This window comes from Sphingobium sp. 3R8, from assembly GCF_020166615.1.
Lineage (GTDB): Bacteria > Pseudomonadota > Alphaproteobacteria > Sphingomonadales > Sphingomonadaceae > Sphingobium > Sphingobium bisphenolicum.
The window spans coordinates 1-56,506 of the sequence record NZ_JAIQXR010000012.1 but is presented as its reverse complement, the minus strand read 5'-3'; the positions used below and the strand labels follow the sequence as shown (position 1 = coordinate 56,506).

Below are 56,506 nucleotides of genomic sequence, written 5' to 3'. Positions count from 1 at the left end.
CAGACGCATGGCGATGCCGCCTATGACGCGGGCGGGGCATGTGCGGCGCGGGGGCGCGTGGATGATGCGCGCCTGGCGGTAATGATGGCCGACCCCTGGTTCGAAGTACCGCCGCCCAAGAGCATCGATCGCGAGCAGTTCAGCATCGATATGGTGCAGGGACTTTCAATGGAGGATGGCGCGGCGACGTTGACGGCCTTTACTGCGGCGGCAGTGGCGCGGGCGGTCGATCACTTGCCGGAGCGGCCGCGAGCGATCCATGTCGCGGGTGGCGGACGGCATAATGATGTGCTCATGGCTATGCTGGCCGAGCGGACCGGCGCGGCAGTGCTGTCGGTCGATGGATTGGGCTGGAACGGGGACGCGCTGGAGGCGCAGGGCTTCGCTTACATGGCGGTACGGCATTTGAAGGGGCTGCCGATCAGCTTTCCGGGGACCACCGGCGCGCCCGAACCGATGACCGGCGGGGTGCTGTTCCAGGCGTGAGGGCTAATGATGTAAGAATGGCGATGAAGGGGCGGCGCAGGCCGGCATTCCTATATTGTCATCCCCGCCGGCGCCTGGCTCAGGCCGTCGGCCTTGACGCCATGGTTCACCGTTTGCGCGTCAGTTCGCGCATCGCCGCGTCTATGCCCTGGATCGTCAGCGGGTACATGCGATCGTTCATGAGGTCGCGGATCATCTTCGTCGACTGGCTATAGCCCCAATGCGCTTGCGCTGCGGGGTTGAGCCAGATGCAGGCGGGATAGGTGTGGGCGACGCGCTGGAGCCAGACGGCGCCGGCTTCCTCGTTCATATGTTCGACCGAACCACCTGGATGGGCGATTTCATAAGGGCTCATTGCCGCGTCGCCGACGAAGATGACCTTATAGTCATGGCCATATTTGTGGAGGATGTCCCAGGTCGGGATACGCTCCGAAAAGCGGCGGCGATTATCCTTCCACACGCCTTCATAGAGGCAATTGTGGAAGTAGAAGAATTCCATATTCTTGAATTCGCCGGTCGCGGCTGAAAACAGTTCCTCGCACAGCGTGACGAACGGGTCCATCGATCCGCCGACGTCGAGGAAGAGCAGCAGCTTGACCGCATTATGCCGTTCGGGCCGCATACGGATGTCGAGCCAGCCCTGTCGTGCGGTGCCGCGGATTGTTTCATCGAGGTCCAGTTCATCGGCCGCGCCTTCGCGCGCGAAGCGGCGCAGGCGGCGCAGCGCGACCTTGATGTTGCGGGTGCCCAGTTCCTTGGCATTGTCGAGATTGGCGAATTCGCGCTTTTCCCAGACCTTGATTGCGCGCTTGTGCCGGGATTCGCCGCCGATCCGCACGCCTTCCGGATTGTAGCCGCCATTACCGAAAGGGGAGGTGCCGCCGGTGCCAATCCACTTGCTGCCGCCCTGATGCCGGCCCTTCTGCTCCTCCAGCCGCTCCTTGAGCGTTTTCATGATCTCGTCCCAGTCGCCCAGGGATTTGATCTTCTCCATTTCCTCGGGACTGAGGAATTTTTCGGCGACGAGGCGCAGCCATTCCTCGGGTATCTCCGCCTCGACCCCATCCTGGCCCAGCACGCCCTTGAACACCTTGGCGAACACCTGGTCGAACCGGTCGAGCAGCCCTTCGTCCTTCACATAGGTGACGCGGGCGAGATAATAGAAATCCTCCGGCCGCCGGGCGATGACGTCGCGGTCGAGCGCTTCGAGCAGCAGCAGATGCTCCTTGATGCTGGCGTTGATGCCGGCGGCGCGGAGCGTGTCGAGAAAGTTGAGCAGCATGGTCCGCTTGTCGGCCAGCGCGCGGCGCGATGCAAGCTGCCGTCGTCGCATGGATTGTCCGAATATTAAGTGTTGCAGTGCATGGTTAATCCGTCACTATCCGCGGCACAAAGATGAGCAGGGGCGCGCTTGGAAAACAGGGACTTGCTGGCTGATCTGGGGGAACGGTCGGGCGACATCGCATTGCAGTGCAGCGAAACGGCTGGATATCTCGGCGAGTTGAACCGTCGTATCCAGGGCGATTCCGCGCATCTGGCGGATTTGCAGGCCAATATGGAAACGCTGGCCGCCAGCCAGAATGAGAGCGTGGCCGCGGCACAGGAGCTGAGTCTGACCGCACGGCGCGCCGGACGCATCGTCGCCGACGGACATGAGGTGATTGGCCTGTCGCTGGGCGAGGTCGCGGGGCTGGTGGAGCATGTCACCGGGCTGGAGGCGCATTTGCGCCAGTTCCTGACCGTGATCGAAGCGGTGGGCGATATCAGTGAGGAACTGGGCGCGATCGCGCGGCAGACACGAATGCTGGGGGTCAATGCCGCGATCGAGGCGGCGCGCGGGGGCGCAGCGACGCAGGGCTTTGCCGTGGTGGCGGACGAGATCAGGCGGCTGGCGGGGCAAGCAGGCGAATCCGCGGCGTCGGCCGGCGACAAGCTGATCCAGCTGGATCGGGATGCGCGTCATCTGATCGGCGGAGTGGAGGCCAATATCATGCGCGGCCGGGGGGCGGGTGCGCATATCGACCGACTGCGGCTCAGCATGGCGGAAATCGCTTCGCTCGTCACCCAGTTCGGCGAACGATCGGACGCCATCGTCACCTGCACCGATGCGGCCGACGGCGACGTCAATGCACTGCGCCATGGGCTTGCGACGTTCAGCCGGTCCGCCAGCGACAGCGCTGCGCGGGTCGATGTCGCGCGTGAGCAGCTCGAAGGGCTGGAGGGCATGGCCAACGCCATGCTGAATACCGCCGCGCACGGTCCGCAGAAGACGCGCAACAGCCGCTATATCGGACTGGCGGAAGATGGCGCAGACGAGGTGGGCGCGCTGATCGAACGGGCGCTGGAGACGGGGGAGATCAGCCTGTCGCAGCTGTTCGACACCGACTATCGCCTGATCGAAGGATCGGCGCCGCCCCAATATCTCAACGGCTTCACCCATTTCGCCGACGGCATGTTGCGGCCGGTACTGGACCGGCGCACGGGCGAGGACAGTGCGATCGTCGGCTGCTGCCTGCTCGACATTAATGGCTATCTGCCCACCCATATCAGCGCGCGCTGCCAGCCGCAGCGGGCCGGTGCTCACGACTGGAATATGGAGAATGCCCGCAACCGGCAGATTTTCATGGACAGCCAGACCAGCCGGGCGTTGCAGGAAGAGGGCGACTTCTTCCTCTATACCTATCGGCAGGATCTGGGCGAAGGTCGATACCGCGCGCTGCGCAGCGTGTTCGTGCCCCTGGTCTTCGGCGGGCGACGCTGGGGACTGTACGAGGTCGGTTATCTGATCTGATCGCGCTTCGTGCCCATGCCGTGGATCAAGGACACGAGCACGAACGAGATGATGATCAGCAGATACCAGCTGCCCAGTTTGGCGACGCTCACCATCTGCCAGCTATGCCGTTGATCGGGATAGGTCCAGGCATTGGCGAAGGTGCCGATATTTCCGCGAACCATATGAACAGGGCGACGAGGATGAAGCCGATGAGGAGCGGCATCCGTCGCGGTATGTGCCAGGGCGTAAAGACAATCCAGGTGCGGCCGAACAGCAGGATTGCCGCCGCGAACAGCGCCAAGCGCATGTCCGGCAGCCAATGATGGGCAAAGAAATTGACGTAGATCGTGGCGGCCAGCAGCGCCGTGGCCCAGACCGGCGGATAATAGGTGAAGCGGAAGTCGAAGATGCGCCAGATGCGCGCGATATAGCTGCCTACCGCTGCATACATGAAGCCTGAGAAGAGCGGGACGGGGCCGACATGGAGCAGACTGGCTTCCGGATAGATCCACGAACCGGCATGGGTCTTGAACAATTCCATGACCGTGCCGATGAGGTGGAACGCGAAGATGACCTTCGCCTCGCTCCAGCTTTCGAGCCGGAAGTCCAGCATGGCAGCCTGAATGGAGAGCGCCGCCAGCGTAAGGAAATCATAACGGTGAAGCGGCGCTTCGGGTGGATAGAAGAGGTGCGTTGCCAGCAGGAGCGTCAGCATCAGGCCGCCGAACAGGCAGGCCCAGCCTTGCTTGAAGCCGAAGAGGAGAAATTCGAACGCCCATGCCGGTGGGCCAGGCGCGATCTGGATCGTTTCCAGCCGCGCGCGGATACGGGCAAAACGGGTCGCGTCTCGCGGCTGAATCATAAGGGCGGATCAAAGCCGATTTTCAGCGGGACAAGAAGAACGCGATCAGCGCCCCTTTTGCGCCAGACGGCTAACCGTGATCTCGCCATTGGCGGCATAGGTCGCGACGGCCTGCGCTTCGGCGGTTTGGGTGTCTTTGCCGTCGATGATGGCGGCCACCTGACGCGGGCTGGGCACCTTGTCATAGACGCCATAGAGATCGGTCTGGCCGACCATGTGGATCGAGAGCTTATAGCCTTGTCCATCGGTCGCCGGATCGAAGGCGAGCACGGTGCCGCTGTCGTCGATTGGCACGATGATCGCGCCGTCGTTGCGCCCAGCCTGCTGGAGCATGTCGTAGTTGCCATCGGCAGTGGCCACGGTGCCTCGGATGCAGAGTGCGTCCCTGCCATCGCGCGGGATGCGGACATCCTGGGGTACGGCTTCCTCGGTAAGCTTGGCCGGGGTCGGTCGGGCGTCGGCAGTCGGCGCGGCAGGACAGGCGGCGAAGCTGGCCGGAGCAGTGGCATGCAGGCTCGCGGGATCATCGACCGACAGGTTGGCGAGCATGCCGTCCAGGCCGGCCAGCACTTCACCACGTCGCTCGGTCGGCCCGGTCACGCGAAGCTTGACGATCCAGCGTCCGGCATGGACGAAACCGGCAGCGGTCGTCAGCGCGCCGTCGGCGGCGTCTTCATAGACCGCGCGTATAGCGCTGTCCGCGTGGCCGGCGACAGGGGCGCTGGCATAGGCCGTGCGGCGGGTTTTCGCGCCAAACCTTTCCATCACCGCCTTGTCGGTCATATAGGCGGCCAGCGAGGCGTCGGCATAGGTCGGGAGATAGACATAGAGGGTCGCCTGGATGGCGCTGTCCTCGGACAGATATTGCGCATAATTGTCGACCGCGCGGCCGCCGTTGGACGCTTCGCCGCTCTTGCTGAGCGACAGGCCGGCCACGGTCTGGGGCAGGGCGATGCCGGCCGAAGCGGCGCGGATAGCGCTTTCGGTTGGGGTCCAGGCTTCGGTGTCGGCGGCATGGGCAGGCGATGAAATGGCAAAGCACAACGCCGCGCCAGATATCATGACGGCAATGAGGCCTTGGGTGCGCTTCGGCATCGTCATCACTCTCCAGGTCGATACCGTCTTCGCGCGGCATTGAACTATGCAAGGAGGCTACAGGCTAAACCAGGCCGTGCAAGCGCCTATTTCAAACCACCGGCGGGATTTGCGCCGGATAATGGGGCAGGTCGGGATCATGATGTGCCCATGTCGGCGCGGCATCGGTCCAGATGACCGCTTGCGGCCCGATCAACGAGGGATCCTCCAGCGCACCGGCGCGGATGAAGGTCAGATGCGGGCGTGATTCGGCCAGGCTGAACAGCGGCGTGCCGCAGGTCGGGCAAAAGCCGCGCTTCATCGCGTTGCCGCTGTCGGCGACGCTGTCGTGCCACCGCACCTCGCCGCTGGTCATTATCTTGTCCGATGGAAAGCACACGTTCACCGTGGCCGCGCCGCCGCCCAGATACTGGCACAGCCGGCACCAGCACATGCGTGCGGCGATCGGTTCGGCGTCGATGGCGATGCGGACAGCGCCGCAGAGGCATCCGGCGGAATGAGGCATGGTTGGGCTTTCCCTTCAAATCCCTCTCCCTCAGGGAAGGAGAGACATGGGTGAATCAGGTCATCGCCCTTGACGGCGCGCCATGAAGGCGAGGCGCTCGAACATCATGATGTCCTGCTCATTCTTGAGCAGCGCGCCGTGGAGCGGCGGGATCGCCTTGGTCGGGTCGCTGTTCTGGAGGACGTCGAGCGGCATCTCCTCGTTCAGCAGCAGTTTCAGCCAGTCGAGCAGTTCGCTGGTGCTGGGCTTCTTCTTGAGGCCGGGAACTTCCCGGACGTCGTAGAAAATATCCATCGCCTTGCTGACCAATATCTTCTGGATGCCGGGGAAATGGACATCGACGATTTGCGCCAATGTGTCGCGGTCGGGGAATTTGATATAGTGGAAGAAGCAGCGGCGCAGGAAGGCGTCGGGCAGTTCCTTCTCGTTATTGGAGGTGATGATGACGATCGGGCGATCGGCCGCAGCGATCGTCTCGCCCGTCTCATAGACGTGGAAGGCCATGCGATCGAGCTCCTGCAACAGGTCGTTGGGAAACTCGATGTCGGCCTTGTCGATCTCGTCGATCAGCAGGACGGGCAGCCTAGGTGAGGTGAAGGCCTCCCACAGCTTGCCCTTGCGGATGTAGTTGGCGATGTCGTGGACGCGCTCGTCGCCCAACTGGCCATCGCGCAGGCGTGCGACGGCGTCATATTCGTAGAGGCCCTGATGCGCCTTGGTCGTCGATTTGACGTTCCATTCGATCAGGGGAGCATCCAGCGCCTTGGCGATTTCCTGGGCGAGGACGGTCTTGCCGGTGCCCGGCTCACCCTTCACCAGCAGCGGACGGCGCAGCAGCACGGCGGCGTTGACCGCGACCTTCAGATCGTCGGTGGCGACATAGTCCTGCGTGCCTTCAAAGCGCATATTGCTGTTCCGTTCGGTTGCCGATGGCAACCGGACTAGGCAATGCGGCGGACCTGCGCAATCGGGAAAGGGGGAATCAGCCCTGTCGGGCGCGCACGTCGGCGCGGGCCGCGAGCAGATCCCAGAGGCCGCGATGCTGGTTGAGCAACTGGCGCGCGCCGAACTGGATGGCCCGGTCGATGCCATCGTCGCCGCCGATCGCGCGGGCGACGTCCAGCGTCGCATTGCGATCGGGCATGGCATAGGGATGAGGCTCCAGGCCCGCGCGCAGAGCCGCCATGTCGAGCACATGGCGCACGGCGCGCCAGTCGAGCACCAGCGCCATGGCAGCGCCCATGGCGCAACCCCGCCGGTCGGACTGGGCCAGCATATCGAGCGCGTGGCGCTGCTGGCTGACGGCGGTTTCGCAATCGGCCTGGCCCGCTGTGCTGGGAGCGGGGCCGGTGGCGACGGTGACCTGGGTCAGATAGGCGCGTTCGCGGGCAAAGGCGTCGGCCGTCTCGATCAGCCACTGGCGCGCGGCGTTGTCGGCCGAGCGGGTCGCGGCATGGTCGATCACGCCGGGATGGCGCCCATGGAGCATACAGAGATAATAGGCCGCGTCGGCAAGGTCGGACAGCGATAGCAGTGCGTCGCGGGCGACGCCTGTGCTGGCGCGATTGGCATAGGCATGGGCAGCCGTTCCATCGGCGGCAACCAGCGCCTCCAGGATTCGCGCTATGTCGCCAAATTGATAGCGCGGTGCCGCTTCGCTCATGCCCAAATCCCTGTAATGCCCGCATCGGCAGGCTATAATCACAAGGCATAGTGCGCCCAAGTAAACGTCCGGTTTACGGAAGCAGAAAGGGCGACCGTGAAAGCCGCCCTTTTCCGTCAACGATGGTTAATTTACATTTACCGATCGATTTTAATTTATTGATCGAGGAAGGATCGCATCTTCCGGCTGCGCGACGGGTGCTTGAGCTTGCGCAGCGCCTTCGCCTCGATCTGGCGGATACGTTCGCGGGTCACGCTGAACTGCTGGCCCACTTCTTCCAGCGTATGATCGGTGTTCATGCCGATGCCGAAGCGCATACGCAGCACGCGTTCCTCACGCGGCGTCAGTGATGCAAGGACGCGGGTGACAGTTTCCTTCAAGTTCGCCTGGATCGCGGCATCGACCGGGATGATCGCATTCTTGTCCTCGATGAAGTCGCCCAGATGGCTGTCTTCCTCGTCGCCGATCGGCGTTTCGAGGGAGATCGGCTCCTTGGCGATCTTCATCACCTTGCGCACCTTTTCCAGCGGCATGGATAGACGCTCTGCCATTTCCTCCGGCGTCGGTTCGCGGCCCTGCTCGTGCAGGAACTGGCGGCTGGTGCGGACCAGCTTGTTGATCGTCTCGATCATATGGACCGGAATACGGATGGTCCGCGCCTGATCCGCGATCGAGCGGGTGATCGCCTGCCTGATCCACCAGGTCGCATAGGTGCTGAACTTGTAGCCGCGACGATATTCGAACTTATCGACCGCCTTCATCAGGCCGATATTGCCTTCCTGAATGAGATCAAGGAATTGCAGGCCGCGGTTCGTATATTTTTTAGCAATGGAAATGACGAGGCGCAGGTTCGCTTCGACCATTTCCTTCTTCGCGATGCGGGCTTCTCGCTCGCCCTTTTGCACCATGTTGACGATGCGGCGGAATTCGCTGAGCGACATGCCGGTCGCCTGGGCGATCTCGCTCACCTCGCTGCGGATGCGGTCGACTGCGCGCCCTTCGGCGGCGGCGAAAGCGGCCCATTTCTTGTCCAGGCCCTGAACCTTGTCGAGCCAGGCGTCGTCCAGCTCATGATTCACATAGCGGTCGAGGAAATCCTTGCGGCTGACCTTGTGGCGCTCGGCCAGGCGCAGCATCTGGCCGCCCAGTGCGGTCAGGCGCCGGTTATAGGCATAGAGCTGATCGACCAGATATTCGATCTTCTGCTGATGGAACTGCACGCTCTCGACCTGCGCGGTCAGGCTTTCGCGCAGTTCCTGATAATCATCCTCGTCCTTCTGGCTCAGCGTCTCGCCGATCGCCATGGCGACCATGCGCGATTCCTGGGCATTGGAGAAGGCGCGGAAAATCTCGGTGATGGTCGCGAATTTCTCCAGCGCCATCGGCTTGAGAGTCTCTTCCATCTGCGCGAGGGAGAGGGTGTTGTCTTCCTCCTCTTCTTCTTCCACACGACGAGTCCGACGTTCGGTACCGTCTTCATCCTCGTCGCCGTCGACGGATTCTTCCTCCGGCTCTTCCTCTTCCTTGAAGCTGGGACCGGCGGTTTTTTCGCTGATCTCGCCATCATCGTCCTCGGCGCCTTCCTCCAGACTTTCCGGGGCAGGATCCTTGGAGAGCATGGCGTCGAGATCGAGGATCTCGCGCAACTGCATCTCGCCATTGTTGAGCGCGGTCGACCATTCGATGATCGCGTTGAAGGTGGTCGGGCTTTCGCACAGGCCCAGGATCATCGTATCGCGGCCGGCCTCGATCCGTTTGGCGATGGCGATTTCGCCCTCGCGGCTGAGCAGTTCCACCGCGCCCATTTCGCGCAGATACATGCGAACGGGATCGTCGGTGCGATCGACCGTTTCCTTCTTCTTCTCGGTGATGAGCTTCGGGCCGTCATCGTCGCTCGACTCATCTTCGGCGTCCTCGGCATCCTCGCGCTCGCGCTGCTCGTCGCCGTCCTCGCTCGCTTCTTCATTCTCGACGATGTTGACGCCCATGTCGTTGAGCGCGGACATGACATCCTCGATCTGCTCGGAAGACATCTGGTCCTGCGGCAAGGCATCGTTCAGCTCGTCATAGGTGATGTAACCGCGCTTCTTGGCGCGGGTGATCAGCTTCTTGACCGAGGCTTCGTTGAGGTCGAGCAGGGGCGCATCGCCGCCTTCATCCCCGCCATCGCCTGCACCCGCCGCACTTTTGCTGTTCGCCTTGGTCGCCATTTATTCGCCTTAACTCCGCCGTCCCTTGGAGGGACGATCACATCAAACCCGTCGCCCCTCCAAGGGACGATCTATATCAAACAATGTCTTCCGACTGCGCCAGTTCCGCCAGTCGACTGTCATGGTCCGCCTTGAGAGCGCGTAAGCGTTGTTGCTCAGCGAGATTTTCCTCGCTGACGTCATTTCTGAACCGCCTCGTAGCCTCCGCCAGCGCCGTCTCCAACTCCGGTCCCTGCGCCATCACCCGGATGGCTTCCTCCAGATCGCGCGCAAGGCGATCGGGATCGGTTGCCATCCTGTGAGGGGTGAGTGTGAACGTGTCGGCCCGGAGCATCCCCTTAGCCATATTATACACTTCACCTTGCCCCAATATGGTAAGGAGGGCCTGCGTTTCAACTGTTTCTTTTCGGAAGGACGCGGCGATCATCGCCGCAAGCAACTGGGCGAGCATCGGGTCGCCGATCTGGAGGCCCGAAAGCGCTTCCCGATGCGGCGCGATCTGGGCCGGGTGCCGCAGCAAGCCGGCGAGGATAGCGCGCAGCAGCCGCTGCTCCATGCCGCTCGCGCCGATCGCGCGTGCCTCGGTGCCGGCGGACGGGATGGGCGGTTTCCAGTTGCCGCGCTTGTCGCGTTGCCAGCGGCCGCCATCCCCGCCGCCGCGCGCTTGCCTTTGCGCCGGGGCGTTGTCGCGCCGGGCGAAGAAGCGGGCGTCATAGCGTTCGCGAAATTCATGGGCGTAGTGGGCGCGGACGTCGGAATGGGCGATCGCGTCCGTTATGGCGCGAAGCCGCTGCTTGAGCGCGGCCTTCTGTTCGGGCGTGTCGAGCGGCATGGCGCTCAGTTCATGACTCCACAGCCGTTCGATCAGCGGCTCTGCCGCTTTGAGCACCGCTTCCATCGCCTCCCCGCCGCTGGTGCGGATCAGGTCGTCGGGATCCTGGCCGGGCGGCAGCGTCGCAAAACACAGGCTATGTCCGGGGCGCAGCAGGGGCAGGGCGCGGGTGGCGGCGCGGATCGCGGCCTTCTGCCCGGCAGAATCGCCGTCGAAGCATAGGATCGGCACTTCGACCATTTTCCAAAGCCGCTCGATCTGATGTTCGGTCAGCGCGGTGCCGAGCGGAGCGACTGCGTCGCTGAAGCCGGCCTGCGCCAGCGCGATCACGTCCATATAGCCTTCGACCACGATCACCCGCTCGGTCTGGCGGCTGGCGGGGGAGGCGCGGTCGATATTGTAAAGCGTGCGGCCCTTGTCGAACAGCGGCGTATCGGGGGAGTTCAGATATTTTGGCTCGCCCGCGCCCAATATACGGCCACCGAACGCAATGACGCGGCCACGAATGTCGCGGATGGGCAGCATCAGGCGGCCGCGGAAGCGATCATAGCTTTCGCGTTTCTTGGCGTTGCCCTGCTCCAGTGCTTCAGGATCGATCAGCAGTCCGGCCTCGACCAGCATCGGCTCGCCAAATTCCTTGAGCGCGCTCTTCAGACGGCCGCGCCCGTCAGGGGAGAAGCCGAAGCCGAAGGCCCGGCGTATGGCTTCGCTGATGCCGCGCTTTTGCAGATAGGCGCGGGCATCGCCACCGTCGATGCCGCCCAGTTGCTCCTCGAAAAATGCCTGCGCCGCCGCCATGGCGTCATGCAGGCCCTTTGCCTGTTCGGCGCGCCTGGCGGCGCGTGGATCGGCGGCGGGGACGTCCATGCTGGCGGCTTGGGCCAGTTCCTTCACCGCCTCCATGAAAGGCAGGCCGCGCTGGTCCGTCATCCAGCGGATCGCATCGCCATGCGCGCCGCAGCCGAAGCAATGGTAGAAGCCCTTTTCGTCGTTGATCGTGAAACTGGGCGTCTTTTCGTTATGGAAGGGGCAGCAAGCCTTATATTCGCGGCCCGCTTTGGTGACCTTTACGGTCTTGCCGATGAGGGTGGAGAGCGATGTGCGTGCGCGCAGTTCGTCCAGCCATTGGGGGGTGAGGGTCAATAGCTCCCCTCCCGCTTGCGGGAGGGGCTGGGGGAGGGCATGTCTGCAATCACCCGTTCGATTTCCTCCACTACCCCGTCCAGATTGCCCAGCACGTCACTGTTCCAGAATCGGATCACGCGAAAGCCCTGCGCTTCGATATAGCGGGTCCGTTGGGCATCGACTTCCTGATTATGTTGTCCGCCATCGACTTCGATGATCAGGCCGATCGACCGCGCCACGAAGTCGCAGATAAACGAACCGACCGGTACTTGCCGGTTGAAGCGGACGCCAGAGACTTTTCGAGCGCTAATGGCGCGCCAGAGAATGCGCTCGGCTTCCGTGGCGTTGTTGCGCAATGCTCGCGCTTTTGCGGTGGGGCGGGCGTAGCCTTTGTCCATTGGGAGTGAACATGCCCTCCCCCAGCCCCTCCCGCAAGCGGGAGGGGAGCTATCCACTATAGCTTAGCCCAGCGCAGCCTTCACCAGCCCGCTGGCCTTGCTCATGTCGATCACGCTGCCATGGCGTTCCTTCAGGACGGCCATCACCTTGCCCATGTCGCGCACGCTTTCCGCGCCGAGCTCGGCCTTGATCCCCTCGATCGCCGCCTTGGTTTCTTCTTCGCTCATCTGCGCAGGAAGGAAGCCTTCGATGACATCCAGTTCGGCCTGCTCCTTGGCCGCCAGTTCCTCGCGGCCGCCGGTCGTGAACATCTCGATCGATTCGCGGCGCTGCTTGACCATTTTCTGCAGCACCTCGACCACCACGGCGTCGTCGTCCGGCACCGTGGAGGCGGTGCGCAGTTCGATGTCGCGGTCCTTCAGCTTCGCCAGAATCAGGCGCACGGCCGCCAGCCTTTCCTTGTCGCCGGCCTTCATGGCGGTGACCTGGGCGCTCTTGATGGTATCGCGAATCATCGACGAGTGAATCCTGTTTCTTGCGGAAAGGAGCAGATATAGCGGCAAAAGAGATTTTTAACAGACGTTGACCTTGCGGGCGTGGGGGCATAGGTGACCGGCCGTTTAACCCGCTGTAGACGGGTTCCCGCAAAAGCATAAAGGACGCTGACACCATGGCTGACGCCAAGACCCTCATTGTGCCCAATGGAGCGACAGGGGTCGTGGTTTTTGCCGATGGCAGCGCGGTGTTCGGCCGCGGTTTCGGCGCGATCGGCGACGCGGTGGGCGAACTTTGCTTCAACACGTCGATCACCGGCTATCAGGAGATCATGACCGATCCCTCCTATGCCGGGCAGATCATCGATTTCACCTTTCCCCATATCGGCAATGTCGGCACCAATCTGGACGATGTCGAGGCGGACAATCCCTATGCGCTGGGCTGCATCGTGCGCGAGGACGTCACCGCGCCGAGCAATTTCCGCAATGTCGAGCCGTTCGACCAATGGATGGCCGAAAATGGCCGCATTGGCCTCGCCGGGGTCGATACACGCGCGCTGACCCGCCTGATCCGCGTCAAAGGCGCGCCCAATGTCGTCATCGCCCATGATCCCGACGGCGCGTTCGACATCGCCGCGCTGGCCGCCAAGGCGGCGGGTTGGCCGGGGCTGGAGGGCATGGACCTCGCCATCGCAGTCACGGGCCAGGAAACGCGCTTGTGGAAGGACGGCGGCTGGACGCTGGGCAAGGGCTATGATGTCGATGCCACCGATCGGCTGGAGACGGTCGCGGCGGGCTATCCCGCCAGCGATGAGGAGGGCAATGCGCTGCTGTTCGACCAGCAGGATCTGCCGTCTCCCGCACCGCGTCCGCATGTCGTGGCGATCGATTATGGCGCGAAGAACAATATCTTCCGCAATCTGGTGAAAGCCGGCGCGCGCGTGACCGTGCTGCCCGCGACCGCGACGTTCGAGCAAGTGATGGACTTGCAGCCCGACGGCGTGTTCCTGTCCAACGGTCCGGGCGATCCGGCCGCGACGGGCGCCTATGCCGTGCCGGTGATTGCCGCGCTGCTGACGGAGAATGTGCCGATCTTCGGCATTTGCCTCGGCCATCAGTTGCTGGGGCTGGCCGTGGGCGCGAAGACGATCAAGATGCATCAGGGGCATCGCGGCGCCAACCATCCTGTCAAGCGGCTGGACGATGGCCTGGTTGAGATCACATCGATGAACCATGGCTTTGCCGTGGATGCCGCCACGCTGCCCGCCAATGTCCGCGCGACCCATGTGTCGCTGTTCGACGGCAGCAATTGCGGGATAGAACTGACCGACAAGAACGCCTTCTCGGTGCAGTACCACCCCGAAGCCTCGCCGGGGCCGCAGGACAGTTTCTATCTGTTCAAGAAGTTCGTGGCGGGCCTCAAAGGGTCAGTCGCGGCGTGAGCCAGAACCTCCCCCCCGTGGATGAAGCGCGCCTCGCCGCCGAGTGGGAGGCGGACAAGGACGTTCTCGCCAACCTCGCCGCCAATGGCGACGTGGCGCGGATCGCGCGGCCGGTGGACGTGTCCTTCCGGGGCAGCGAAAAGGATTTCGAGCGGCTGCTGACCATCGCCAGCCAGTTCGGCTTTGTCGAACTGGATCGGGAAGAGGATGAGGAGGGCGACCTGTACCTGTTCCTGGAATGCGTGCAGCCGGTCGACGAACAATCAATCCGCGCGCTGACCCGGAAGTGCCTCCAGATCGAAATCCTCTGCGGCGTCGAATATGACGGCTGGGGGTGCGAGGCGCAGACTGGGGGCGTGCATTGAGTGCGGAAGGTGCCATGAAATCCGTCGCGCAAATTGCGGCGGAGTATCAGGTGTATACCGTTATTCCCGCATTGGCTTTGTCTCTGCGCGGAGAAAACGTAAGACCAAAGCAGGTGTTTGATCCAGAACAGCTGGCCAATATGGTAGAGCGGCGGTTTGGTGTCCGTCCTACACGCGAGGCGATTATCGCAGCGATTAAAGAAGGACCGCTTTATCAGTTGTGGCGAGTTCACGGGGAAGCGAATCACACCCCGCATATCGAAATAAAGTCCCATGGAGTAGATACATATGTTGAAGCATGGCGATATATTGAAGATAGTGAACTAGTTGCACTCGATACAGTTGGTCATAAGCATTTTGCTGAATCCCTAGATCGTGTTTGGGATCAAGCTCACAAAGATTTTGCATTTAATCAGGAAGCGGGTCGAGAACTTGTCGGCGCTCTTACTTTTGATCGAATACGAGACAGTGTGAATTTCATGTACGGACTAGGTAAATACCGTGCCAAGGGACGGAGCGCACTAAGCCGTAAAATAGATCGTGATATTAATTGGTCAAAATGGGGAGCGGTCGCTGGTATCGTCGCTTTGCCATTGACTATCATTTTGTGGTGGTTCTCAAAATAATGCCCAAACGCACCGACATCTCCTCCATCCTCATCATCGGCGCTGGCCCGATCATCATCGGCCAGGCGTGCGAGTTCGATTATTCGGGCACGCAGGCGGTGAAGGCGCTCAAGGAAGAGGGCTATCGCATCATCCTGGTCAATTCCAACCCGGCCACGATCATGACCGACCCGGAATTTGCCGACGCGACCTATGTCGAGCCGATCACGCCCGAAATCGTGGCGAAGATCATCGAGAAGGAGCGGCCGGACGCGGTGCTGCCGACGATGGGCGGGCAGACGGCGCTGAATACGGCGCTGGCGCTGTTCAACGATGGTACGCTGAAAAAATACGGCGTGCAGATGATCGGCGCGGATGCCGAAGCGATAGACAAGGCGGAAGACCGGATCAAGTTCCGCGACGCGATGGACAAAATCGGCTTGGAATCGGCCCGCTCGCGCATCGCGCATACGATGGAAGACGCGCTGGAAGGGCTGGAGTTTACCGGCCTGCCGTCGATCATCCGGCCCAGCTTCACCATGGGCGGCACGGGCGGCGGCATCGCCTATAATCGCGACGAGTTCATGACCATCGTGCGCGGCGGGCTGGATGCATCGCCGACGACCGAGGTGCTGATCGAGGAATCGCTGCTCGGCTGGAAAGAATATGAGATGGAGGTCGTGCGGGACCGCAACGACAATTGCATCATCATCTGTTCGATCGAGAATGTCGATCCGATGGGCGTCCATACCGGCGACTCCATCACCGTCGCCCCGGCGCTGACGCTGACCGACAAGGAATATCAGATCATGCGCAATGCATCGATCGCGGTACTCCGGGAAATCGGCGTCGAAACAGGCGGTTCCAACGTACAGTTCGCAGTGAATCCGAAGGACGGCCGCCTGGTCGTGATCGAGATGAATCCGCGCGTGTCGCGCTCGTCCGCGCTGGCGTCCAAGGCGACGGGCTTCCCGATCGCCAAGGTGGCGGCCAAGCTGGCGGTGGGTTATACGCTGGACGAGATCACCAACGACATCACCGGCGCGACGCCGGCGTCGTTCGAACCGACGATCGACTATGTCGTGACCAAGATTCCGCGCTTCGCCTTCGAAAAGTTCAAGGGGGCCGAACCGCTGCTGGGCACCGCGATGAAGTCCGTGGGCGAGGTCATGGCGATCGGCCGCAACATTCACGAATCGATGCAGAAGGCGCTGCGCGGTCTGGAAACGGGGCTGAGCGGCTTCAACACCGTCGATCATCTGGTCGGCGCGCCCAAGGACGATATTGTCGCAGCGCTCGCTGCCCCGACGCCAGACCGGCTGCTGGTCGCCGCGCAGGCGCTGCGCGAAGGCTTAAGCGTTCAGGAAATCCACAATATCGCGAAGTTCGATCCCTGGTTCCTGGAACGGATCAAGGAAATCGTGGACGCGGAAGGCGAAGTGCTGGCCAACGGCCTGCCGCGCGACGCGGACGGGATGCGGCGCCTCAAAGCCATGGGCTTTTCCGACAAGCGGCTCGCCTGGCTGGCGCTCAAGTCCGCCAATCTGGCGGGCAACGAGCGCGGCATCGCGCGCGGATCGGGCCTGATCCACGAAGCGGTCGTCGCCATGACTGGTGGCGTTACCGAGGATGAGGTCCGTGCGCTGCGCCACAAGCTGGGCGTGCGCCCGGTGTTCAAGCGCATCGACACCTGCGCCGCCGAGTTCGAGGCCAAGACGCCTTATATGTACTCGACCTATGAAGCGCCGATCTTCGGCGAGGCCGAGAATGAATCCGCGCCGACGAACCGGGAGAAGGTCGTGATCCTGGGCGGCGGGCCGAACCGGATCGGGCAGGGCATCGAATTCGACTATTGCTGCGTCCATGCCTGCTTCGCGCTGAGCGATGTCGGCTATGAAACCATCATGATCAACTGCAATCCCGAGACGGTGTCTACGGACTATGACACGTCGGACCGCCTCTATTTCGAACCGCTGACGGCCGAGGATGTGCTGGAAATCCTGAGCGTCGAAATGTCGAACGGGACGCTCAAGGGCGTGATCGTGCAGTTTGGCGGCCAGACCCCGCTCAAGCTGGCGCAGGCGCTGGAGGATGCGGGCATCCCGATCCTGGGCACCAGCCCCGACGCGATCGACCTGGCCGAAGACCGCGAGCGGTTCGCCGCGCTGATCGACAAACTGAAATTGAAGCAGCCCGCCAACGGTATCGCGCGCAGCCGGGAAGAGGCGATCGCGGTCGCCAATCGCATCGGCTACCCCGTCCTGATGCGGCCCAGCTATGTGCTGGGTGGTCGGGCGATGGAGATTGTCGACGGTCAGGCGCAACTGGAAGAATATATCACCACCGCGGTCAAGGTATCGGGCGATTCGCCGGTGCTGATCGACCAATATCTGCGCGACGCGATCGAGGTCGATGTCGATGCGCTGTGCGATGGTGACGATGTCGTGGTTGCAGGCGTGTTGCAGCATATCGAGGAGGCGGGCGTCCATTCGGGCGACAGCGCCTGTTCGCTGCCGCCATACAGCCTGTCGGATGAGATCATCGCGGAGATCGAACGGCAGACCGAAGTGCTGGCCCACGCCCTTTCCGTGCGCGGCCTGATGAACATCCAGTTCGCGGTGAAGGACGGCGTCGTCTATCTGATCGAGGTCAATCCGCGCGCCAGCCGGACCGTGCCCTTCGTCGCCAAGGCGATCGGCACCCCCATCGCCAAGATCGCGTCGCGCGTGATGGCCGGAGAGAAAATCAAGGATCTGCCGAAGATAGACCGCAACGCGATCAATCATGTGGCGGTCAAGGAAGCCGTCTTCCCCTTCGGCCGCTTCCCCGGCGTCGATCCCGTGCTGTCACCGGAAATGAAGAGCACCGGCGAAGTCATGGGAATCGACAGCGATTTCGCGACCGCCTTCGCCAAGGCGCAGATCGGTGCGGGGACTATGCTGCCGACCGAGGGTACGGTGTTCATCTCCTTGAAGGACAGCGACAAGCCGGTCATCCTGCCCGCCGCGCGCAAGTTGGTGGACATGGGCTTCAGGCTGATCGCGACCGGCGGCACCGCCCAATATCTGGAAGAACAGGGCATCGCGGTGCAGCGGGTCAACAAGGTTGCCGAGGGGCGGCCGCACATCGTGGACAAGATCACCGACGGCGACGTGCAACTGATCTTCAACACCACCGAAGGCTGGCAGTCCTTGAAGGACAGCAAGGCGATCCGCACCAGCGCGTTGCGCCAGAAGGTTGCGAGCTTCACCACGGCCGCCGCGAGCGTCGCTGCGGCCGATGCGATCGAGGCTTTGCGGGGTCATGCCCTTGAAGTGCGCTCGCTCCAGTCCTATTATCCCCTGTCGCAAGCCTGATCCCCTGCACAAGGAAGCATGCTGCGGGTGACCCGACGTTCGGGTCGCCAAAGGGAAGTTTTGACGAAGGATTTGCACTCATGGCGACCGTCGAGAAGATGCCGATGCTGCAGATGGGCTATGACAAGCTCAATGCGCAGCTCCGCGAACTGAAGGCCGAGCGGCCGCTGATCGTGGACGCCATCGAAGAAGCGCGCGCGCACGGCGATTTGTCCGAAAACGCCGAATATCACGCCGCGAAGGAACGGCAGGGCCAGGTCGAGGCAACGATCAACGACTTGGAGGACAAGCTGTCCCGCGCCCAGGTGATCGACCCCACGACCCTGTCGGGCGACAAGATCGTGTTCGGCGCGACCGTGACGCTGCTGGATGAAGACGACAAGCCGGTAAAATACCAGATTGTTGGTCAGGCCGAAGCCGATGCCAAGCAGGGCATGATCAGCTACAACAGCCCGCTGGGCCGCGCCCTGATCGGTCGGACCGTCGGCGAGGATGTAGAAGTGTCCGTGCCGGCCGGGGATAAATTCTACCAGGTCGACAAGATCGATTTCATCTGACCGTGAAACTGCCTGCTGGCCGACTGACCAACGGGATCGCGGCGATCACGGTCGCCGCCTTCCTGCTGCTCTATCTGACGGGACAAGTCGATAACGCTGCGATCGTCGGCGGCTTCATGCCTGCGCGGCTGGGCGATCCGGCGCTGCTGGAGGGCATGGCGGCGGTGCCGGTCTGGCTGACGCCGCTTAGCTGCACCTTCATCCATGCAGGCTGGCTGCATATCGGCTTCAACATGTTGATGCTGATATTTTGTGGTCGGCAGGTCGAACATGTGCTGGGCTGGGGCGGGACGCTCGCCCTTTATGTCGTCGGCGCCTATGGTGCCTGTCTGGCGCAATGGGCGATCGATCCGGGATCGACCAATCCTATGGTCGGCGCCAGCGGCGCGATTTCCGCCATCATTGCGCCCTACGCGCTGCTCTACAGTCAGCAGCAGGTTCGCGCAATCGGGCCACTGTCGGCCAATCTGGTGCGGCTGTTGTGGCTGGCGGGCGCGTGGATCGCGGTACAGTTGATGATTGGGCTGGCGAGCGGGGCGGGGATGAGCGAACTCGGCCAGATCGCGATCGCCGCGCATATCGGCGGCTTCCTCGTGGGGCTGGCCCTGACCCGGCCGCTATTGCGCTGGCGCTTCAGGAAAAAGCCGCGAGCGGTGCATTAAAAGACAAATATGTCCGCTTCGAACGAAACCGAGAAGTGGTCGGCCCAATGCCCCCCTTGCCTGGCTTCGTTCGACACGAACGGATTGGATTTTCCGGTCAGGCGGCCGGAAGTTCCGGTTCTAGCAGGCGGTGCAGATGTACGATCACATAGCGCATCTCGGCATCATCGACGGTGCGCTGCGCCGCGCCGCGCCAGGCCTTTTCGGCAGACGCATAGTCGGGGAACACGCCGACCAGATCGACCTTGCTGAGATCCTGAAATTCAAGCGTCTGCGGATTGGTTACGCGACCGCCCATCACCAGATGCATTTTGCTCATGGCGTTATCTATTCTCCTTTGGATGAACCGCAACCCTAGCAGGGCAGCACGGTCCATCCAAGGGGCACGAAAGGCTGAACAGATTGCGTTCGGCGCAGGAGCGATTAGCTTTTGGGCAATCGCGCCTTGATCGCATCGCTCAGCGCATCGACCTTCGCCGCCACAAGAGCAGTCACTTCATCGGCGAGTTTTGACGCCTTGGCCGGCAGGTCGGCCGATGCCACGCTGTCGCGCGCATCCGATGCTACGTCGGTTGCGACGTGCAGCGCGTTGGCAGCCCCTTGCTTCACTGTCTCGGCACCTTCGGCAGCGGCGGCGCGCGCGGCGACGGCCGCCTCCAACATGCGCGAGCCCGCGGTCATGGCCAAGCCCGGCAACGCCTTCATGGCGGCACGGCTCTTGGGAAACATCCAGGCGACGACTGCGCCCACGGCGACGGCGCCGGCCACGGCGACGATCGGATGCTCCTGCACGATCTCATTGGCGCGGGTGGCGACGCGCTGGGTTTTGTCGCGCGCTTCGCCATAGGCTTCGCTTGCCTTGTCGCGGCTGGTCTGGATCAGTTCGCCGGCGCTTTCGCGCGCCTTTTCGCCGGTATCCATGATCCGGTCGGTGGCGGTCGCTGCGGCGTCGTTCGCCGCTTCACGAACGCGGGTCAGTTGGGCGCGGATATCAGCCATCGTCATTCTCCGAATTATATGTCTGGGTGTCCTGGAAGCGAACGTATAGCCGCCGGAAAAGTGCCGCCAGCGGACGTCGCGCAAGAAATAGCCCGAAGGCGGCGGCCGCTGCGCCAATTGCGACAGGCCTCTGCTGCGCTTGCGCCGCCACATTCGCCATGCCGTTCAACATCGCGTTGCTCGCCTTGTCCTTCACATCCTGTTTGAGTCGCGCGGGCGCGACGCGCGCCTTGGCTTCCTTCGCCGCCAGGTCCAGGCGCCCACGCGCGGCATCTGCGCGTTCGCAAGCTTGGCGATAGCGGGTTTCCAGGTTCATGGCGCGATCGCCTTCTTCATTCGCGTAATACAGCCCTTGGCCGCCAGCAGCAGCAGCACGACCAGGATCAAAGCGCCGCTCACGACGATGAGGGTCGCCCAGAGCGGCGCCATCAGTTGTGCCAGGGCGATCGTCAGCCCCACCAGCAGCGCGACGATGCTGGCGAAGGCCAGCATGAGCGCCACTATCCCGAAGATCGCGGCATTGCGCACGCCGACGCCGATAATGCCTGCACGCAGCTTCTGCTTTTCCGCTTCGGCCGCGGCATAGGCGCGGCCGTCGGTGTAGAGGCGCGCGAACACTTCACGCACGCTTTCATCGGGCGCGCCGTCGGGCTGCCCATCGGTGCGCGGCGTCACCGCCGTATCCGCTGGCTCGTCAATCAATTGGCCCTCCGTCCCGCCGTGCAGGATCGTGCGTCGGTCAGGAAATGCGCGTCTGCATCAGGCCTTGTCATCCGATCCCTTGGCCAGACGCATCAGCACGAAGCCGACCACGGCCGCCGCGCCGATCGCCACCGCCGGGCTCTTGCGCACGAAATCGCGGGCTTCACCCAGCAACTGGTCGACATCCTTGGCATCGAGCGTGTCGGCCGCGCCAGCGACCGACTCAGCGGCCTGACGGGCATAGTCGCCATATTGCGGGCCGAGCTTGGAATCGACGGTGCCGGCGGTGTCGGCGATCAGTTTCGCCAGACTCTGCAAGGTCGTGCCGGTCTTGTCCTTGGCGACGCCGGCGGCGGACTTGGCGGTCTTGCCAGCCTGTTCCTTGATGGGGTCGATATGCGCCTTCCAATCGACTGCGTTCAGCTTGTCGGCAGCGGCTTTGGCGGCCTTTTCGGCTTGCGCCTTGATCGGGGCGATCTGCGCGGTCCAGCCATGGGCGGCGGCACCGTTGCCCGGCTTCTTGGCGGCAGGTGCCTTGCGCGTGGCGGCTTTCTTGACCGGTGCGGCCTTGACCGCAGGGGCCGACGGCGTCGCGATGGCGGGCTTGGCGGCCTTCGCCTTCACCGGCTTGACGGCTGCCGTCTTCTTCACGCGCTTGATAGGCGGGGTTCCCGGTGTGTCGGCCATGGTCCTCTTGTCTCCCTTTCAAATACGGCATGGCGGCCGCCAAGGCCGCGGGCATCATGGTTCAAATGCATCGCAGCGGCCTACAGTTCCGTTGCCGTTACATTTTCGACCATCGGCATTTTTTGCATCTGCGCAACCCCCCGCATTGCCATTGGAGGAGGCGCTGGCTAAGCGGAGCGCGCATTCCCGGCCACAGGCCGCCCGTTACGACCGCAAGTGCAGGAGCGATCATGACCGCCATTCTCGACATTCACGCCCGCCAGATTCTCGACAGCCGGGGCAATCCCACCGTCGAAGTCGATGTTATGCTGGAAGACGGCAGCTTCGGGCGCGCCGCTGTGCCGTCGGGCGCGTCGACGGGCGCCTATGAAGCGGTGGAAAAGCGTGACGGCGACATGAGCCAATATCTCGGCAAGGGCGTGCTGGCCGCTGTCGCCGCGGTCAATGACGAGATTGCCGGCGAGCTGATCGGCCTGGATGCCGAGGACCAGGGCGAAGTCGACGCCGCGATGATCGCGCTCGATGGCACGGAAAACAAGTCGCGCCTGGGCGCCAATGCGATCCTGGGCGTGTCGCTTGCCGCCGCCAAGGCGGCTGCCGATGCGCGCGGCCTGCCGCTCTATCGCTATGTCGGCGGCGTGTCGTCGCATGTGCTGCCGGTGCCGATGATGAACATCATCAACGGCGGCGAACATGCCGACAACCCGATCGACTTCCAGGAATTCATGATCATGCCGGTGGGTGCGGACAGCATCGCCGACGCCGTGCGGATCGGGTCGGAAATCTTCCACACGCTCAAGAAGGGCCTGCACGACAAGGGGCTGGCGACATCGGTCGGCGACGAAGGCGGCTTCGCGCCCAACATCGCCTCGACCCGCGACGCGCTCGACTTCATCATGCTGTCGGTCGAGAAGGCGGGCTACAAGCCCGGCGACGACGTCGTGCTGGCGCTGGATTGCGCCGCGACCGAATTCTTCAAGAACGGCAAATATGAGATTTCGGGCGAGGGCCTGTCCCTCTCGCCGGTCGAAATGGCCGACTATCTTGCCGCTTTGTGCGCCGACTATCCGATCAAGTCGATTGAGGACGGCATGAGCGAGGATGATTTCGAAGGCTGGAAGGCGCTGACCGACAAGATCGGCGACAAGGTCCAACTGGTGGGCGACGACCTGTTCGTCACCAACCCCAAGCGCCTGGCGATGGGCATCGGCAAGGGGCTGGCCAATTCGCTGCTGGTCAAGGTCAACCAGATTGGCACGCTGACCGAGACGCTGGCCGCCGTCGATATGGCGCATCGCGCCCGCTACACCGCGGTCATGTCGCACCGATCGGGCGAGACGGAGGACGCGACCATCGCCGACCTCGCCGTCGCCACCAATTGCGGGCAGATCAAGACCGGCTCGCTCGCCCGTTCGGACCGGCTCGCCAAATATAACCAGCTCATCCGCATCGAGGAAGAACTGGGCGATATCGCCGTATATGCGGGACGTTCGATCTTCCGTTAAGCATCGGGAGACTCGGCTGGCCGCAAGCGACGCATTTTTCGCTTGCGGTCGGCCTTTTCCTGTGATTCTTCTGGTCCATGGCGCATATCGCTAAACTTCGTCTCCTCCTCTGGTCGGCCATCGGCCCCGCGATCGCGCTGCTTTTGCTGCTGTTCTTCGCGGGCTATGTCGTGCTGGGGTCCAATGGCGTGCTCGCCTGGGGCGATTATTCGCGCCAGTTGCAGGCGGCGAAAACGGAATTGAAGCATGTGCAGGCGGCGCGGGCCGAACTGCACAACCGGGTCGACCTGCTCAATCCGCGCCGCGTCGATCCCGATCTGTCGGACGAACTGATCCGCCGTCAATTGGGCGTTATCCATCATGATGAAGTGGTCGTGCCACTAAATTGAGCCGGGTCATCCTGCGCAGGCTCATGAAATGATTTTGCGTTGAAAATGCCCTCTCGGTAATTTTGCTGCGAGCCTTGCGAGGCCACCTTCGCAGATGCGCTCCGCGTCATCAATTTTTGGCCGCAGCTATTGGTTCTGCCCGGATTCCGCGGGGTCCGCCGTTGCAATATATGCAACTCTGCCGCTATATCGGCCTTCCTTCCATCCTACCCCCACGCAAAAGGATAAGAGCCTTGGCGAAACCAACGACGCCGCGTCCTTCACGCGCAACGGCAAAGGCGGCTGCACCCGCTGCCGGCGCGGACCATAACCGGCCTCGCCCCCAGACCCCGACCGATTACAAGGCCAGCAAGGACGAACTGCTGGAATTTTATCGGCAGATGGTCCTCATCCGCCGCTTCGAGGAAAAGGCCGGCCAATTGTACGGCCTGGGCCTGATCGGCGGCTTCTGCCACCTCTATATCGGTCAGGAAGCGGTCGCGGTGGGCATCCAGTCGGCATTGAAGCCCGGCAAGGACAGCGTCATCACCGGCTATCGCGATCACGGCCACATGCTTGCCTATGGTATCGACCCCAATGTCATCATGGCCGAACTGACCGGCCGCGAAGCCGGCATTTCGCGCGGCAAGGGCGGTTCGATGCACATGTTCAGCGTCGAACATAAATTCTTTGGCGGTCACGGCATCGTTGGCGCGCAGGTGTCGTTGGGCGCGGGGCTGGGCTTTGCGCATAAATATAATGGCGATGGTGGTGTGTGCGTCGCCTATTTCGGCGACGGCGCGGCCAATCAGGGCCAGGTCTACGAATCCTTCAACATGGCCGAACTGTGGAAGCTCCCGATCATCTTCGTGATCGAGAATAACCAATATGCCATGGGCACCAGCGTCAATCGCTCGTCGGCGGAAGACCAGCTTTATCGTCGCGGCGAAAGCTTCCGCATTCCGGGGCTTCAGGTCAACGGCATGGACGTGCTGGCCGTGCGCGGCGCGACCGAAGAGGCGCTCAAGTGGGTGCAGGAGGGCAATGGCCCGATCCTGCTGGAAATGAAGACCTATCGCTATCGCGGCCACTCCATGTCCGACCCGGCCAAATACCGGTCGCGCGAGGAAGTGCAGGCGATGCGCGACAAGTCCGATCCGATCGAAGGCGTGAAGAAATATCTGATCGAGGCCGGCGTCAGCGAGGACGACATCAAGGTGATCGACCAGGATATCCGCAAGACCGTCGCCGAAGCGGCCGATTTCGCGGAAACCTCGCCAGAGCCTGAACTGTCCGAACTCTATACCGACGTGCTGGTGGAGCAATATTAATGGGTATCGTAATCAAGATGCCGGCGCTCTCGCCGACGATGGAAGAGGGCACGCTGGCCAAATGGCTGGTGAAGGAAGGCGATGAGGTGAAGTCCGGCGACATCCTCGCCGAGATCGAGACCGACAAGGCGACGATGGAATTCGAAGCCGTCGACGAAGGCAAGATCGGCAAGATCATGATCGCCGAAGGCACCGAAGGCGTGAAGGTCGGCACCGTCATCGCCGAGATGGCGGGCGAGGGCGGTGAAGAAGCCGCGCCGGCGCCCAAGGCCGAAGCGCCCAAGGCGGAAGCCGCGTCAGCGCCCAAGAAGGCCGAAAGCGGCACGTCCAAGCTGGCGAGTGACGTCAAGGCGTCGGTCCAGGATCCCGCGATTCCGGAAGGCACCGAGTTCGTCAAGACGACCGTGCGCGAAGCGCTGCGCGACGCCATGGCCGAGGAAATGCGCAAGGACGAGCGCGTTTTCGTGATGGGCGAGGAAGTCGCGGAATATCAGGGCGCCTATAAGGTGACCCAGGGTCTGCTGGACGAGTTCGGCGACAAGCGCGTCATCGACACGCCGATCACCGAATATGGCTTTGCCGGCATCGGTGCGGGTGCAGCGATGGGCGGCCTGCGCCCGATCGTGGAGTTCATGACGTTCAACTTTGCCATGCAGGCGATCGACCACATCATCAACTCGGCCGCCAAGACCAATTACATGTCCGGCGGCCAGATGCGCTGCCCGATCGTGTTCCGCGGTCCCAACGGCGCGGCGAGCCGCGTCGGCGCACAGCACAGCCAGAATTACGGTCCCTGGTATGCCGCCGTCCCCGGCCTGATCGTCATCGCACCTTATGATGCCGCCGACGCCAAGGGCCTGCTGAAAGCCGCGATCCGCTCGACCGACCCGGTCGTGTTCCTGGAAAATGAACTGCTCTACGGCCGCAGCTTCGACGTGCCCAAGCTGGACGATTATGTCCTGCCGATCGGCAAGGCGCGGATCATGCGCCCGGGCAAGGATGTGACGCTGGTCAGCTATTCGATCGGCGTGGGGCTGGCGCTGGACGCGGCGGAAACGCTGGCGGGTGAGGGCATCGACGCCGAAGTGATCGACCTGCGGACGCTGCGCCCGCTCGACACCGCGACGGTGCTGGAAAGCCTGAAGAAGACCAACCGCCTGGTAGTGGTGGAAGAAGGCTGGCCGACCTGCTCGATCGCGTCGGAAATCGCTGCCGTGGTCATGGAGCAGGGCTTCGACGATCTCGACGCCCCGGTCCTGCGCGTCACTAACGAAGACGTGCCGCTGCCCTATGCCGCGAACCTCGAAAAGGCCGCATTGATCGACGCGAGCCGCGTCGTCGCGGCGGCCAAGAAGGTCTGCTACAAGTAAGCACGCATCAAAAATGAGAATGAAGGGCGGCTGGAAAGGCCGCCCTTTTTGTATCAGCTACAGGATGCGGTGGCCGATGTGGCGAGATTGCCGGCATTCTTGATCGCCTGGTCGGTTCGCTCGCGCACGTTGAAGGCGCTGGTATAGCGGATGTTTTTCGCGCCGAAGATCGAATTTGTGATCAGCGGCTGATAATTATAGGCGACCTCCACGAACATCACCGCGGTGCCGCTGGCGGCCGACACTTTCGTCGCGGCCGTCGTGCCCGGTCCCATGCCATTGGCCATGCTGGCCGTTGTGGCGCCATCACCGGCCACGCCATAGCTGGATGTGAAGGTGCCGGAGCCCCAGCAACGCTGCCAGCGGATATATTGGCCGGCGTTCGCACCTGTCTTTCCGTTAGGCTCCAGGTCGGAGAGGAATATCCGGCCATTGGCTTTCAGGCCCAAGGAGTTGGTCGACAGGTCGGCGCCGGTCATGATCTCATTGATGTCCGCTTCGTCGATCGATGTCCGCACGCGCGCGGCATTGTCGGCGACCAGCATCGCGACCTGGCTGACGCGCATATGCGCCAGCGCCAGGTTCGCGCATTCCAGGCCAGCCATGCACAATATAACCAGCACCGGCAGCGAGAAGGCGAATTCGATGAGCGCCAGGCCGCGATCGTCGCGGCGCAGCAGGTGCATCAGGGCGGTGAGGCGGGGGCGTGCCGACATCATGAGCATCGGATCGTCGGCGTGCCCTGGTTCGCCCAGGGCTGGTTGCGGACGATGGTGGTGGCGGTGGCGGACTGGGTCGCGCTCCAGCCCAGCAATTTCGCCATCGGGAACAGGCGCGGCATCGATATGGTGACTTCATAATAGACGATGTCGTCGGCGCTGCCGAGACCGGTCGATCCGCCTGCGGCGTCATAGGCGCCATTGCCGTTGGCGTCCTCATAACAGTCGCCCGCATTATAACTGCCCAATGGTGCGGTGTCGGTGGTGATCTTCTCCGGCTTGCCGACGCGTGAGAAGTTATAATAGCTTTTCTTGATCGTGGAGGTGGTGCCGTTCTTGGAGTTGATCGCGGCCATTTGCGCCTCGATATAGGTGTCGATGTCGGTACTGTTGAGCGTCCCGACCGATGCGGAGCGCGACGCCTTTTCCAACACGCCACGCGTCACCGCGCGCAGATAGGACTGATAGCCCAGATCGCCGATCGCCATGATGGTCAGGATCAGCGGCCCGGCGACCAGCCCGAATTCCAGCAGCGTCGCGCCGCGCGCATGAGCGCGCAGGCGAGCGAGGAAGCTGCCGATCCGACCGATCATTGCGACAGCCTCAAGCCGCCGATATTCTTGGCGATGTCCTTGAACTTCTGACGCAGCGTGGACGGCTTATAGGCCATGAACCAATGGTTGCTGCTGTTGGCGCAAGTCTGCAACTCGGTGTCGAGCATCGTCGAATCGGCGGTGCCTGTTGGCGGTTGATCCTTGAAGCCGACGACCCAGATGGTGATGCCCTTGCCCTTGACCGCGTTGCAAAGCATTTCCAGCCGCCGTTTGTGGATGGCGGTCAGATCGCTGTTACCGGTACTGGCTGCGGCTACGCGCGCGTCCAGCTTTTGATAACCATAGGCTCCGTAGACTGCATCATAGGCGCTCATATCGCCGTCTGTCATGAAGATGATGTGGCGCGAGATGTTGAAGCCATTGGGTGCGGCGCCGTTGTCAGTCGCGAAGATACCCGTCGGCGACAGGAAGCGAGCACCCCAGATCATGCCGATGTCGTGATAGGTGCCGCCGATCGCTATCAGGCCATCGACATAGCTGTCGAAGCTGCTGGACATGCCGGTCGGCACGGCTGTGCGGCTGGAATAGCTCGCCAGCTTGCGCGCCTTGCTGGGGCAGGCATTCCAGCCGCCGGTGCCGGAGCGATAGTCGTTATTGCGATTGTCGTTTAGCCAACGGCCGCTGCGATCGAACTCCACATCCGGCCAATGGGGGCGCCATTTGGTGGCGGTGTTTGTGGGCGCGGTATCGATCTGCAGGTCGTAGGCGCCATTCGGGACGGCAGTTGTGGAAGTCGTCGCGGTTATGCTGCTGTCGGTATCGCGTTCCTCGATGCAACCGGCCCATGTGTTGGTCGCGGACACGGTCGTGCCGTTGGCGTCGGTGGTCGCCCCGGTCACGGACGTCGGATTGGTGGTCGCATTGCCGGTGATGTAATTCGACACGTCGAGCGGATATTGCCCATATTGCCAGCTATATTGCGGCGTCTGGGTCACGGTCGTGCTACGCTGTTCGGTGTAGCTGTTATATGTGACGGAGGTCCAATCCTTCCGGTATTTGTTGCTGGAATAATAGCAGCTGCCGTTGGTGTAGTTGATGCCGGTGGTGACGCGCGTTTCCGTTCCGGTGGTTGTGATCACCCCGTTGCCGTCAGTCGTGGACGGATTGGACGAATTGCTACTGGTGGAAGTGACGGTATCCGAGCGGTCGTTGGGACAGGTCCAGCGATCGCCGACATCGGTCCCACTGCCGTTGGTCGTAGATCCGGACGTTTTGGTCCAGCTGCCATAGCTGGTGGAACTGGCGTAGCTACTGATGTAGCGGCGGCGGGTCTGGTAATTCCAGGTTTCACCCGTGGTTCCACCTATTAAAGCGCTGGCCGGCAACGAATAACCTACGTTCACGGTCGAACTATAGGGCATGAAGCCGTAGCGGATACGCCCGGTCGTGTCGGACCCGGCGCCCAGCGTATCGTAGAAATCCTTCACCGCCAGCTTGAGCGCGGCCAGCCGCGTCATGACGGTGCCGTCGGTATCGGTCATGTTGCTGGACATGGACCCGGTGGTGTCGAGCACCAGCATGACGTCGGTATTGCCGATGTCGAACCGGCTTTCGCACGTCACGGCGAGCGGGAGGGTCTGATAGCCGAAGATCTTCATGATGGTGGTCGGCATGGTCGTTTCCGCCGTCACCTGCACCGTGGTGGTTTCGCCCGGCTTGCTCTGGATCACGGGGACGAAGGTCGCAGCCTGGAAAGTATTTTGCGGGAAGTTGAAATCGAAGAATTTCTTCGCTTCATCCTTGTCGGCCTGGCTCATGGAGGAACCGGTCATGGCGCGGCGCCCCGCCAGCGCGGCGGCGTCGCAGGCCTGCTGCATCCGGGCGCGCGCCATATAGGCGCGGCTCATGTCGAGTCCGCCGCCGATCAGCGCCGCGAGCGGGATGATCGCCGCAGCGACCATCGCCATGACGTTGCCCGCCTGGTTGCCCGCCAGCCGCTTCAGGAAGCCTTGTCGATGCTCTTCTGTCTTGCCCATTTGCCTGCAATCACCCATGTCGCGCCCGAGACCCCCCACATATGGGTTGGGCAGCCTGTCCGCCTATGCAGGCGCACTCGTTAGAATGTGTATGAGGAAGATGGTTAAAGGACCGATAACCTGCGCAGGCCTTGTCACGACGGGAGTCGCCCGATGAGCCTTGACGAAGACGCCGTGCCGCCGTTCGGCGCGGTGCTGGCGGCCCATGCCGGCGGTGGGCAGGCGGCGCGGCATCGTGCGCTCTGGGCGTTCGATGCGCGGCTGGCCAAGGTCGCGCGCACCACCAGCGAGGCGATGATCGGCCAGATGCGCCTTGCCTGGTGGAATGACGTCATCGCCGATTCGGCCGGCATCAAGGGGCAGGGCGAGCCCGTCGTCGATGCGATGCGGGTGACGGGAGCGATCGGTTCGCCGGGATTGGTGGCGCTGATCGATGGCTGGGAAGTGCTGGTGGTCGAGCCGGACATCGACGTGCAGGGGCTGCGCGACTATGCGACGGGACGGGGCGGGGGATTGTTCCGGGCGCTGGCCGATGCGGCGGAGATGCCGCCCTGGCTGGCGGCGGCGGGGCAGGTTTGGGCGCTGTGGGATCTGGCCGGGCATGTCGGGGACAAGGCGCTGGCGGAAGCGGCGCTGGCTCTGGCGTCCGAGTTGCTGCCGCAGGTTGACGGCGCGCGCTGGCCGCGGGGATGGAAGCCGCTGCGGATCGCCTTCACCCTGGCGCGGCAGGATGTGCTGGCCGGGCGGGGCGCGCCCAGAGGCATGCCCCGGGCGCTGGCGGGACGGTTGCTGCGGATCGCGCTTGTCGGACGCTAGTCGGTCGGGATAGGCTGGCCGCCTACGGACTTGAGGAGGGCGGCATGGGGCGATTGCTGGCGGGTGGCATGGCGGCGCTGCTGCTGGTCGCGGGCGGCCTGTTCTGGTGGCAGGGGCGGGCGGACAATGCGCCGGTGCCCCAGCTTGCCTCCGCCCCGCCGCCACCGCCGGAGATGGAGGCGCTGCCGGAGGGCGATCCCGATGCCGTCGGCGACGCGCCGCCGATGCCCGGCGAGGCGAGTCCGCAGAGCCGCGAGCAGAAGCGCTTCGCCCGCTACGACCGGAACCGCGACGGCGTCATCACCCGTGTCGAGATGATGGGCAGCCGCACCAAGGCGTTCAAGGCGCTGGACAAGGATGGCGACAATCTGTTGTCGTTCGAGGAATGGGCGGTGGCGACGGCGGACCGGTTCGGCGCGGCGGATGCCGACAAGGACGGCAAGCTGACCCCGGCGGAGTTCGCCGCCACCGCGCCCAAGCGGGCGGTGAAGGCGAAGTGTAAATGTTGATCTCAACGGGAATGGGGTAATCAGGCGAGTTCCATCTCCCCCATCCACAGGCCGAAGGACGCGCGGGCGCGGGAGGTATAGGCTTCCTTGCGCTGCTTCTTCTTTACGTCGTCCAAAGTCGGGAACAGGCCGAAATTGACGTTCATCGGCTGATAGTCGGCGCTCACCACATTGCCGGTCACATGGCCGAGCAGCGCCCCCAGCGCCGTGTCGGCCGGCGGCGGGGTCAGGTCGCGGCCCAGCAGTTCAGCCACGGCGAAGCGCCCGGCGATCAGGCCGATCGCGGCGCTTTCCACATAGCCTTCGCAGCCCGTCATTTGGCCTGCAAAGCGGATATGCGGCGCGCTCTTCAGCCGCAAAGTCGGGTCGAGCAGCTTGGGGCTCTGGATGAAGGTGTTGCGGTGCAACCCGCCCAGCCGCGCGAACTCGGCATTCTGGAGGCCGGCTATGGTGCGGAACAATTCGGCCTGCGCGCCATGTTTCAGCTTGGTCTGGAAACCAACCATGTTCCACAAAGTGCCGCTGGCATTGTCCTGCCGCAACTGCACCACCGCATAGGGCCAGCGGCCGGTGCGCGGATTGTCGAGGCCCATCGGCTTCATCGGCCCATGGCGCAGCGTTTCCGGGCCGCGCGACGCCATCACCTCGATCGGCATACAGCCTTCGAAATAGGGGGTGCTCGCCTCCCACTCCTTGAACTCGGTCTTTTCGCCGTCCAGCAGGCCCTGGACGAAGGCCTGATACTGGTCCTTGTCCATCGGGCAGTTGATATAATCCTTCCCCTCGCCGCCGCCGGGGCCGATCTTGTCCCAGCGATTGGCCATCCAGCACTGGTCCATGTCGATGCTGTCGAAATGGACGACCGGCGCGATCGCGTCGAAAAAGGCGAGATGCTCCATGCCCGCCGCCTGGCCGATGCTGGTGGCGAGCGCGGGCGCGGTCAGCGGGCCGGTGGCGACGATGGTCATGCCCTCTGTGGGCAGCGTGTCGATCCGCTCGCGCACGATCTCCACATTGGGATGGTCGGCGAGCGCGCGGGTGACGGCGTCGGAAAAGACATGGCGGTCGACCGCCAGCGCGGAGCCGGCGGGCACCTTGGCCGGTTCGGCGCTCGCCATGATGAGCGAGTCCAGCCGGCGCATTTCCTGATGCAGCAGGCCCACGGCATTTTTGTCGGCATCGTCGGACCGGAAACTGTTGGAGCAGACCAGTTCGGCCAGCCCCTCGGTCTGGTGCGCCGGGGTCATGTCGCCGCTCCCGCGCATTTCCGACAAGCGCACGCGGATGCCGGCCTGCGCCAACTGCCAGGCGGCTTCCGTTCCGGCGAGGCCGCCGCCGATGATGTGGACCTGATGATGGGGCATGGTGCGTGTGACTTTATGGCTGTGTGGGGAATGCGGATGGTGCGGGCGTCCGTGGGACATATCGCCGCTTTGGGCAAGGGCTATAGCCGATGGCGGGCGTGTAGGACAGGGCGGGGTTGGGGGCTTTGGGAGTAGGCGACGATTGGCGAAGGCTGCGAAGTTCACACCGTCGCAGCGTTCGCTTTTGCGCGGGTGCGGCTACGCAGGGCGGACTTCGCAATAGGAGGGTTTTTGCGAAGTGGTGTTCGTTTATGTCGAGAGGGAAGTGGCGGAGATGGTGGTCGGGCAGAAAGGGCGCGCATCAAACACCGTGATCGGCATGGTCGATGGAACCGCCGACAGTCTCGTGGGTAGGGCTATATAGCCGATTCAAAAAAACCGAGGAAACCCGATGACCGATCCGTCTGTCCCCCGCACCACTAACGACGCCGGCATCCCTGTCCAGAGCGACGAATATTCACTCAGTGTCGGCAGCGACGGGCCGATCCTGCTCAACGATCACTATCTGCTGGAGCAGATGGCGAACTTCAACCGGGAGCAGATCCCCGAGAGACAGCCGCACGCAAAGGGGAGCGGTGCATTCGGGCATTTCGAAGTCACCGGGGATGTCGCGAAATATACCAAGGCAAAGCTGTTCCAGCCGGGGGCTAAAACCGATGTCGCCATGCGCTTTTCGACCGTTGCGGGCGAGCGTGGCAGCCCCGACACATGGCGCGATCCGCGCGGTTTCTCAGTAAAATTCTATACCGAGGAAGGCAATTTCGATATGGTCGGCAACAATACGCCGATCTTCTTCGTGCGCGATCCGATGAAGTTTCAGCACTTCATACGCTCGCAGAAGCGCAGGGCCGACAATGGCTTGCGCGATCATGACATGCAGTGGGATTTCTGGACATTGTCGCCCGAAAGCGCTCATCAGGTGACCTATCTGATGGGCGATCGGTGGATTCCCAAGACGTGGCGCGAGATGAACGGCTATTCCAGCCATACTTATTCACTCATCAATGCCGACGGCGAGAAATTCTGGGTCAAGTTCCATTTTCACACCGATCTGGGCGACGGCAACGCGTGTTTCACTCAGGATGACGCCGACAAGATGGCCGGCAAGGACGGCGACTATCATCGCCGCGACCTCTTCAATGCCATTGCCAAGGGCGATCATCCAAGCTGGACGCTTAAATGACAGATCATGCCCTATGAGGACGCCAAGACCTACCGGATCAATCCGTTCGATTTGACCAAGACCTGGCCGCACGCGGACTATCCGTTGATCGAGGTCGGCAAGTTGATGCTGACCCGCAACCCGACCGATTTTCACACCGAGATCGAGCAACTTGCGTTCGAACCCAACAATATGGTGCCCGGCGTGGGCCTTTCACCCGACAAGATGCTGCTCGCGCGCGGCTTCTCCTATGCCGATGCCCATCGCGCCCGGCTCGGCGTCAACTACAAGCAGATACCGGTCAACCAGCCGGTCGCGCCTGTCCATAGCTATTCGCAGGCAGGCGCCATGCGCGTCGCGAAAGCGACCGATCCGGTCTATGCGCCCAATAGCTATGGTGGTCCGGCGGCGCAGGCCGACGCCCATGAGGCCGGGCTTTGGCAGGCGGACGGCGAAATGGTGCGAACCGCATATAGTTTGCGTGCGGACGATGATGACTGGAGCCAGCCCGGCGCGCTGGTGCGCGATGTGATGGACGATGCCGCGCGTGCGCGGCTGGTCGACAATGTCGTGGGCCATTTGTGCGACGGCGTGAGTGAGAAGGTGCTGATGCGCGCCTTTGCCTATTGGCGCAATATCGACCCGGAAACGGGACAACGGATCGAGAAGGGTGTTCGCGACAAGCTTGGCGGAGCATCGGATGCGCCGGGCATGGCGTCAGCCGAGACGGTGCATGAGACCGAGGCGGCGGAATAGAAAGCGCCAAAGAGACGGAACCTGCCCGGATGGAATGGTGGGCAGCTTCCGTATATTGGCAGCGGCTATGCCCTAAACCTCTACCAGCGCGCCCTCGCCATAATAAGCCGCCTCGTCCAGTATCCCTTCCCGCTTGGCGACGATGACGCCGACCAGCACCTGGCCCGCGACGTTGACCGCAGTGCGGCCCATATCCAGAATCGGGTCGATCGCCAGCAACAGCCCTACGCCCTCCAGCGGCAGGCCCAGCGTCGAGAGCGTCAGCGTCAGCATCACGATCGCGCCGGTCAGGCCCGCCGTCGCGGCCGATCCGATGACCGATACGAAGACGATCAGCGCATAGTCCACGAAGTGGAGCGGGATGCCGTAGAAGCCCGCGACGAAGATCGCCGCCAGCGCAGGATAGATCGACGCGCAGCCGTCCATCTTGGTGGTGGAGGCCAGCGGAATGGCGAAGGCGGCATAGCCCTTGTCCACGCCCAGCCGTTCGGTCACGGCTTCGGTGACGGGCAGGGTGCCGACCGAGGAGCGCGAGACGAAGCCCAACTGGATCGCGGGCCAGGCCTTGGCGAAATAAGGGCCGGGTTTCAGGCCATTGGCGACCAGCAGCAGCGGATAGACGACCAGCAGCACCAGCGCGAGGCCCAGGTAAATGGCGGCGGTGAAGGTGCCAAGCTGCGCCAGCGCGCTCCAGCCATAGGTGGCGATGGCGGTGCCGATGAGCGCGGCCGAGCCGATCGGTGTCAGGCGGATGACCCAGCCGAGCAGCGCGCGCACCACCGCGAGCAGCGAGCGGACGAAGCCGAGGAAGGGGTCGGCCTTTTCCCCGACCTTCAAGGTGGCGAGGCCGACCGCGATCGAAATGACCAGCAATTGCAGGATGTTGAAGCTGATGCTGGTGGACGCGCTGCCGTCGGTGATCTTGGTGCTGCCCGACAGGGCCAGGCTGTTGGCCGGGACCAGGCCCTTGAGGAAATCGAGCCAGCCGCCCATGTTCTCGCTCTTGCCCATGGCGAGCGCCGTGCCGTGCAGGCCCGCGCCCGGCTGGACGATGACGCCGATGGCGATGCCGATCGCGACCGCGATCAACGCGGTGATGGCGAACCAGAGCAGGGTCTGCCCGGCCAGCCGCGCGGCATTGTCCAGCGCGCGCAGATTGGCGATCGATGCGACGATGGCGGCGAAGACCAGAGGCGGCACGATCGCCTTCAGCAGCGAGACGAAGATAGAGCCGACCGTCTTGAGCGCGGTCGCCAGCCAGTTGAGGTCGCCATCCGGCCCCGCGCCGATCTGGCGGGCGACAAGGCCCAGCAAGAGGCCAACGACCATGCCGGCCAGAACCTGAAATCCGAAACTGCGATAAGGAAGGGCCATGTCTGTTTCCTCTGGGCGACCGGCCGCCTATATCGGGTGGTGGCCGGTCGATTGCGCGCAAGCAATTCTTAACGTGTGTATAACAGGGATAAGGTGGCCCTCTTTCCGCTGTGGGGGATCAACGCATTGGCGTGATCGATCCGCTATGCCAGACAGGCGATATCGATCCATCGGGGAGTTCACACTATGATGATGCGCGGCGCATGTTCGGCTTTGGCGCTGCTGGCGCTTCCGCAGGGCGCGATGGCGGCGGCGGATGCCGGGGCGGCCAAGGATATCCTGATGCGATCGGTCGCGATCAAGACGGTGCAGGGCGAAGGGCAGGTGCCGAAACTGGCGGCCTATTATGCGGGCGTGCTGAAGGCCGCGGGCTTTGCCGACGCCGATATCGTCATCACGCCGATGGGCGAGACGGCGACCCTCGCCGCGACGATTCTGGGGAGCGACCCGACGCTGAAGCCCATGGCGCTGATCGGCCATATGGATGTGGTCGCGGCGGACCGGGCGGACTGGACCCGCAATCCCTTCGTGCCGGTGGAGGAGAATGGCTACATCTTCGGGCGCGGGGCGGAGGATAATAAATATGACGTCGCGATGATGGTCTCGACCATGGCGCAGTTGAAGAAGGAAGGCTGGAAACCGCGCCGGACCGTCATCCTGCTTTTGTCGGGGGATGAGGAAACCGACATGGTGACGACCAAGGCGCTGGCGGGGCAATATAAGGACATCGAACTGCTGCTGAACGGCGATGGCGGCGGCGGGCTGCTGAACGACGAGGGCAGGCCGGTGCTGTACCAGTTGCAGGCGGGCGAGAAGAGCTATGCGGATTTCGAATTCGCCTTCACCGATGCGGGCGGTCATTCGAGCGCCCCGACGCCGGGCAATCCCATCTATCGCATGGCCAAGGCGATCGACGCGATCGCGGCCTATCAGTTCCCGCCGATGCGGAACGCACTGACCAGGGCGTCGCTGGCGCTGTCCGCCGACCGGATCGGCGGCGAAGTGGGACAGGCGATGAAGCGCTATGCCGATACGGGCGACGCGGCGGCGGCGGAACTGCTGTCGACCCGGCCGGAATTTGTCGGGCAGGTCCGCACCACCTGCGTCGCGACGATGGCGAGCGCCGGCCATGCGCTCAACGCCCTGCCGCAGAGCGCGAAGGTGCAGGTGAATTGCCGCATCTTCCCAGGCGTCACCATCGAGGATGTGAAGGCGCAACTGGTGAAGGTGGTGGCCGATCCGAGCGCGCGTGTGAAGACGCTGGGCGATCCGCTCGCCAGCGACGCGTCGCCCCTGCGCGCAGACGTGATGAAGGTGGTGCGCGATGCGGTGACGGCGCGGGCGCTGGGCGTCGCGGTGATGCCGGGCATGTCGGCGGGCGCCACCGACAGCCTCTATTTTCGCGCGCTGGGGGTGCCCAGCTATGGCGTGTCCAGCCTGTTCATGAAGGCGGAGGATGGCTTCGCCCACGGGCTGAACGAACGGGTGCCGGTGGCGGGGATTAGGGAATCGCTGGAGCAGTGGGACGCGGTGGTGCGCGGGCTGGCGAAGTAGGGGACGGGCTTACCCTCTCTATCCCGTTCGGTTCGAGCAGCTTCGAGCGAAGTCGAGAAGCGTCCGTCGAGAACAGTTCTCGACAAGCTCGAACCGAACGGGGGTAGGTGTCGGGTAGGCGCTTAACCCCGCACCGCAATCCCATTCGCCGCCGACAGCACCGCCTGCACCGACGCCGTCGCGACATCCGCGTCGGTGCCCACGCCGAAGACTGTGCGGCCGTCGGGGGTGCGGCATTCGACATAGGCGGCGGCGTTCACGTCGCTGCCTGCGCCGATCGCATGTTCGCTATAGTCGGCGATCTCGAGCTGCACGCCGAATTCGTCGCGCAGCGCGGCCAGCACCGAGGAGAGCAGGCCGTTGCCGCGCCCGGAAATGGAGCGCTCCACGCCTTCATGGGTGATCTTACCAGTGAAGATGCGATCGCCCGCCACGCCGCTTTCATGATAGTCGATCAGGCTATAGGCCTGCTCGCCCGACAGGCGGTAATGGGTCTGGAACGCGCTCCAGATGTCAGAGGCGTTGAGTTCGCGGCTGCTTTCGTCGGCCATCGCCTGCACGACCTTGGAAAATTCGGCCTGCATCCGCTTGGGCATCTTATAGCCCTTGTCCTGTTGCAGCACCCAGGCGACGCCGCCCTTGCCCGATTGCGAATTGACGCGGATGACCGCTTCATAATCGCGGCCCAGATCCTTGGGGTCGATCGGCAGATAGGGCACGTCCCAGATCAGGTCGTTGCGCGCTTCCTGCGCGGCGAAGCCCTTCTTGATCGCGTCCTGATGGCTGCCGGAAAAGGCGGTGAACACCAGTTCGCCGGCATAGGGATGGCGCGGGTGGACGGGCAACTGGTTGCAATATTCGACGGTCTGGATGACCTCGTCGATGTCGCTGAAGTCCAGCAGCGGGTTGATGCCTTGCGTGTACATGTTGAGCGCCACGGTCACCAGGTCGCAATTGCCAGTGCGTTCGCCATTGCCGAACAGGCAGCCTTCGACGCGATCCGCGCCGGCCATCAGGCCCAGTTCCGCCGCCGCGACGCCGGTGCCGCGGTCGTTATGCGGATGCAGCGAGATGACGACGCTGTCGCGCCTGGAGATGTTGCGGCACATCCATTCGATCTGGTCGGCATAGATGTTGGGCGTCGCGCATTCGACCGTCGCGGGCAGGTTCAGGATCAGCGGACGATCGGGCGTGGGCTGGAGGATGTCCATCACCGCCTCGCAGCACTCCAGGCTGAAATCCAGTTCGGCCGTGGAGAAGGTTTCGGGCGAATATTCGAAATGCCAGTCGGTGTCCGGCTGGGCCGCCGCATTGTCGCGCAGCAGCTTGGCGGCGTTGACCGCGATCTCCTTGATCTCCGGCCGGCTCATCTGGAACACGATGTTGCGCCAGGCGGGCGACACGGCGTTGTAGACATGGACGATCGCCTTGGGCGCGCCGCGCAGCGATTCGAAGGTGGTGGCGATCAGGTCGGCGCGCGCCTGCGTCAGCACCTGGACGATCACGTCGTCGGGGATTGCGCCGTCGCGGACGAGCCCGGAAATGAAGTCGAATTCGGTCGCGCCCGCAGCGGGGAAGCCGATCTCGATTTCCTTGACGCCGACCTTCAGCAGCAGGTCGAAGAAGCGGCGCTTCTTTTCCGCATTCATCGGGTCGATCAGCGACTGGTTGCCGTCGCGCATGTCGGTCGACAGCCAGCGCGGCGGCGCGGTGATGACCTGCGCAGGCCATTGGCGATTGGGCAGGTCCACCTGGGGGAAGGCGCGGTATTTCTGCGAGGGATCGGTCAGCATCATGGGATCAAACTACTTCTTTGCCAGCGGCGCGCGGGTCGGCGCTTTCCGGTATACGACTTGACTGCGATGAATGCCCTTAGGCGGATCGGTGCTGCCCATAGTCGAAAGGCAGCATAAAAACCACGCCTAAGGGCGTGTAAGTCGTAGCAGGGTAAGAAGGCTGACGCTCTGCATGATGCGTCCCCTTACCCCTTTTGTGGGGGAGGGGTAAAGCTCATAATTGGGCGCGGCTGAAAATGGCGTCGACGCTGAGGTCCACCTTGTCGGACACGAAGGGGCGGCCGAAACCCATGCCGAACTGGCTGCGTTCGACCGTCATGGCGCCGGAGAAATGCATGGTGGACAGGTCCGGCGCTTCGTCCGGGGGCGTACCGACCAGCCGGACGGAGAGGGTGACGGGGCGGGTCTGCCCGTGCATCGTCAGTTCGCCGGCAATGGGTGTGGGCGCATCGCTGCGCGCCAGCGGGGCATTTTGCGCCATGAAGCGGATGGTGGGAAATTTCGCCATGTCGAAGAAGCTGTCGCCCTTCAGCATCGCGTCGATGGAGGCGTCGCCGGTGGTCAGCTTTTCGACCGGGAAGACGATATCGACGGTCGCGCGGTCGGGCTGCGCGGGGTCGATCACCACCGCGCCTTCGGGCGCGACGAAGTCGCCTTCATAGCCGCCGACCAGCGCCTTCACATGGAAATGCGCCCTGGTCGCTAGGTTATCGACCCGATAAGTACCGGGCGCATAGAGGGGCGTCGGCGCGGTGGCCGCCGGCGCAAGCGCGACGATGCTCAGAAGCAGCGCGGCTTGCGCCGGACGGCGCACGGCTTATTGCTTTTCGAAGCCGGCGATGATCTTCAACTCGATCGCGTCGCCGACGACCGGCACGCCATAGCCCATGCCGAAGTCGCTGCGCTTGATCGTGCCGGTGGCGACGAAGCCGACATTTTCCTTCTTGCTCATCGGCTGCACGCCAGCGCCGTAAAATTCGGCGTCCAGCGTGACGGGCTTGGTCACGCCCTTGATGGTCAGGTTGCCGGTGATTTCGGCGCCGCTCGCGCCTTCTGGCTTCACGCTGGTGGACACGAAGGTCGCGGTCGGGAACTTGGCGGCGTCGAAGAAGTCGGCCTTCATCAGATGCTCGTCCAGCTTCGCCACGCCGGTGCGCAGATTGGCGATGGTGAATTCGACCGACACCTTGGATGCGGCGGGGTTCGCCTTATCCAGCATCAGCGTGCCGGTCGGCTCGGCGATGGTGCCGGCATTATTGGTGAAGCCCATATGGTCCCAGGCGAAGACGACCTGGGTATGGCCGCCATCGACCTTGTAGGTGCCGCCGGTGACCTTGGCGACGTCCTTCGAACCCGGCGCGGCGGTCGGCATCTGGGCGACGACGACGGAGCCGCCGGCAATGGCGATGAAGGCGGCGGCGGGGATCAGAAATTTCTTCATGAGACAGACTCTCCGTAAACGCTCAAGGGGCGCAGCTTGAATAAGCCACGCCCCTCGATTGTGCCAGAGCCGTAACCGGAAACGGATCGTTCCGGTTACGCTTTCATCTGGGACTTAGTTCTTTTCCTGGTCCACCAGCTTGTTGGCGCCGATCCAGGGCATCATGGCGCGCAGCTTGGCGCCGGTTTCCTCGATCGGGTGGCGCTGGGCCGCGATGCGGCTGGCCTTGAGTTCCGGCTGGCCAGCGCGGTTGTCGAGGACGAAGTCCTTGACGAAGCGGCCCGACTGGATGTCGGCCAGCACGCGCTTCATTTCCTTCTTCGTTTCTTCGGTGATGATGCGCGGGCCGGTCTTGATATCGCCATATTCGGCGGTGTTCGAGATCGAATAGCGCATGTTGGCGATGCCGCCTTCATACATCAGGTCGACGATCAGCTTGAGTTCGTGCAGGCACTCGAAATAGGCCATTTCCGGCGCGTAGCCGGCTTCGACCAGCGTTTCGAAACCGGCCTGGACCAGCGCGGTCGCGCCGCCGCAGAGGACAGCCTGCTCGCCGAACAGGTCGGTTTCGCATTCTTCGCGGAAGTTGGTTTCGATGATGCCGCTGCGACCGCCGCCCACGCCGCTGGCGTAGGACAGGGCGATGTCATGGGCGTTGCCGGTCGCGTCCTGATGGACCGCGATCAGGCAGGGCACGCCGCCGCCGCGCTGATATTCGCTGCGCACGGTGTGGCCCGGACCCTTGGGCGCGATCATGATGACGTCCACGTCCTTGCGGGTTTCGATCAGACCGAAATGGACGTTGAGGCCATGGGCGAAGGCCAGCGCCGCGCCGGGGCGCAGATTTTCGTGGATGTCGGCGGCGTAGATGGCGGCCTGATGCTCATCGGGCGCCAGGATCATGAGCACGTCGGCCCAGGCGGCGGCTTCGGCGTTGGGCAGAACCTTGAAGCCTGCGCCTTCGGCCTTCTTCGCGGACGGCGAACCGGCGCGCAGGGCGATGGCGACTTCGGCGACGCCGCTGTCGCGCAGATTCTGCGCATGGGCGTGACCCTGCGAACCGTAACCCAGGATGGCGACCTTCTTGCCCTTGATCAGGCCGATGTCCGCGTCGTGATCGTAATAAACCTTCATGTGTCTCTTCCCTCGAACAGATTTCCTCGCCCCGCCGGGGGAGAGGATATGAAATCTTGGTTCGGCGAAGCCGGACCCAGATGGAGTTGGAGAGGGGTGGGGGCGGCCGTGAGGTCGCTGCCCTCTCTCCCAGCTTCGACCAGGCGGCTGCGCCGCCTAGCCTGCGCAACCCTCCCCCCCCCCACAAGGGGAGAGGGAATTTAGATCAGTTCGCCTCTTTTCCGCGGATCAGGCCGACGACGCCGGTGCGGCCGACTTCGACCAGGCCGATCTGGCGCATCAGGGCGACGAAATTGTCGATCTTGTCGGTGGTGCCGGTAATCTCGAAGATGAAGCTCTCGATCGTCGTATCGACCACCTTGGCGCGGAACACGTCGGCCAGGCGCAGCGCCTCGATCCGGTCCTCGCCCGTGCCCGCGACCTTCACCAGCGCCAGTTCGCGCTCGACGAAGGGACCGGCTTCGGTCAGGTCGGTGACCTTGTGCACCGGCACCAGCCGGTCGAGCTGGGCGATGATCTGGTCGATCACCTTGGGCGGGCCGTTGGTGACGATGGTGATGCGGCTGACGCCATGGTCCTGCGTGATGTCCGCCACGGTCAGGCTGTCGATATTATAGCCGCGCGCGGTGAACAGGCCCGCGATGCGCGCCAATATGCCCGCCTCGTTCGAAACGGTCAGCGACAGAACGTGCCGCTGGCTGAGTTCTTCCTGGATATGCATCAGATGCTTGTCCCGTTATCCGTAACCGCGCCATCATCATGATCGTCATAGCGCTGCGAAATCATCGCGGTGAAGGCATAGTGCCAGCCGCCGTCCTGCCGATGGGCGAGGCGAACGGGAAAACCCGTCACCGCATCGAACATGCGGACCAGATGTTCGCCCACATAGCGGGGACCGGCCAGCAATGTGCCGATATGCCGCTCGTGAAAATCGAACCCTTCGTCCAGATGCACTTCCCATTCCTCATTGTCCGGGTCGGCATGATCGGTGGTCCAGCCGGTAATGTCGGCCATGCCCGCGATCCGTTCGAAATCCCAGGGCTCCGTCACATGGATGCGGAGCTTCAGATGCTGCGTCACAGGATGGCCATCATACGAGCGCCTTCGCCTCGTCCGACATCACGCCTTCGACCTGGCTGGGGTCGAGCAGCATGTCGGTGTGCGCCGCGCCCGACGGGATCATCGGGAAGCAGTTGGACATTTTGGCGACGCGGCAATCGACGATCACCGGGCCGTCGGTTTCCAGCATCTGGCGGATGCCGGCCTCCAGCTCCTGCGGCCCCTCGATGCGGATGCCGGTCCAGCCATAGGCTTCGCCCAGCTTCACGAAGTCGGGCAGGCTGTCCGAATAGCTGTTGGAATAGCGGCTTTCATAGGTCAGTTCCTGCCACTGGCGGACCATGCCCATATATTCATTGTTGAGGATGAACAGCTTCACCGGCAGGCGATACTGGCTGGCGGTGCCCAGTTCCTGGATATTCATCTGGACCGAAGCGTCGCCCGCGATGCAGATGCACAGGCTGTCGGCATTGCCCATCTGCGCGCCGATGGCGGCCGGGAAGCCATAGCCCATGGTGCCGAGCCCGCCCGAGGTCAGCCATTTATTGGGCGCCTCAAAGCCGAAATGCTGGGCCGCCCACATCTGGTGCTGACCGACTTCGGTGGTGATGATGACATCCTTGCCGGTCGCCTGGGTCGCCTTGTACAGGTCGGCGATCGCGCGCTGGGGCATGATCTCGACGCCGTTTTCGGCATAGTCCAGGCTGCGCTTCGCACGCCAGCCGTCGATCCGCGCCCACCATTGCGTCAGATCCGCCTTCTGGTGCCCGCGCTGCTTCCACAGCGCGATCATGTCGTCCAGTGCGCTGGCGACGTCGGCGACGATGGCGACATCGACATCGACGATCTTGTTGATCGAGCTGCGGTCGATGTCGATATGGACTTTGCGGCTGTTGGGCGCGAAGGCATCCAGTCGGCCCGTCACGCGATCGTCGAAGCGCGCGCCGATGCACAGGATCAGGTCCGCCTGATTCATCGCCCAATTGGCTTCATAGGTGCCGTGCATCCCCAGCATCCCCAGCCATGCGTCCCCGGACGCGGGATAAGCGCCCAGACCCATCAGGGTCGAGGTGACGGGCGCGCCCGTCAGCGCCGCCAGTTCGCGCAACAAGGCGCTGGCCTGCGGCCCGGCATTGATGACGCCGCCGCCGGTATAGAGGATCGGCCGTTCCGCCGCCGCCAGCATTTCGACCGCCGCGTCAATGCCCGCCGCATCCGCCTTTGTCTGCGGATGGTAGCTGGCATGGACCTTCAGTTCCGGCTTCGCATAGGGCGCGGTCGCGATCTGGACATTCTTGGGAATGTCGACGACGACCGGGCCGGGGCGGCCGGTGGTGGCGATATGGAAGGCCTCATGCACGACCTCGGCCAGCTTGGCCGGCGACTTCACCAGATAGTTGTGCTTGGTGCAGTGGCGCGTGATGCCGATCGTGTCCGCTTCCTGGAAAGCGTCCGTGCCGATCAGTTGCGTGGGCACCTGGCCCGTGATGACCACCATGGGGATCGAATCCATCAGCGCGTCGGTGATGCCGGTGACCGCATTGGTCGCGCCGGGGCCGGACGTGACCAGCACGACGCCGGGCTTGCCGGTCGACCGGGCATAGCCCTCCGCCATGTGGGTCGCGCCCTGTTCGTGGCGGACCAGCACATGCTTGATCGTGGGATGATTGTAGAGCGCGTCATAAATCGGCAGCACCGCGCCGCCGGGATAGCCGAACACGACCTCGACACCGAGATCGATCAGGCATTCGACCAATATGTCCGCGCCGCTCTTTTCGGCCACGATAAAATCCTTCTGTTCTGGGTGCAGGGCGACGTCCTTTGCGACAGCACGCCTGCGATGGCAAGGAGGCTGCCTCTAGTGGACATAAAATGACGGGTCAACCCCTATTGTTGTAATTTAGTTGCTAATTCATCAATGATTTTAGCATCTATCTCTCGTTCTTCGCGCGGCCAGGCGGGTGGGGGCTGGTTGGTGAACCAGGTATATTGCCGCTTGGCATATTGGCGGGTGGCCAGGCTCGCCTTGGCGATACAGATGTCCAGATCGCTGTCTCCGCGCAGATAGGCCGCGATGTCCGGCACGCCGATCGCGCGCATCACCGGCAGGTCGGGATGGAGGTTGCGGATCAGCAGCGCCGCCACTTCCGCCACCGCGCCCTGTTCGATCATCTGCGCAAAGCGCCGGTCGCAGCGGTCGATCAGCCAGTCGCGTGGCGGGCGCAGGATCATGGGGGCCAGGGTGATGCGGCCCGCGATGCCGCCTGCCTTATGCTGCTGCCATTGCTGGAGCGGGCGGCCGGTCGAGCGCACCACCTCCAGCGCGCGGGCGACGCGGGTGGTGTCGGCCGGGGCAAGGCGGGCGGCGGCTTCGGGGTCTTCGCGGGTCAGCGCGGCATGGGCGTCGGCGACCGGCAGGGCGCGCACGGTGGCGCGGATGTCGAGGTCGATGTCCGGCACCGGGGCGATGCCGTCCAGCAGCGTGCGGATATAGAGGCCGGTGCCACCGACCAGCACCGGCAGCTTGCCCGCCGCATGGGCGGCGGCGATCTCCGCCTTCGCCTCGGCCGCCCAGCGCGGCGCGGTGCAGGCTTCCGCCCCGTCGATATGGCCGAACAGGCGATGGGGCACATCGCCCATCTCTTCGGCTGAGGGGCGGGCGGACAGGATCGCAAGGTCCGTATAGACCTGGCTGGCGTCGGCATTGATGACGACGCCGCCCGTGGCCTTGGCGAGCGCGATGGCGAGCGCGCTCTTGCCGCTGGCGGTCGGCCCGGCAATAAGCGCGACGCGCGGGCCGGATTCGCCCGATGATGGTTCAGGAGTGTGCATGTTCGTCGCGACCTTAGTGGCAAGTGGCTCGATCGGGCAGGGGGATATTGCACAGGCCATCGACCGGTTGCGCGACGCCGGATGCCAGCCGGGCGATGTCGCATGGCTGGACGAGGACAAGGCGGCCGATATCTTCTTCGCCGTCGATCCGGTCGCGGCCCGCGCGGCGTTGAACGGCGTGGGCGACAAGGTGGACGTGATCGTCCAGCCGGTTGCGACCCGCGCAAAGACGCTGCTGATCGCCGACATGGATTCCACCATGATTACGGTCGAGTGCATCGACGAACTGGCCGACTATGCGGGCATCAAACCGCAGATTGCCGAGATCACAGAGCGGGCGATGCGCGGTGAACTGGATTTCGAAGGCGCGCTGCATGGCCGGGTCGCGTTGTTGAAGGGCTTGCCCGACAGCGCCATCGATCAGTGCCGCGAGGAACGGGTGGTCATCATGGGCGGCGCCAAGGCGCTGGTCCGCACGATGAAGGCGCGGGGCGCGAAGACTTTGCTTGTGTCGGGCGGCTTCACCCGCTTCACCGGGCCGGTGGGGGCGGAGATCGGTTTCGACGCCAATGTGGCCAATGTGCTGGAGATTGCCGACGGCGCGCTTCTGGGCACCGTCACCACGCCGATCGTGGACGCCGCGCGCAAGCGGACCGAACTGGAGGCGGCGATCGCGGGCGGCATCGACCGGACGCTGACGCTGGCGGTGGGGGACGGCGCCAACGACATTCCGATGATCCAGGGCGCGGGGCTGGGCGTCGCCTATCATGCCAAGCCGGTGACGCGCGCCGCCGCCGCGGCCGAGATCGTCTATGGCGACCTGTCGGTGCTGCTTTATGCGCAGGGCATCCCGTCGGCGGAATGGGTCGCCTGAATCTAATGGGCGCGGGAACACCTTACTTTCTCCTATGGCGGTTCGGCGCTGATAGGCCACGCTTTATCGTCATTTCGATCGGGTAATGGATTTTATTCCGTGCCTGCACGTTGACGTCGAGCCGCATGGGTCGCGGCGAGGAGTCTAACGGCGCAAGGCGGCCTGCCGCCTGGGGCGTTCAGGGAGTTTTTATGCACTATAAATATCTGGCTTTGGCCGCTGGCGGTCTATTGGCGCTGAGCGCCTGTGCCAAGAATGAAGCGCCGGTCACGGCCGCGCCGCCGGTCGGCCCCGGCGCCATTGCCGGAACCGTCGCCGCCGACCGCGATGGCGACGGCTATGTCGATGGATATTATACTGCCGACGGAATCTATCACGCCGTCCAGGGGCCGCCTTGCCCGCCGCCTCCGCCTCCGCCGCCGTCGCGCCGGGGAGAACGCGGCTGATCCACGCGGTATTTCGGGCGCGGCGAGTTCGTCGCGCCCCTTCGCTTTCGCTGCTCGCCTGCCTGCTGGCCGCCGCCGCGGTGCCTTCTGGAGCGCTGGCGCAGAGCAGCGCGGCCGACAAGGCCGCCCAATCGAGCGTCGCCGCCGAAATTCGCGCGGGCGTCAGCGGCAAGCTCAAGGATTTCTACAGCCCGCGCGGTTTCTGGCCGCTCTGGGTGGAAAAGGATCGCATCGGACCGCAGGCCGACGCGCTGCTGGCGTTGATCGAGGATAGCGAGGCCGATGGCCTGAACCCGCGCGACTATGACGCGCGCGACCTCAAGCGCCTGATCGAGGTGGCCGACACCGAGGGCAGCCCGAAAGCGCTCGCCCGCGCCGACCTGGCTCTGTCGCGCGCCTTCGCCGCGCTGGTCGGCGACATGCGCCGCCCGGCCAGGGGCGTGAAGATGCGCTATATCGACCAGGAGGCGGAACCCAAACCGCCCAGCCCGGCCGATATCGTGCGCGCCGCATCGCTCGCCCCGTCCCTGACCGACTATATCCAGACCGCCGGGTGGATGAGTCCGCTCTATATGCGGTTGCGCAGCGCACGGGCGCATTATCTCGACACATGGGGCGGACTGCCCGCGGTGCAGATCCCCGAAGGCGTCAAGCTGCGCCCCGGCGGAAAGACACCGGAAATCACGCTGCTGCGCCATCGGCTCGGCCTGTCGGACGGCGTCGCCTATGACAAGGCGCTGGCGGCGAAGGTGAAGGCGTTCCAGACCGACCATGGCCTCAAGCCCGACGGCGTCGCGGGCGCGATGACGATCGCGGCGCTGAACGACGGGCCGGACCGCTACGACCGGCTGCTGGCGCTCAATCTGGAGCGGGCGCGCGTGCTGCCCGGCCCCTGGACCCGTCATGTGGTGGTGGACGCGGCCTCGGCGCGGCTCTGGTATTATAGCAAGGGCGCGCTGGACGGCACGATGAAGGTCGTCGCCGGCACGAAGGAGACGCAGACGCCGCTGATGGCGGGGATGATCCGTTATGCGACGCTCAACCCCTATTGGAACATCCCGTCCGACCTGGTGGAGCGCAAGGTTGCGCCCAAGATACTGAGCGGCGCGTCGCTGAAAAGCCTTCACTATGAGGCGCTGTCCGACTGGAGCGCCAATCCTGCGCCGCTGGCGCAGAGCGCGATCGACTGGCAGGCGGTGGCGGCCGGACAGAGCGAAGTGCGCGTGCGGCAGTTGCCCGGCGGCACCAATGCCATGGGGCGGATCAAGTTCATGTTCCCCAACGATCTGGGCATATATCTGCACGACACGCCCCAGCGCGACCTGTTCGCCAAGGAGGATCGCCATTATAGCAATGGCTGCGTCCGGCTGGAGGATGCGCAGCGGCTGGGGCGCTGGTTCTTCGGCAAGACGCCGACGACCGACAGCGATGCGCCCGAGCAGCATGAACCACTGCCCCAGCCGGTGCCGGTGTTCCTGACCTATCTGACCGCGGTGCCGACCGCGGGCGGGGTGCAGTTCCTGCCCGATGTCTATGGGCGGGACGGGGAGTAACCAACCTCCGCTCGTTTCGAGCGTGTCGAGAGACGGGGAGCGCTGTGCCAGCGGCTTCTCGACTTCGCTCGAAGCGAACGGATGTGGTCTGGTTTAGTGGATGCCGGCCAGCATCCACGCATTTGGCTAGTGGATGCCTGCCAGCATCCACAGGGCCATCGCGACCATCATCACATTCTCGGTCAGCGATACGAAGCCCAGCGGCACGCTGCTGCTGCCGCCGACACAGGCGCATTTGAGGTCGCGCTTTTCGACATAGACCGCCTGGAAGACGGACACCGCGCCGATGCCGCCGATGAACAGGGCGACAGGGATCGAGAGCCAGTCGAGCGTCCGCGTCAGCATCAGCACGCCTGCGCCCAGTTCCAGGAAGGGATAGACGAGGCCATAGGGCGGCAGGCGGCGGGCGAGCAGGTCGTAGTTCAGGAACATGGTCGCGAACCGGTCCACATCCTGCAATTTCAGCATGGCGAGCAGCATCATCGCGATCGCGACGAACCGCTCCAGCGTCATGAAGGAAACGAGCGGCAGGAAGGTCAGCCAGTCGACCGCCAGCGCCAGCAGCGCCGCTACGGCGAACACCGCCAGCACCGGGACATAGCTGGTCGCGCCGGCGTCCTTCACCTTGAGGCCAAGGAGGCGGCGCAGATCGTCATGGCCACCGATCCGCTGACCGTCGATGAAGATTTGTGGGGTGGTCCTGACGTCATGCTGCACCTTGAAGGCGTCGGTTTCCGCGCGGGTCGTCAGCCAGTGATCGTCCACGGCATAGCCGTGGCGCCCGAGCAGCCAGCGCGCCTTGACGCCATAGGGACAGGTGTGGCCGGGCATCACCATGCGATACAGGCTGGCGCCGGTTCTGGCGTCGGTTCCGGGGTCGGGGCTGGTCATCGGTGCATCCTTGGCAGTGGGGCGGATGCAGCCCATATAGGGGCCGTATCATGGTACGGAGTCAAGCGAGGATTTTTGGGATGAGCATGACGATTTCCGCGCTGGCGCAGGCCGGTGGCGTCGGGGTGGAGACGGTGCGCTATTATCAGCGGCGCGGGCTGCTAGAAACGCCGGCGCGGGGGACGGGCATACGCCGCTATGGCGAAGCGGACGCAAGGCGGCTGTGTTTCATCCGCTCGGCGCAGGGGGCCGGCTTCACGCTGGAGCAGATCGGCGAATTGCTGCATCTGGACGCCGGGCAGGATCGGGCGCGCGCGCGGGCGCTGGCGGCGGAGCGGATCGCTGCGCTCGATGTGAAGATTGCGGAGATGCAGGCGGCGCGCAATGCGCTGGAACGGCTGGCGCGGCAATGCCATGCAAGCGACGAGGGGCCATGCCCGATCATCGCGGCGTTCGAGGGGTGAGATTGGGGGATGGGGTGGGCCTCGGTCCGTGCGAGGACCATAGTCCATGCCACGGAGCGAACACGTCGCTAGCCGTCAGGCAGTTCCTGTTCGTTGACGATGACGCTTTCAGCCCCGAAATGATGTCGCCACAGATGCGCGCCCAGGTTCGCGGACCGATCCAGCGACGACCCCACCGTCAACCATTGTAACATGGTCGGATATAGCCCCGCATCGAACAACATGAACCCGGCAGCGAGACAGCAGGTGTCCGCCTGAATGCCGCATACAAGCACGCGCCCGACATCTTCTTCCTTGAGATAGGCGATCAGCGCGACCGGCGGGGAATAACCATGCTTCACGAACAGCCTGTCCGTGCGCACCAACGGATCATCGTCGGGCGCCGGTTTCCAACCGAGTTGGCCCCAGAAGGGCGTAACCGACTCATCGTGCCGCTCCACGGTCGCAACCGACAGCATGGTAGATGCAAGCCGCGCAATGCCTTGAACCTGCCATTCCGGCGGGTCGAAGCTGGGCTGCACGTCGATGACGAGGAGAGCTTGTTTCATGCCCCGCCATAGGCGCTTGGCCTCGGTCAAGAAAGCGTGGCGATTATCGCGTCGCCTATGATCCTCAAGCCAGCCTTCGGGCGAACCTATCGCCCTCAGCGCTTCTTGCGGCTCTTCTTCTTCACCGGTCCCTTGGTCGCGGTCGGGCAGGGCCAGGCCTTGCGGGTGGCGGCGAAGACCTGGGAGGAAGCGGATTTCTTGCGGTCGATCGGGTTCTTGCCCAGATAATCGACCGTAGCCGCGCGCAACTGATTGATCGTCACGTCGCCGGGGATGCAGCTTTTGAGCTTGTTGGCCTCCCGCGTCGTGTTGAACGCATCGACCGCGCCGCTGATATAGCCGACGCATTCATAGCTTTTCTCGAAATAATCCTTGCCGTCCTTGTCGGTGGTGCAGACGGCATAGAGTTCGTCGCCGCTGTAGAAGCCGGCCTGCGCCGCGATGGGCAGGCCCGCGCCGGTGGCGAGGAGGAGGGCATAGAGAAGATGTCGGGGCTGCATCGTCATGTCACTCCATCCCGGCGACCAGCCCGTCGATCGCCCCTTGCAAGATATAGCTGGCGGCGAGCTTGTCGACCAGTTCGTCGCGGCGGGCGCGGCTCGCGTCGGCTTCCAGCAGGGTACGGGTCACCGCCTGGGTCGACCAGCGTTCGTCCCACAGCAACACCGGGCAGCCCAGGTCGGCGACATTATGGGCGAAGGCGCGGCTCGACTGGCTGCGCGGCGAATTGGTGCCGTCCAGGTTCAGGGGCAGGCCGATAACGATTCCCTTCACATGCTGCTGCGTGATGAAGGCAGCGAGGCCGATCTTGTCCTTGCTGAACTTGCCGCGCGTCACCGTGTAGGCGGGACTCGCGATCGACCATTCGGCGTCACACAGCGCCAGGCCGATCGTCTTGGTGCCGACATCCATGCCGATGAGGCGTCCGCCCTGCGGCAGCGCCGCGCGGAAGACCGCGCGATCCGTTGTAACCAATGTCATGGCGCCCGCCCTGTCATGTCTTCAGCGCAAAGTCACTTCTTCAGGAAAGCCGCCAGTCGTTTCTGCGCATCTTCCCGTACATTGCCCCAGAAGAGACTGTAGTCGTAGACATGGTAATTATTGCCCGGCAGAGTGAACGGCCCCATGTCGACCGGCTCCCCGATCATCAGCACGCCGCTGGTGTCGCAGCGCGCCGGAACGATGCCGGTCAGCAGCTTGGGCGGCTGGCCCTGCTCGCGCGCATCGAGCGTGCCCTTGTTGGCGCTGGCCGGGGCGGCGCCGTTGAAGGCGCCGGTGATCGGGTTGGTGCAGAGCATATGCGTACCCTTGCGGGGCTTGCCGGTATAGCCGGTCTTGCGTTCGAAACTCTCGACCACGGCGGACGGATCGGCCGGTTCGGCATAGCTTTGCCAACTGACGATGCAATGCGCCTGGTCCTGCCGGCCGCAGGCGGGGAGGCCGAGCGCGGGCAGGTCCGCTTCCACCGATACCGGCCAGCCGACGGCATAGACCGCGGCGATGCGGTCGGCGACGGGCTTGCCCGCCACCTGTTCGCGCAGCAGTTGCAACAGGTGGCGCGATCCCTGGCTATGCCCGGCCAGGATCAGCGGGCCGGTGGGATTGGCCTTCAGGAAGGCGGCGAAGGCCTGGGCCACGTCGCGGTAGGCGGCGGCCAATGCCTGGTCGCCGGCCGGCTTGTCTGTCAGGAAGGCGCCATAATTGGCCTGGCGATAGCGCGGCGCCCAGACGGCGCCGGCGGCGTTGAAGGCACTGGCCTGGCCCATGACGAAGCGGCGGGCGGTCGCGTCCGCGTCCTTGTCCCCGATCCGGGCGTTCCAGTGCGCATCGCCGAAGGTGGTGATGTAGCTGGTCGGGTGGATGAAGAAGATGGCGGCCTTCTGCGCCGCCTTGGCCGGCGCTGCCCCGGCCGGGGTCCAGAGCGCGACATTGTCCTTCACGATGTCGGGACGGGCGATCCACATATCGGCACTGTCATAGGCATTGGCGGGCAGCGGCTGAAGCTGGGTGAAGGCTTCGCGCGGCACCATCACCAGCCGGATGAGTTGCATCCCCCACACCCGGTAGACGAGCAAGGCAGCGATCACCAGCACGACGAGGGTCGCGATGATATAGAGGAATTTGCGGGCCACCCATGCTCTCCGAATTTGTCGCCCTTGTCTGGCGCATGGCGTGGGCGGGCGCAAGAGGCACTAAAGCGGCTTGAAGCGGACGGGCGCGGGTGGTAGCGGCGGCCCATGTCGATAGACCTTCAGACCGTGAAAAAGATCGCCAGTCTTTCGCGCATTTCGGTGACGGATGCAGAAGCGGAGGCCATGGTGCCCGAACTCAACAACATCCTTGGCTGGGTGGAGCAACTGGGCGAGGTGGATGTCACCGGCATAGAGCCGATGACCGCCGTCATCCCCAACCACCAGCGGCTGCGCCAGGACGTCGTCACCGACGGCGACGTGCGCGACAAGGTGCTGGCCAATGCGCCGCAGGCCGAACATGGCTTTTTCGCGGTGCCCAAGGTGATCGAATAATGACCGACATTACTGATCTGACGGTCGCGGGCATCCGCGACGGCTTTCGCGCAGGCGATTTTTCGGCGCGCGAAGTGGCGAGCGCATTCAACGCCAACGTCGCCGCCGCCAAGGCGCTGAACGCCTTCATCGTCGAAACGCCGGACAAGGCGCTGCAAGCCGCCGACGCCGCGGACAAGGCGAAAGCCGCTGGCGAAACGCCGGGCGCGCTGGCCGGCGTGCCGATCGGCATGAAAGATCTGTTCTGCACCGAAGGGACGCAGACCACCGCCGCCAGCCATATGCTGGAAGGCTTCGTGCCGACCTATGAGTCGACCGTGTCGGCCAAGCTGTGGGCCGCGGGGGCGGGGATGCTGGGCAAGCTCAACCTCGACCAGTTCGCCATGGGATCGTCCAACGAAACGAGCTATTATGGCAATGTGATCTCGCCCTGGCGGCGCAATGACGGCGGCAATGCCGCGCTCGCGCCCGGTGGGTCTTCGGGCGGTTCCTCCTCGGCGATTGCCGCGCGGCTGTGCCCGGCGGCGACCGGCACCGACACGGGTGGTTCCATCCGCCAGCCGGCCGCCTTCACCGGCATTTCCGGCATCAAGCCGACCTATGGCCGCTGCTCGCGCTGGGGCATCGTGGCCTTCGCGTCGTCGCTGGATCAGGCCGGGCCGATGGCGCGGACCGTGCGCGACAATGCGATCCTGCTGGAAGTCATGGCGGGCTTCGACCCCAAGGATTCGACCAGCCTCGACCTGGCCGTGCCGCAGTGGGAAGCCGGCCTGTCGAGCGATCTGCGCGGCAAAAAGGTTGGTATTCCCAAGGAATATCGCCCCGATGGCCTGAATGCGGAAATCTCCGCCATGTGGGATCGCGGCATTGCCTGGCTGAAGGATGCGGGCGCCGAGGTGGTCGAGGTGTCGCTGCCGCACACGAAGTACGCGCTGCCGACATACTACATCATCGCCCCTGCCGAAGCCTCGTCCAACCTCGCTCGCTATGACGGCGTGCGGTACGGCCAGCGCGACCTGCCCGATGGCGCAGGCTTGCAGGACATGTATGCCGCGACCCGCGCCGCCGGTTTCGGGCCAGAGGTCAAGCGTCGCATCATGATCGGCACCTATGTGCTGTCGGCCGGTTTCTACGACGCCTATTATACCCAGGCGCAGAAGGTCCGAGCGCTGATCGCGCGCGATTTCGAACAGGCGTTCGAGAAGTGCGACCTGCTGCTGACGCCGACCGCGCCGAGCGCCTCCTTCGCGCTGGGCGAGAAGCAGGCCGATCCGCTCGCCATGTATCTGAACGACGTCTTCACCGTACCGGCGTCGCTGGCCGGACTGCCGGCGATGGCTGTGCCGGGCGGGCTGGACAGCCAGGGCTTGCCCATCGGCCTCCAGATCATCGGCAAGGCGCTGGACGAGCAGACGGTTCTGAACGCGGGTCTGGCGATCGAGGAACGGGCGGGCTTCGTCGCACGGCCAGGCAAGTGGTGGTAAGCTAGAGAGACAAGGGCCAGAGGCGGAGAAGGCATGTTCAGGCCAGGCGGTTTTCGGGAACGCAATGTCGAAGTGCTGCGGGAGGCGCAGAATGCGCTGAACGTCGCCTTCGGCGCGATCCTGAGCGCCTATGTCGGCAATTCGCTGACCGATATCGACAATCGGCCGTTCGACCATGTGCTGCTGGCCAAATTCTTCGTTCTCATCGCGCTCTTCATCCTGGGGCTGTGCGTGGGCAATGCGGTCATCCTGCGCGGCGATTTCTGGATGGGCGGGCTTTTCCTGGCGGGTGCGCTGCTGGCGGCGCTGTTCGCGCATCATGCCGGAGCGGAACTGGGCTTTGAAGTCATCGTCCTGCGCGTCTTGACGGCATGTTGGGTTTTCGGCCTGCTCGGCAGCAATGCGGTCCTGACCACGATCAACTATATTCATCATCGGAACATGAAAAAATGAGCAGCTATCGCATCCAGGGCGCAACCGGCGAGTGGGAGGTCGTGATCGGCCTGGAAGTCCATGCGCAGGTGACGTCGAACGCCAAGCTCTTTTCGGGCGCCGCCACCGCCTTCGGCGCGGAGCCGAACACGCAGGTCAGCCTGGTCGACGCGGCCATGCCCGGCATGTTGCCCGTGCCCAATCAGGAATGCATCCGTCAGGCGGTGCGTACCGGCATGGCGATCGACGCGCAGATCAATAAGTGGTCGCGCTTCGACCGGAAAAATTACTTCTACGCCGACCTGCCGCAGGGCTATCAGATCAGCCAGCTCTACCACCCGATCGTGGGTGAGGGGCAGATCGAGATCGTGCTGGATGAGAAGAATCCCGACACCAGCACGAAGGTGATCGGCGTCGAGCGCATCCATGTCGAGCAGGACGCCGGCAAGCTGATGCACGACCAGCATCCCACCAGCTCCTATGTCGACCTCAACCGGTCGGGCGTGGCGCTGATGGAGATCGTGTCGAAGCCGGATATGCGCTCGCCCGCCGAAGCAGGCGCCTATCTGGCGAAGCTGCGCACGATCCTGCGCTATGTCGGAAGTTGCGACGGCAATATGGACCAGGGGTCGATGCGCGCCGACGTGAACGTGTCCGTGCGCAAGCCGGGCGAGGAATTCGGCACCCGGACCGAGACGAAGAACGTCAATTCGGTGCGCTTCGTGATGGCCGTGGTCGAGCATGAGGCGAACCGTCAGGTCGACGTGCTGGAGGCCGGCGGCAAGATCGTGCAGGAAACGCGCCTCTACGATCCGGATCGCAACGAGACGCGCTCGATGCGGTCGAAGGAAGATGCGCACGACTATCGCTACTTCCCCGATCCCGACCTGTTGCCGCTGGAACTGGACGATGCGTTTCTGGCGGAATGCCGCGCCTCGCTGCCCGAACTGCCCGACGTCAAGCGCAAGCGCTACGAGCAGGCGCTGGGCCTGTCGGCCTATAACGCCGCGACGCTGACCGCCGACGCCGACACGGCGCGTTGGTTCGAAACGCTGGTGGCGGAGGCGGCGCGCATCCAGGGCAAGAGCGAGAGCGACGTCGCCAAGGCATCGGCCAACTGGCTATTGTCGGAACTCTATGGCGCGCTTAACCGCCTCGGCAAGACGCTGGACACCAGCCCGGTCGGCCCGACCGACGGCGCGGAACTGCTGGCGCTGGTCGCCGACGGCACGATCAGCGGCACGATCGCCAAGCAGGTGTTCGAAATCATGCTCGAAACCGGCGACAAGCCCGGCAAGATCGTCGAGGAAAAAGGTCTGAAGCAGACCTCAGACACCGGTGCGATCGAGTCGGCGGTGACCAAGGTGCTGGCTGACAATGGCGACAAGGTCGACCAATATCGCGGCGGCAAGGAAGCGCTGTTCGGTTTCTTCGTCGGCCAGACGATGAAGGCGATGCAGGGCAAGGCCAACCCGCAGGTCGTCAACGAACTGGTGAAAAAGGCGCTGGCGGGCTGATCGACATATCGTTTTCGTTCTCAGCCTTATATTTATTCAAATGGAGTTCAATTTGATCATATTAACGTGAACCGAATTATCGTTATTGGGGGCGGCGATGCGAATCTTAAAATGCTTGATTTTGGCGGGTGCCTTTTTGATTGCTGAATCCGCTATCGCCCAAGATGATTTTGGGAATGAAAGTGTGATCGCCTTAACCGAGGCAGGGATTGGTCAAGAAGTTTTATTGGCTAAAATCGCCAGTCTTCCTTGCTCATATAATGTATCAACCAC

Annotated in this window: 55 protein-coding genes and 2 pseudogenes (1 of these 57 cut by a window edge); 24 read left to right on the top strand and 33 right to left on the bottom strand. The window is 63.6% G+C overall.

Translation table 11 applies throughout. The annotated features are described in order from the left end of the window. Positions 1–486, top strand: partial view of an anhydro-N-acetylmuramic acid kinase gene (locus K9B33_RS12830; protein WP_224549250.1) — the 3' portion only. The gene continues 600 nt to the left of window position 1, outside the view; the window shows 486 of its 1,086 coding nt (coding positions 601–1,086); its start codon lies off the left edge, out of view; the stop codon is at positions 484–486. A 106-nt stretch (positions 487–592) separates the two neighbouring features. On the opposite strand, the gene K9B33_RS12825 is transcribed toward K9B33_RS12830, so the two are convergent. Further along, complete coding sequence (locus tag K9B33_RS12825; protein ID WP_224549363.1) at positions 593–1,768, bottom strand: vWA domain-containing protein; 1,176 nt, start codon at positions 1,766–1,768, stop codon at positions 593–595. Between the two features lie 144 nt (positions 1,769–1,912). On the opposite strand from K9B33_RS12825, the gene K9B33_RS12820 reads away from it, so the two are divergent. Then, entirely contained in the window at positions 1,913–3,277 is a 1,365-nt protein-coding gene (locus tag K9B33_RS12820; protein ID WP_224549362.1) for a methyl-accepting chemotaxis protein, read from the top strand. Here the strand turns inward: K9B33_RS12820 and K9B33_RS12815 are convergent. From K9B33_RS12815 to K9B33_RS12775, 9 genes and pseudogenes are all read right to left on the bottom strand, one after another. Beyond that, a pseudogene (locus K9B33_RS12815) lies at positions 3,265–4,121 on the bottom strand (DUF817 domain-containing protein). The gene K9B33_RS12820 and the pseudogene K9B33_RS12815 overlap by 13 nt on opposite strands. A 45-nt stretch (positions 4,122–4,166) precedes the next feature. Then, positions 4,167–5,216, bottom strand: a complete 1,050-nt coding sequence (locus tag K9B33_RS12810; RefSeq protein WP_224549361.1) for a hypothetical protein — start codon at positions 5,214–5,216, stop codon at positions 4,167–4,169. Between the two features lie 91 nt (positions 5,217–5,307). Further along, positions 5,308–5,721, bottom strand: a complete 414-nt coding sequence (locus K9B33_RS12805) for a GFA family protein (RefSeq protein ID WP_224549248.1) — start codon at positions 5,719–5,721, stop codon at positions 5,308–5,310. Between the two features lie 60 nt (positions 5,722–5,781). After that, positions 5,782–6,627, bottom strand: a complete 846-nt coding sequence (locus K9B33_RS12800; protein ID WP_224549246.1) for an AAA family ATPase — start codon at positions 6,625–6,627, stop codon at positions 5,782–5,784. 76 nt (positions 6,628–6,703) lie between these two features. After that, entirely contained in the window at positions 6,704–7,384 is a 681-nt protein-coding gene (locus K9B33_RS12795; RefSeq protein WP_224549244.1) for a DUF6975 family protein, read from the bottom strand. 155 nt (positions 7,385–7,539) lie between these two features. Continuing rightward, positions 7,540–9,594 carry an RNA polymerase sigma factor RpoD gene (rpoD, locus tag K9B33_RS12790; protein WP_224549242.1) on the bottom strand — a complete coding sequence of 685 codons (2,055 nt, stop codon included), beginning with the start codon at positions 9,592–9,594 and terminating at the stop codon, positions 7,540–7,542. Between the two features lie 76 nt (positions 9,595–9,670). Beyond that, the gene (dnaG, locus tag K9B33_RS12785; protein WP_224549240.1) at positions 9,671–11,569 is read right to left on the bottom strand and encodes a DNA primase; all 1,899 of its coding nucleotides are present in this window, start codon (positions 11,567–11,569) and stop codon (positions 9,671–9,673) included. Then, complete coding sequence (locus K9B33_RS12780) at positions 11,566–11,949, bottom strand: endonuclease domain-containing protein (protein WP_224549238.1); 384 nt, start codon at positions 11,947–11,949, stop codon at positions 11,566–11,568. The genes dnaG and K9B33_RS12780 overlap by 4 nt, the downstream gene beginning before the upstream one ends. Before the next feature lie 63 nt (positions 11,950–12,012). Continuing rightward, on the bottom strand, positions 12,013–12,465 hold the full coding sequence (locus tag K9B33_RS12775; protein ID WP_224549236.1) for a GatB/YqeY domain-containing protein: 453 nt from the start codon (positions 12,463–12,465) through the stop codon (positions 12,013–12,015). A gap of 155 nt (positions 12,466–12,620) precedes the next feature. Here K9B33_RS12775 and carA point away from each other — a divergent pair, with 155 nt between their 5' ends. The 6 genes from carA to K9B33_RS12745 all read left to right on the top strand — a co-directional run bounded on the left by carA (position 12,621) and on the right by K9B33_RS12745 (position 19,431). Further along, positions 12,621–13,886, top strand: a complete 1,266-nt coding sequence (gene carA, locus K9B33_RS12770) for a glutamine-hydrolyzing carbamoyl-phosphate synthase small subunit (RefSeq protein WP_224549235.1) — start codon at positions 12,621–12,623, stop codon at positions 13,884–13,886. After that, positions 13,883–14,251, top strand: a complete 369-nt coding sequence (locus K9B33_RS12765; RefSeq protein WP_224549234.1) for a ribonuclease E inhibitor RraB — start codon at positions 13,883–13,885, stop codon at positions 14,249–14,251. The genes carA and K9B33_RS12765 overlap by 4 nt, the downstream gene beginning before the upstream one ends. 14 nt (positions 14,252–14,265) lie before the next feature. After that, positions 14,266–14,877, top strand: coding sequence for a hypothetical protein (locus K9B33_RS12760; protein WP_224549233.1), 612 nt, complete (start codon positions 14,266–14,268; stop codon positions 14,875–14,877). After that, positions 14,877–18,212 carry a carbamoyl-phosphate synthase large subunit gene (gene carB, locus K9B33_RS12755; RefSeq protein WP_224549232.1) on the top strand — a complete coding sequence of 1,112 codons (3,336 nt, stop codon included), beginning with the start codon at positions 14,877–14,879 and terminating at the stop codon, positions 18,210–18,212. The genes K9B33_RS12760 and carB overlap by 1 nt, the downstream gene beginning before the upstream one ends. 80 nt (positions 18,213–18,292) lie before the next feature. Then, a complete protein-coding gene (gene greA / locus K9B33_RS12750; RefSeq protein ID WP_224549231.1) occupies positions 18,293–18,769 on the top strand; it encodes a transcription elongation factor GreA in 477 nt (158 codons plus the stop codon). Between the two features lie 2 nt (positions 18,770–18,771). Next, positions 18,772–19,431 carry a rhomboid family intramembrane serine protease gene (locus K9B33_RS12745; protein ID WP_224549230.1) on the top strand — a complete coding sequence of 220 codons (660 nt, stop codon included), beginning with the start codon at positions 18,772–18,774 and terminating at the stop codon, positions 19,429–19,431. Positions 19,432–19,528: 97 nt separating this feature from the next. Here K9B33_RS12745 and K9B33_RS12740 read toward each other — a convergent pair whose 3' ends face one another. From K9B33_RS12740 to K9B33_RS12720, 5 genes are all read right to left on the bottom strand, one after another. Continuing rightward, a complete protein-coding gene (locus K9B33_RS12740; RefSeq protein ID WP_004211788.1) occupies positions 19,529–19,750 on the bottom strand; it encodes a DUF4170 domain-containing protein in 222 nt (73 codons plus the stop codon). Positions 19,751–19,854: 104 nt separating this feature from the next. After that, positions 19,855–20,430 carry a hypothetical protein gene (locus K9B33_RS12735; protein ID WP_224549229.1) on the bottom strand — a complete coding sequence of 192 codons (576 nt, stop codon included), beginning with the start codon at positions 20,428–20,430 and terminating at the stop codon, positions 19,855–19,857. Continuing rightward, positions 20,423–20,746, bottom strand: coding sequence for a hypothetical protein (locus K9B33_RS12730; RefSeq protein ID WP_224549228.1), 324 nt, complete (start codon positions 20,744–20,746; stop codon positions 20,423–20,425). The genes K9B33_RS12735 and K9B33_RS12730 overlap by 8 nt, the downstream gene beginning before the upstream one ends. After that, the gene (locus K9B33_RS12725; protein ID WP_224549226.1) at positions 20,743–21,132 is read right to left on the bottom strand and encodes a phage holin family protein; all 390 of its coding nucleotides are present in this window, start codon (positions 21,130–21,132) and stop codon (positions 20,743–20,745) included. The genes K9B33_RS12730 and K9B33_RS12725 overlap by 4 nt, the downstream gene beginning before the upstream one ends. 57 nt (positions 21,133–21,189) lie before the next feature. Beyond that, positions 21,190–21,819, bottom strand: coding sequence for a hypothetical protein (locus K9B33_RS12720; protein ID WP_224549224.1), 630 nt, complete (start codon positions 21,817–21,819; stop codon positions 21,190–21,192). A 230-nt stretch (positions 21,820–22,049) separates the two neighbouring features. Between K9B33_RS12720 and eno the strand changes: the two genes are divergently transcribed. The 4 genes from eno (at position 22,050) to K9B33_RS12700 (ending at position 26,393) form a co-directional block, all read left to right on the top strand. Further along, positions 22,050–23,324 (top strand): phosphopyruvate hydratase, encoded by a 1,275-nt coding sequence (gene eno, locus K9B33_RS12715; RefSeq protein WP_224549222.1) that lies wholly within the window; start codon positions 22,050–22,052, stop codon positions 23,322–23,324. A 77-nt stretch (positions 23,325–23,401) separates the two neighbouring features. Beyond that, positions 23,402–23,713, top strand: coding sequence for an FtsB family cell division protein (locus tag K9B33_RS12710; RefSeq protein WP_224549221.1), 312 nt, complete (start codon positions 23,402–23,404; stop codon positions 23,711–23,713). A 233-nt stretch (positions 23,714–23,946) separates the two neighbouring features. Further along, positions 23,947–25,023 (top strand): pyruvate dehydrogenase (acetyl-transferring) E1 component subunit alpha, encoded by a 1,077-nt coding sequence (pdhA, locus tag K9B33_RS12705; protein WP_066603179.1) that lies wholly within the window; start codon positions 23,947–23,949, stop codon positions 25,021–25,023. After that, positions 25,023–26,393, top strand: coding sequence for a pyruvate dehydrogenase complex E1 component subunit beta (locus K9B33_RS12700; protein ID WP_224549220.1), 1,371 nt, complete (start codon positions 25,023–25,025; stop codon positions 26,391–26,393). The genes pdhA and K9B33_RS12700 overlap by 1 nt, the downstream gene beginning before the upstream one ends. Before the next feature lie 53 nt (positions 26,394–26,446). Here K9B33_RS12700 and K9B33_RS12695 read toward each other — a convergent pair whose 3' ends face one another. From K9B33_RS12695 to K9B33_RS12685, 3 genes are read right to left on the bottom strand one after another with little or no spacing between them, the layout of a single operon-like run. Continuing rightward, positions 26,447–27,112: a TadE/TadG family type IV pilus assembly protein gene (locus K9B33_RS12695; protein WP_224549219.1), complete on the bottom strand. Its 666-nt coding sequence runs from the start codon at positions 27,110–27,112 to the stop codon at positions 26,447–26,449. After that, on the bottom strand, positions 27,109–27,705 hold the full coding sequence (locus tag K9B33_RS12690) for a TadE/TadG family type IV pilus assembly protein (RefSeq protein WP_224549218.1): 597 nt from the start codon (positions 27,703–27,705) through the stop codon (positions 27,109–27,111). The genes K9B33_RS12695 and K9B33_RS12690 overlap by 4 nt, the downstream gene beginning before the upstream one ends. After that, positions 27,702–29,702, bottom strand: coding sequence for a TadE/TadG family type IV pilus assembly protein (locus K9B33_RS12685; protein ID WP_224549217.1), 2,001 nt, complete (start codon positions 29,700–29,702; stop codon positions 27,702–27,704). The genes K9B33_RS12690 and K9B33_RS12685 overlap by 4 nt, the downstream gene beginning before the upstream one ends. A gap of 153 nt (positions 29,703–29,855) precedes the next feature. Between K9B33_RS12685 and K9B33_RS12680 the strand changes: the two genes are divergently transcribed. Together K9B33_RS12680 and K9B33_RS12675 are read left to right on the top strand one after the other, a co-directional pair. Continuing rightward, positions 29,856–30,518: a hypothetical protein gene (locus K9B33_RS12680; protein WP_224549216.1), complete on the top strand. Its 663-nt coding sequence runs from the start codon at positions 29,856–29,858 to the stop codon at positions 30,516–30,518. A 44-nt stretch (positions 30,519–30,562) separates the two neighbouring features. Next, on the top strand, positions 30,563–31,027 hold the full coding sequence (locus K9B33_RS12675; RefSeq protein ID WP_224549215.1) for an EF-hand domain-containing protein: 465 nt from the start codon (positions 30,563–30,565) through the stop codon (positions 31,025–31,027). 20 nt (positions 31,028–31,047) lie between these two features. Here K9B33_RS12675 and trmFO read toward each other — a convergent pair whose 3' ends face one another. Then, complete coding sequence (gene trmFO, locus K9B33_RS12670) at positions 31,048–32,391, bottom strand: methylenetetrahydrofolate--tRNA-(uracil(54)-C(5))-methyltransferase (FADH(2)-oxidizing) TrmFO (protein ID WP_224549214.1); 1,344 nt, start codon at positions 32,389–32,391, stop codon at positions 31,048–31,050. Positions 32,392–32,782: 391 nt separating this feature from the next. Between trmFO and K9B33_RS12665 the strand changes: the two are divergent. Then, positions 32,783–34,309, top strand: a pseudogene (locus tag K9B33_RS12665) (catalase). A 72-nt stretch (positions 34,310–34,381) separates the two neighbouring features. On the opposite strand, the gene K9B33_RS12660 reads toward K9B33_RS12665, so the two are convergent. Further along, a complete protein-coding gene (locus tag K9B33_RS12660; RefSeq protein ID WP_224549213.1) occupies positions 34,382–35,683 on the bottom strand; it encodes a dicarboxylate/amino acid:cation symporter in 1,302 nt (433 codons plus the stop codon). 186 nt (positions 35,684–35,869) lie between these two features. On the opposite strand from K9B33_RS12660, the gene K9B33_RS12655 reads away from it, so the two are divergent. Continuing rightward, positions 35,870–37,237, top strand: a complete 1,368-nt coding sequence (locus K9B33_RS12655) for a M20/M25/M40 family metallo-hydrolase (protein WP_224549211.1) — start codon at positions 35,870–35,872, stop codon at positions 37,235–37,237. Between the two features lie 122 nt (positions 37,238–37,359). Here the strand turns inward: K9B33_RS12655 and leuA are convergent, their stop codons facing one another. The 8 genes from leuA to miaA form a co-directional block, all read right to left on the bottom strand. Beyond that, positions 37,360–39,033 (bottom strand): 2-isopropylmalate synthase, encoded by a 1,674-nt coding sequence (leuA, locus tag K9B33_RS12650; protein ID WP_224549209.1) that lies wholly within the window; start codon positions 39,031–39,033, stop codon positions 37,360–37,362. 214 nt (positions 39,034–39,247) lie between these two features. Then, a complete protein-coding gene (locus K9B33_RS12645; RefSeq protein ID WP_224549208.1) occupies positions 39,248–39,847 on the bottom strand; it encodes a YceI family protein in 600 nt (199 codons plus the stop codon). 3 nt (positions 39,848–39,850) lie between these two features. Next, positions 39,851–40,474, bottom strand: coding sequence for a YceI family protein (locus tag K9B33_RS12640; protein ID WP_224549205.1), 624 nt, complete (start codon positions 40,472–40,474; stop codon positions 39,851–39,853). Between the two features lie 114 nt (positions 40,475–40,588). Continuing rightward, positions 40,589–41,608, bottom strand: coding sequence for a ketol-acid reductoisomerase (gene ilvC, locus K9B33_RS12635; RefSeq protein WP_129926326.1), 1,020 nt, complete (start codon positions 41,606–41,608; stop codon positions 40,589–40,591). Between the two features lie 205 nt (positions 41,609–41,813). Continuing rightward, positions 41,814–42,329, bottom strand: a complete 516-nt coding sequence (gene ilvN, locus K9B33_RS12630; RefSeq protein ID WP_224549203.1) for an acetolactate synthase small subunit — start codon at positions 42,327–42,329, stop codon at positions 41,814–41,816. Then, a complete protein-coding gene (locus tag K9B33_RS12625) occupies positions 42,329–42,688 on the bottom strand; it encodes a hypothetical protein (protein ID WP_224549201.1) in 360 nt (119 codons plus the stop codon). The genes ilvN and K9B33_RS12625 overlap by 1 nt, the downstream gene beginning before the upstream one ends. Positions 42,689–42,698: 10 nt before the next feature. After that, entirely contained in the window at positions 42,699–44,450 is a 1,752-nt protein-coding gene (locus tag K9B33_RS12620; protein WP_224549199.1) for an acetolactate synthase 3 large subunit, read from the bottom strand. A 104-nt stretch (positions 44,451–44,554) separates the two neighbouring features. Beyond that, positions 44,555–45,499 (bottom strand): tRNA (adenosine(37)-N6)-dimethylallyltransferase MiaA, encoded by a 945-nt coding sequence (gene miaA, locus K9B33_RS12615; protein ID WP_224549197.1) that lies wholly within the window; start codon positions 45,497–45,499, stop codon positions 44,555–44,557. On the opposite strand from miaA, the gene serB reads away from it, so the two are divergent. From serB to K9B33_RS12600, 3 genes are all read left to right on the top strand, one after another. Beyond that, the gene (gene serB, locus K9B33_RS12610; protein ID WP_224549195.1) at positions 45,498–46,373 is read left to right on the top strand and encodes a phosphoserine phosphatase SerB; all 876 of its coding nucleotides are present in this window, start codon (positions 45,498–45,500) and stop codon (positions 46,371–46,373) included. The two genes, miaA and serB, sit on opposite strands and share 2 nt — an antisense overlap. A 191-nt stretch (positions 46,374–46,564) precedes the next feature. Further along, positions 46,565–46,819: a hypothetical protein gene (locus K9B33_RS12605; protein ID WP_224549193.1), complete on the top strand. Its 255-nt coding sequence runs from the start codon at positions 46,565–46,567 to the stop codon at positions 46,817–46,819. Between the two features lie 62 nt (positions 46,820–46,881). Beyond that, complete coding sequence (locus K9B33_RS12600) at positions 46,882–48,372, top strand: murein L,D-transpeptidase (protein ID WP_224549359.1); 1,491 nt, start codon at positions 46,882–46,884, stop codon at positions 48,370–48,372. Positions 48,373–48,498: 126 nt separating this feature from the next. On the opposite strand, the gene K9B33_RS12595 is transcribed toward K9B33_RS12600, so the two are convergent. Then, positions 48,499–49,263: a glutaredoxin family protein gene (locus K9B33_RS12595; RefSeq protein ID WP_224549190.1), complete on the bottom strand. Its 765-nt coding sequence runs from the start codon at positions 49,261–49,263 to the stop codon at positions 48,499–48,501. Between the two features lie 80 nt (positions 49,264–49,343). On the opposite strand from K9B33_RS12595, the gene K9B33_RS12590 reads away from it, so the two are divergent. Continuing rightward, entirely contained in the window at positions 49,344–49,727 is a 384-nt protein-coding gene (locus K9B33_RS12590) for a MerR family transcriptional regulator (RefSeq protein ID WP_224549188.1), read from the top strand. A 68-nt stretch (positions 49,728–49,795) separates the two neighbouring features. Here the strand turns inward: K9B33_RS12590 and K9B33_RS12585 are convergent, their stop codons facing one another. The 4 genes from K9B33_RS12585 to K9B33_RS12570 form a co-directional block, all read right to left on the bottom strand. Continuing rightward, a complete protein-coding gene (locus K9B33_RS12585; protein WP_224549186.1) occupies positions 49,796–50,275 on the bottom strand; it encodes an isochorismatase family protein in 480 nt (159 codons plus the stop codon). A gap of 95 nt (positions 50,276–50,370) precedes the next feature. Further along, positions 50,371–50,781 (bottom strand): Rap1a/Tai family immunity protein, encoded by a 411-nt coding sequence (locus tag K9B33_RS12580; RefSeq protein ID WP_224549184.1) that lies wholly within the window; start codon positions 50,779–50,781, stop codon positions 50,371–50,373. Position 50,782: 1 nt separating this feature from the next. Continuing rightward, positions 50,783–51,256 (bottom strand): Holliday junction resolvase RuvX, encoded by a 474-nt coding sequence (gene ruvX, locus K9B33_RS12575; protein WP_224549182.1) that lies wholly within the window; start codon positions 51,254–51,256, stop codon positions 50,783–50,785. 32 nt (positions 51,257–51,288) lie between these two features. Next, a complete protein-coding gene (locus K9B33_RS12570; RefSeq protein WP_224549180.1) occupies positions 51,289–52,407 on the bottom strand; it encodes a DUF3089 domain-containing protein in 1,119 nt (372 codons plus the stop codon). Positions 52,408–52,512: 105 nt separating this feature from the next. Between K9B33_RS12570 and gatC the strand changes: the two genes are divergently transcribed. The 4 genes from gatC to gatB are packed head-to-tail and all read left to right on the top strand — an operon-like array spanning position 52,513 to position 56,233. Continuing rightward, positions 52,513–52,800, top strand: a complete 288-nt coding sequence (gatC, locus tag K9B33_RS12565) for an Asp-tRNA(Asn)/Glu-tRNA(Gln) amidotransferase subunit GatC (protein ID WP_224549179.1) — start codon at positions 52,513–52,515, stop codon at positions 52,798–52,800. After that, entirely contained in the window at positions 52,800–54,284 is a 1,485-nt protein-coding gene (gene gatA, locus K9B33_RS12560; protein ID WP_224549178.1) for an Asp-tRNA(Asn)/Glu-tRNA(Gln) amidotransferase subunit GatA, read from the top strand. The genes gatC and gatA overlap by 1 nt, the downstream gene beginning before the upstream one ends. A 33-nt stretch (positions 54,285–54,317) precedes the next feature. Next, the gene (locus K9B33_RS12555) at positions 54,318–54,737 is read left to right on the top strand and encodes a hypothetical protein (protein WP_224549177.1); all 420 of its coding nucleotides are present in this window, start codon (positions 54,318–54,320) and stop codon (positions 54,735–54,737) included. Beyond that, on the top strand, positions 54,734–56,233 hold the full coding sequence (gene gatB / locus K9B33_RS12550) for an Asp-tRNA(Asn)/Glu-tRNA(Gln) amidotransferase subunit GatB (protein WP_224549176.1): 1,500 nt from the start codon (positions 54,734–54,736) through the stop codon (positions 56,231–56,233). Before K9B33_RS12555 ends, gatB begins: the two co-directional genes overlap by 4 nt. Positions 56,234–56,506 lie beyond the last annotated feature (273 nt).

Bases quoted from the DNA above. Each gene is read 5' to 3' on its own strand.
- K9B33_RS12825 (WP_224549363.1), bottom strand. From the start codon at position 1,768: ATGCTGCTCAACTTTCTCGACACGCTCCGCGCCGCCGGCATCAACGCC.
- K9B33_RS12810 (WP_224549361.1), bottom strand. From the start codon at position 5,216: ATGCCGAAGCGCACCCAAGGCCTCATTGCCGTCATGATATCTGGCGCG.
- K9B33_RS12805 (WP_224549248.1), bottom strand. From the start codon at position 5,721: ATGCCTCATTCCGCCGGATGCCTCTGCGGCGCTGTCCGCATCGCCATC.
- K9B33_RS12800 (WP_224549246.1), bottom strand. From the start codon at position 6,627: ATGCGCTTTGAAGGCACGCAGGACTATGTCGCCACCGACGATCTGAAG.
- K9B33_RS12795 (WP_224549244.1), bottom strand. From the start codon at position 7,384: ATGAGCGAAGCGGCACCGCGCTATCAATTTGGCGACATAGCGCGAATC.
- rpoD (WP_224549242.1), bottom strand. From the start codon at position 9,594: ATGGCGACCAAGGCGAACAGCAAAAGTGCGGCGGGTGCAGGCGATGGC.
- K9B33_RS12780 (WP_224549238.1), bottom strand. From the start codon at position 11,949: ATGGACAAAGGCTACGCCCGCCCCACCGCAAAAGCGCGAGCATTGCGC.
- K9B33_RS12775 (WP_224549236.1), bottom strand. From the start codon at position 12,465: ATGATTCGCGATACCATCAAGAGCGCCCAGGTCACCGCCATGAAGGCC.
- carA (WP_224549235.1), top strand. From the start codon at position 12,621: ATGGCTGACGCCAAGACCCTCATTGTGCCCAATGGAGCGACAGGGGTC.
- K9B33_RS12760 (WP_224549233.1), top strand. From the start codon at position 14,266: ATGAAATCCGTCGCGCAAATTGCGGCGGAGTATCAGGTGTATACCGTT.
- carB (WP_224549232.1), top strand. From the start codon at position 14,877: ATGCCCAAACGCACCGACATCTCCTCCATCCTCATCATCGGCGCTGGC.
- greA (WP_224549231.1), top strand. From the start codon at position 18,293: ATGGCGACCGTCGAGAAGATGCCGATGCTGCAGATGGGCTATGACAAG.
- K9B33_RS12740 (WP_004211788.1), bottom strand. From the start codon at position 19,750: ATGAGCAAAATGCATCTGGTGATGGGCGGTCGCGTAACCAATCCGCAG.
- K9B33_RS12735 (WP_224549229.1), bottom strand. From the start codon at position 20,430: ATGGCTGATATCCGCGCCCAACTGACCCGCGTTCGTGAAGCGGCGAAC.
- K9B33_RS12730 (WP_224549228.1), bottom strand. From the start codon at position 20,746: ATGAACCTGGAAACCCGCTATCGCCAAGCTTGCGAACGCGCAGATGCC.
- K9B33_RS12720 (WP_224549224.1), bottom strand. From the start codon at position 21,819: ATGGCCGACACACCGGGAACCCCGCCTATCAAGCGCGTGAAGAAGACG.
- eno (WP_224549222.1), top strand. From the start codon at position 22,050: ATGACCGCCATTCTCGACATTCACGCCCGCCAGATTCTCGACAGCCGG.
- K9B33_RS12710 (WP_224549221.1), top strand. From the start codon at position 23,402: ATGGCGCATATCGCTAAACTTCGTCTCCTCCTCTGGTCGGCCATCGGC.
- K9B33_RS12700 (WP_224549220.1), top strand. From the start codon at position 25,023: ATGGGTATCGTAATCAAGATGCCGGCGCTCTCGCCGACGATGGAAGAG.
- K9B33_RS12695 (WP_224549219.1), bottom strand. From the start codon at position 27,112: ATGATGTCGGCACGCCCCCGCCTCACCGCCCTGATGCACCTGCTGCGC.
- K9B33_RS12690 (WP_224549218.1), bottom strand. From the start codon at position 27,705: ATGATCGGTCGGATCGGCAGCTTCCTCGCTCGCCTGCGCGCTCATGCG.
- K9B33_RS12685 (WP_224549217.1), bottom strand. From the start codon at position 29,702: ATGGGCAAGACAGAAGAGCATCGACAAGGCTTCCTGAAGCGGCTGGCG.
- K9B33_RS12680 (WP_224549216.1), top strand. From the start codon at position 29,856: ATGAGCCTTGACGAAGACGCCGTGCCGCCGTTCGGCGCGGTGCTGGCG.
- K9B33_RS12675 (WP_224549215.1), top strand. From the start codon at position 30,563: ATGGGGCGATTGCTGGCGGGTGGCATGGCGGCGCTGCTGCTGGTCGCG.
- trmFO (WP_224549214.1), bottom strand. From the start codon at position 32,391: ATGCCCCATCATCAGGTCCACATCATCGGCGGCGGCCTCGCCGGAACG.
- K9B33_RS12660 (WP_224549213.1), bottom strand. From the start codon at position 35,683: ATGGCCCTTCCTTATCGCAGTTTCGGATTTCAGGTTCTGGCCGGCATG.
- K9B33_RS12655 (WP_224549211.1), top strand. From the start codon at position 35,870: ATGATGATGCGCGGCGCATGTTCGGCTTTGGCGCTGCTGGCGCTTCCG.
- leuA (WP_224549209.1), bottom strand. From the start codon at position 39,033: ATGATGCTGACCGATCCCTCGCAGAAATACCGCGCCTTCCCCCAGGTG.
- K9B33_RS12640 (WP_224549205.1), bottom strand. From the start codon at position 40,474: ATGAAGAAATTTCTGATCCCCGCCGCCGCCTTCATCGCCATTGCCGGC.
- ilvC (WP_129926326.1), bottom strand. From the start codon at position 41,608: ATGAAGGTTTATTACGATCACGACGCGGACATCGGCCTGATCAAGGGC.
- ilvN (WP_224549203.1), bottom strand. From the start codon at position 42,329: ATGCATATCCAGGAAGAACTCAGCCAGCGGCACGTTCTGTCGCTGACC.
- serB (WP_224549195.1), top strand. From the start codon at position 45,498: ATGTTCGTCGCGACCTTAGTGGCAAGTGGCTCGATCGGGCAGGGGGAT.
- miaA (WP_224549197.1), bottom strand. From the start codon at position 45,499: ATGCACACTCCTGAACCATCATCGGGCGAATCCGGCCCGCGCGTCGCG.
- K9B33_RS12605 (WP_224549193.1), top strand. From the start codon at position 46,565: ATGCACTATAAATATCTGGCTTTGGCCGCTGGCGGTCTATTGGCGCTG.
- K9B33_RS12595 (WP_224549190.1), bottom strand. From the start codon at position 49,263: ATGACCAGCCCCGACCCCGGAACCGACGCCAGAACCGGCGCCAGCCTG.
- K9B33_RS12590 (WP_224549188.1), top strand. From the start codon at position 49,344: ATGAGCATGACGATTTCCGCGCTGGCGCAGGCCGGTGGCGTCGGGGTG.
- K9B33_RS12585 (WP_224549186.1), bottom strand. From the start codon at position 50,275: ATGAAACAAGCTCTCCTCGTCATCGACGTGCAGCCCAGCTTCGACCCG.
- K9B33_RS12580 (WP_224549184.1), bottom strand. From the start codon at position 50,781: ATGACGATGCAGCCCCGACATCTTCTCTATGCCCTCCTCCTCGCCACC.
- ruvX (WP_224549182.1), bottom strand. From the start codon at position 51,256: ATGACATTGGTTACAACGGATCGCGCGGTCTTCCGCGCGGCGCTGCCG.
- gatC (WP_224549179.1), top strand. From the start codon at position 52,513: ATGTCGATAGACCTTCAGACCGTGAAAAAGATCGCCAGTCTTTCGCGC.
- gatA (WP_224549178.1), top strand. From the start codon at position 52,800: ATGACCGACATTACTGATCTGACGGTCGCGGGCATCCGCGACGGCTTT.
- K9B33_RS12555 (WP_224549177.1), top strand. From the start codon at position 54,318: ATGTTCAGGCCAGGCGGTTTTCGGGAACGCAATGTCGAAGTGCTGCGG.
- gatB (WP_224549176.1), top strand. From the start codon at position 54,734: ATGAGCAGCTATCGCATCCAGGGCGCAACCGGCGAGTGGGAGGTCGTG.